51 protein-coding genes and 1 pseudogene (1 of these 52 cut by a window edge) are annotated in these 55,519 nt (G+C 68.7%); 34 read left to right on the plus strand and 18 right to left on the minus strand.

Going from position 1 to position 55,519, the window contains the following annotated elements; all coding sequences use genetic code 11:
* Positions 1-354: 354 nt before the first annotated feature.
* Complete coding sequence (locus EIP85_RS16990) at positions 355-576, minus strand: DUF1127 domain-containing protein (protein WP_127903475.1); 222 nt, start codon at positions 574-576, stop codon at positions 355-357.
* Positions 577-832: 256 nt separating this feature from the next.
* On the opposite strand from EIP85_RS16990, the gene EIP85_RS16995 reads away from it, so the two are divergent.
* The 12 genes from EIP85_RS16995 (at position 833) to EIP85_RS23055 (ending at position 13,603) form a co-directional block, all read left to right on the plus strand.
* Positions 833-1,939: an Mrp/NBP35 family ATP-binding protein gene (locus tag EIP85_RS16995; RefSeq protein WP_127903413.1), complete on the plus strand. Its 1,107-nt coding sequence runs from the start codon at positions 833-835 to the stop codon at positions 1,937-1,939.
* Positions 1,940-2,532: 593 nt separating this feature from the next.
* Positions 2,533-3,045, plus strand: coding sequence for a division/cell wall cluster transcriptional repressor MraZ (locus tag EIP85_RS17000; protein ID WP_241560077.1), 513 nt, complete (start codon positions 2,533-2,535; stop codon positions 3,043-3,045).
* Positions 3,045-4,046 carry a 16S rRNA (cytosine(1402)-N(4))-methyltransferase RsmH gene (gene rsmH / locus EIP85_RS17005; protein ID WP_127903415.1) on the plus strand — a complete coding sequence of 334 codons (1,002 nt, stop codon included), beginning with the start codon at positions 3,045-3,047 and terminating at the stop codon, positions 4,044-4,046. The genes EIP85_RS17000 and rsmH overlap by 1 nt, the downstream gene beginning before the upstream one ends.
* Positions 4,046-4,417: a cell division protein FtsL gene (ftsL, locus tag EIP85_RS17010; protein ID WP_127903416.1), complete on the plus strand. Its 372-nt coding sequence runs from the start codon at positions 4,046-4,048 to the stop codon at positions 4,415-4,417. Before rsmH ends, ftsL begins: the two co-directional genes overlap by 1 nt.
* Positions 4,414-6,195, plus strand: a complete 1,782-nt coding sequence (locus EIP85_RS17015; RefSeq protein ID WP_127903417.1) for a peptidoglycan D,D-transpeptidase FtsI family protein — start codon at positions 4,414-4,416, stop codon at positions 6,193-6,195. The genes ftsL and EIP85_RS17015 overlap by 4 nt, the downstream gene beginning before the upstream one ends.
* A 56-nt stretch (positions 6,196-6,251) precedes the next feature.
* Positions 6,252-7,721 carry a UDP-N-acetylmuramoyl-L-alanyl-D-glutamate--2,6-diaminopimelate ligase gene (locus EIP85_RS17020; protein WP_127903418.1) on the plus strand — a complete coding sequence of 490 codons (1,470 nt, stop codon included), beginning with the start codon at positions 6,252-6,254 and terminating at the stop codon, positions 7,719-7,721.
* Positions 7,718-9,181 carry a UDP-N-acetylmuramoyl-tripeptide--D-alanyl-D-alanine ligase gene (locus EIP85_RS17025; protein ID WP_127903419.1) on the plus strand — a complete coding sequence of 488 codons (1,464 nt, stop codon included), beginning with the start codon at positions 7,718-7,720 and terminating at the stop codon, positions 9,179-9,181. Before EIP85_RS17020 ends, EIP85_RS17025 begins: the two co-directional genes overlap by 4 nt.
* Positions 9,182-10,264: a phospho-N-acetylmuramoyl-pentapeptide-transferase gene (gene mraY / locus EIP85_RS17030; RefSeq protein ID WP_127903420.1), complete on the plus strand. Its 1,083-nt coding sequence runs from the start codon at positions 9,182-9,184 to the stop codon at positions 10,262-10,264.
* A 254-nt stretch (positions 10,265-10,518) separates the two neighbouring features.
* A complete protein-coding gene (locus tag EIP85_RS17035; RefSeq protein ID WP_127903421.1) occupies positions 10,519-11,055 on the plus strand; it encodes an AAA family ATPase in 537 nt (178 codons plus the stop codon).
* Between the two features lie 71 nt (positions 11,056-11,126).
* Entirely contained in the window at positions 11,127-11,540 is a 414-nt protein-coding gene (locus tag EIP85_RS17040; RefSeq protein ID WP_127903422.1) for a GFA family protein, read from the plus strand.
* 68 nt (positions 11,541-11,608) lie between these two features.
* Positions 11,609-13,012, plus strand: coding sequence for a UDP-N-acetylmuramoyl-L-alanine--D-glutamate ligase (gene murD / locus EIP85_RS17045; protein WP_127903423.1), 1,404 nt, complete (start codon positions 11,609-11,611; stop codon positions 13,010-13,012).
* Between the two features lie 354 nt (positions 13,013-13,366).
* Positions 13,367-13,603, plus strand: coding sequence for a hypothetical protein (locus EIP85_RS23055; RefSeq protein WP_206615565.1), 237 nt, complete (start codon positions 13,367-13,369; stop codon positions 13,601-13,603).
* A gap of 378 nt (positions 13,604-13,981) precedes the next feature.
* On the opposite strand, the gene EIP85_RS17055 is transcribed toward EIP85_RS23055, so the two are convergent.
* On the minus strand, positions 13,982-15,841 hold the full coding sequence (locus tag EIP85_RS17055) for a hypothetical protein (protein ID WP_127903424.1): 1,860 nt from the start codon (positions 15,839-15,841) through the stop codon (positions 13,982-13,984).
* Positions 15,842-16,646: 805 nt separating this feature from the next.
* Here EIP85_RS17055 and EIP85_RS17060 point away from each other — a divergent pair.
* Positions 16,647-17,513 carry an outer membrane protein assembly factor BamB family protein gene (locus EIP85_RS17060; protein WP_127903425.1) on the plus strand — a complete coding sequence of 289 codons (867 nt, stop codon included), beginning with the start codon at positions 16,647-16,649 and terminating at the stop codon, positions 17,511-17,513.
* Between the two features lie 187 nt (positions 17,514-17,700).
* Here the strand turns inward: EIP85_RS17060 and EIP85_RS17065 are convergent.
* Positions 17,701-18,468, minus strand: a pseudogene (locus EIP85_RS17065) (IS5 family transposase).
* Between the two features lie 445 nt (positions 18,469-18,913).
* Between EIP85_RS17065 and EIP85_RS17070 the strand changes: the two are divergent.
* Positions 18,914-19,384 (plus strand): GFA family protein, encoded by a 471-nt coding sequence (locus tag EIP85_RS17070; RefSeq protein ID WP_127903426.1) that lies wholly within the window; start codon positions 18,914-18,916, stop codon positions 19,382-19,384.
* A gap of 12 nt (positions 19,385-19,396) precedes the next feature.
* On the opposite strand, the gene EIP85_RS17075 is transcribed toward EIP85_RS17070, so the two are convergent.
* Complete coding sequence (locus EIP85_RS17075; protein ID WP_127903427.1) at positions 19,397-20,461, minus strand: aspartate-semialdehyde dehydrogenase; 1,065 nt, start codon at positions 20,459-20,461, stop codon at positions 19,397-19,399.
* A 408-nt stretch (positions 20,462-20,869) separates the two neighbouring features.
* Between EIP85_RS17075 and EIP85_RS17080 the strand changes: the two genes are divergently transcribed.
* The 14 genes from EIP85_RS17080 (at position 20,870) to recN (ending at position 35,276) form a co-directional block, all read left to right on the plus strand.
* Entirely contained in the window at positions 20,870-22,033 is a 1,164-nt protein-coding gene (locus tag EIP85_RS17080) for an FtsW/RodA/SpoVE family cell cycle protein (RefSeq protein WP_127903428.1), read from the plus strand.
* Positions 22,033-23,151, plus strand: a complete 1,119-nt coding sequence (locus tag EIP85_RS17085) for a UDP-N-acetylglucosamine--N-acetylmuramyl-(pentapeptide) pyrophosphoryl-undecaprenol N-acetylglucosamine transferase (RefSeq protein WP_127903429.1) — start codon at positions 22,033-22,035, stop codon at positions 23,149-23,151. The genes EIP85_RS17080 and EIP85_RS17085 overlap by 1 nt, the downstream gene beginning before the upstream one ends.
* Positions 23,148-24,587, plus strand: a complete 1,440-nt coding sequence (murC, locus tag EIP85_RS17090) for a UDP-N-acetylmuramate--L-alanine ligase (RefSeq protein WP_127903430.1) — start codon at positions 23,148-23,150, stop codon at positions 24,585-24,587. Before EIP85_RS17085 ends, murC begins: the two co-directional genes overlap by 4 nt.
* 1 nt (position 24,588) lies before the next feature.
* Entirely contained in the window at positions 24,589-24,852 is a 264-nt protein-coding gene (locus EIP85_RS17095) for a DUF2484 family protein (protein WP_127903431.1), read from the plus strand.
* Positions 24,852-25,112, plus strand: coding sequence for a DUF2484 family protein (locus EIP85_RS17100; RefSeq protein WP_338325354.1), 261 nt, complete (start codon positions 24,852-24,854; stop codon positions 25,110-25,112). The genes EIP85_RS17095 and EIP85_RS17100 overlap by 1 nt, the downstream gene beginning before the upstream one ends.
* Complete coding sequence (locus EIP85_RS17105; RefSeq protein WP_127903433.1) at positions 25,109-25,492, plus strand: hypothetical protein; 384 nt, start codon at positions 25,109-25,111, stop codon at positions 25,490-25,492. The genes EIP85_RS17100 and EIP85_RS17105 overlap by 4 nt, the downstream gene beginning before the upstream one ends.
* Positions 25,489-26,418, plus strand: a complete 930-nt coding sequence (murB, locus tag EIP85_RS17110; protein ID WP_127903434.1) for a UDP-N-acetylmuramate dehydrogenase — start codon at positions 25,489-25,491, stop codon at positions 26,416-26,418. The genes EIP85_RS17105 and murB overlap by 4 nt, the downstream gene beginning before the upstream one ends.
* Before the next feature lie 50 nt (positions 26,419-26,468).
* Entirely contained in the window at positions 26,469-27,392 is a 924-nt protein-coding gene (locus EIP85_RS17115; RefSeq protein ID WP_127903435.1) for a D-alanine--D-alanine ligase, read from the plus strand.
* Positions 27,389-28,237 carry a cell division protein FtsQ/DivIB gene (locus EIP85_RS17120; protein WP_127903476.1) on the plus strand — a complete coding sequence of 283 codons (849 nt, stop codon included), beginning with the start codon at positions 27,389-27,391 and terminating at the stop codon, positions 28,235-28,237. Before EIP85_RS17115 ends, EIP85_RS17120 begins: the two co-directional genes overlap by 4 nt.
* Positions 28,238-28,250: 13 nt before the next feature.
* On the plus strand, positions 28,251-29,585 hold the full coding sequence (gene ftsA / locus EIP85_RS17125) for a cell division protein FtsA (protein ID WP_127903436.1): 1,335 nt from the start codon (positions 28,251-28,253) through the stop codon (positions 29,583-29,585).
* Between the two features lie 175 nt (positions 29,586-29,760).
* Positions 29,761-31,458, plus strand: coding sequence for a cell division protein FtsZ (gene ftsZ / locus EIP85_RS17130; protein ID WP_127903437.1), 1,698 nt, complete (start codon positions 29,761-29,763; stop codon positions 31,456-31,458).
* Positions 31,459-31,686: 228 nt separating this feature from the next.
* Positions 31,687-32,607 (plus strand): UDP-3-O-acyl-N-acetylglucosamine deacetylase, encoded by a 921-nt coding sequence (gene lpxC / locus EIP85_RS17135; RefSeq protein WP_127903438.1) that lies wholly within the window; start codon positions 31,687-31,689, stop codon positions 32,605-32,607.
* A gap of 160 nt (positions 32,608-32,767) precedes the next feature.
* On the plus strand, positions 32,768-33,613 hold the full coding sequence (locus EIP85_RS17140) for an outer membrane protein assembly factor BamD (protein ID WP_127903439.1): 846 nt from the start codon (positions 32,768-32,770) through the stop codon (positions 33,611-33,613).
* Between the two features lie 13 nt (positions 33,614-33,626).
* Positions 33,627-35,276 carry a DNA repair protein RecN gene (gene recN, locus EIP85_RS17145; RefSeq protein ID WP_127903440.1) on the plus strand — a complete coding sequence of 550 codons (1,650 nt, stop codon included), beginning with the start codon at positions 33,627-33,629 and terminating at the stop codon, positions 35,274-35,276.
* A 181-nt stretch (positions 35,277-35,457) separates the two neighbouring features.
* On the opposite strand, the gene EIP85_RS17150 is transcribed toward recN, so the two are convergent.
* The 6 genes from EIP85_RS17150 to EIP85_RS17175 form a co-directional block, all read right to left on the minus strand.
* Positions 35,458-35,850: a YybH family protein gene (locus tag EIP85_RS17150; RefSeq protein ID WP_127903441.1), complete on the minus strand. Its 393-nt coding sequence runs from the start codon at positions 35,848-35,850 to the stop codon at positions 35,458-35,460.
* Positions 35,850-37,223, minus strand: coding sequence for an FAD-binding oxidoreductase (locus tag EIP85_RS17155; protein WP_127903442.1), 1,374 nt, complete (start codon positions 37,221-37,223; stop codon positions 35,850-35,852). Before EIP85_RS17155 ends, EIP85_RS17150 begins: the two co-directional genes overlap by 1 nt.
* Positions 37,224-37,359: 136 nt before the next feature.
* Positions 37,360-37,701: a DUF427 domain-containing protein gene (locus tag EIP85_RS17160; protein WP_127903443.1), complete on the minus strand. Its 342-nt coding sequence runs from the start codon at positions 37,699-37,701 to the stop codon at positions 37,360-37,362.
* 33 nt (positions 37,702-37,734) lie between these two features.
* The gene (locus EIP85_RS17165; protein ID WP_127903444.1) at positions 37,735-39,534 is read right to left on the minus strand and encodes an aminopeptidase P family protein; all 1,800 of its coding nucleotides are present in this window, start codon (positions 39,532-39,534) and stop codon (positions 37,735-37,737) included.
* On the minus strand, positions 39,534-41,399 hold the full coding sequence (gene cobT, locus EIP85_RS17170) for a cobaltochelatase subunit CobT (protein WP_127903445.1): 1,866 nt from the start codon (positions 41,397-41,399) through the stop codon (positions 39,534-39,536). The genes EIP85_RS17165 and cobT overlap by 1 nt, the downstream gene beginning before the upstream one ends.
* Positions 41,400-41,513: 114 nt before the next feature.
* A complete protein-coding gene (locus tag EIP85_RS17175; RefSeq protein ID WP_241560072.1) occupies positions 41,514-41,885 on the minus strand; it encodes a winged helix-turn-helix transcriptional regulator in 372 nt (123 codons plus the stop codon).
* A gap of 82 nt (positions 41,886-41,967) precedes the next feature.
* Between EIP85_RS17175 and EIP85_RS17180 the strand changes: the two genes are divergently transcribed.
* Positions 41,968-42,573 carry an NADPH-dependent FMN reductase gene (locus tag EIP85_RS17180; protein ID WP_241560073.1) on the plus strand — a complete coding sequence of 202 codons (606 nt, stop codon included), beginning with the start codon at positions 41,968-41,970 and terminating at the stop codon, positions 42,571-42,573.
* 6 nt (positions 42,574-42,579) lie between these two features.
* On the opposite strand, the gene EIP85_RS17185 is transcribed toward EIP85_RS17180, so the two are convergent.
* The 3 genes from EIP85_RS17185 to EIP85_RS17195 form a co-directional block, all read right to left on the minus strand.
* Positions 42,580-43,281: an aspartate/glutamate racemase family protein gene (locus EIP85_RS17185; protein WP_127903446.1), complete on the minus strand. Its 702-nt coding sequence runs from the start codon at positions 43,279-43,281 to the stop codon at positions 42,580-42,582.
* Complete coding sequence (gene cobS / locus EIP85_RS17190) at positions 43,281-44,267, minus strand: cobaltochelatase subunit CobS (RefSeq protein WP_127903447.1); 987 nt, start codon at positions 44,265-44,267, stop codon at positions 43,281-43,283. The genes EIP85_RS17185 and cobS overlap by 1 nt, the downstream gene beginning before the upstream one ends.
* Before the next feature lie 179 nt (positions 44,268-44,446).
* Positions 44,447-45,079 carry a J domain-containing protein gene (locus EIP85_RS17195; protein ID WP_127903448.1) on the minus strand — a complete coding sequence of 211 codons (633 nt, stop codon included), beginning with the start codon at positions 45,077-45,079 and terminating at the stop codon, positions 44,447-44,449.
* A 74-nt stretch (positions 45,080-45,153) separates the two neighbouring features.
* On the opposite strand from EIP85_RS17195, the gene EIP85_RS17200 reads away from it, so the two are divergent.
* The gene (locus EIP85_RS17200) at positions 45,154-45,408 is read left to right on the plus strand and encodes a BolA family protein (protein WP_127903449.1); all 255 of its coding nucleotides are present in this window, start codon (positions 45,154-45,156) and stop codon (positions 45,406-45,408) included.
* Positions 45,409-45,631: 223 nt separating this feature from the next.
* Here EIP85_RS17200 and EIP85_RS17205 read toward each other — a convergent pair whose 3' ends face one another.
* The 3 genes from EIP85_RS17205 to pepN form a co-directional block, all read right to left on the minus strand.
* On the minus strand, positions 45,632-46,198 hold the full coding sequence (locus EIP85_RS17205; protein ID WP_127903450.1) for a DUF4177 domain-containing protein: 567 nt from the start codon (positions 46,196-46,198) through the stop codon (positions 45,632-45,634).
* 175 nt (positions 46,199-46,373) lie between these two features.
* A complete protein-coding gene (gatB, locus tag EIP85_RS17210) occupies positions 46,374-47,885 on the minus strand; it encodes an Asp-tRNA(Asn)/Glu-tRNA(Gln) amidotransferase subunit GatB (protein WP_127903451.1) in 1,512 nt (503 codons plus the stop codon).
* Positions 47,886-48,098: 213 nt separating this feature from the next.
* Positions 48,099-50,666 carry an aminopeptidase N gene (gene pepN, locus EIP85_RS17215; RefSeq protein ID WP_127903452.1) on the minus strand — a complete coding sequence of 856 codons (2,568 nt, stop codon included), beginning with the start codon at positions 50,664-50,666 and terminating at the stop codon, positions 48,099-48,101.
* A 196-nt stretch (positions 50,667-50,862) separates the two neighbouring features.
* Here pepN and EIP85_RS17220 point away from each other — a divergent pair, with 196 nt between their 5' ends.
* Entirely contained in the window at positions 50,863-51,198 is a 336-nt protein-coding gene (locus tag EIP85_RS17220) for a hypothetical protein (protein ID WP_127903453.1), read from the plus strand.
* Here the strand turns inward: EIP85_RS17220 and EIP85_RS17225 are convergent.
* Both EIP85_RS17225 and EIP85_RS17230 read right to left on the minus strand, forming a co-directional pair.
* Entirely contained in the window at positions 51,188-51,652 is a 465-nt protein-coding gene (locus EIP85_RS17225; protein ID WP_127903454.1) for an SRPBCC family protein, read from the minus strand. The two genes, EIP85_RS17220 and EIP85_RS17225, sit on opposite strands and share 11 nt — an antisense overlap.
* Entirely contained in the window at positions 51,642-51,989 is a 348-nt protein-coding gene (locus EIP85_RS17230) for an ArsR/SmtB family transcription factor (protein WP_127903455.1), read from the minus strand. The genes EIP85_RS17225 and EIP85_RS17230 overlap by 11 nt, the downstream gene beginning before the upstream one ends.
* A 244-nt stretch (positions 51,990-52,233) precedes the next feature.
* Here EIP85_RS17230 and EIP85_RS17235 point away from each other — a divergent pair, with 244 nt between their 5' ends.
* The 3 genes from EIP85_RS17235 to aroA all read left to right on the plus strand — a co-directional run.
* On the plus strand, positions 52,234-54,381 hold the full coding sequence (locus tag EIP85_RS17235) for a malate synthase G (RefSeq protein ID WP_127903456.1): 2,148 nt from the start codon (positions 52,234-52,236) through the stop codon (positions 54,379-54,381).
* A 52-nt stretch (positions 54,382-54,433) separates the two neighbouring features.
* Positions 54,434-54,856, plus strand: a complete 423-nt coding sequence (locus EIP85_RS17240; protein WP_127903457.1) for a GlcG/HbpS family heme-binding protein — start codon at positions 54,434-54,436, stop codon at positions 54,854-54,856.
* Between the two features lie 80 nt (positions 54,857-54,936).
* On the plus strand, positions 54,937-55,519 hold the 5' portion of the coding sequence (aroA, locus tag EIP85_RS17245; protein WP_127903458.1) for a 3-phosphoshikimate 1-carboxyvinyltransferase. It continues 770 nt past the right edge of the window; the window shows 583 of its 1,353 coding nt (coding positions 1-583); its start codon is at positions 54,937-54,939; the stop codon falls past the right edge of the window.

Raw genomic sequence — 55,519 nt, forward strand, 5'->3', positions numbered from 1 at the left:
GGAGGGGCCGCACGTTCCGGTGGGGCTTTCGCCCCGAATAAGGTGCGGCGGCACCCAGGGAGGAGGAGGGGCGCCGCCGCAGGTTACGCTTGGCCCAGGGAGGAGGAGGGGCCGCACGTTCCGGTGGGGCGTTTTGCGCCCCGAGTAGCTGGCGGCCCACCCAGGGAGGAGGAGGGGCGTGCCGCCTTTTTCACGATCGGCCCAGGGAGGAGGAGGGGCCTTTCGCGATCTGTTGAGGGGCACATAGGTGCTCTGTACCCCGAAGAGAAGGGGCGGCGACATCAGGGAGGAGGAGGATGTCGCCGCCAGATAAGGAGGGCCCAGGGAGGAGGAGAGGGCCTTCCTAACTGAAACTTACTTGCCGTTGGCCGCGTCGAGCGCGATACGGCGGATTTGCATCCGGTGAATGCCCAGATCGGTCAGGTCGCGATCGGTCAGGGCCGAAAGCTCGGCGACCGTCCGCTTGTAGATCCGACGCCGGGCGGCGCCTTCGTTGAAGCTGCGCACCAGGGCGGCGATCGCATCCTTCAGGCCGAAGCCGGCGCCGCGGACGTTGCTGACGTTTGCATGTGCCATGTTCGTTGCCTCGTTTGTCTCGTGTTTGAAGCGGTTCGTTTCGCTTGCCGTTGTCGCTAACATACGCCCATGCTGCAGTTGCACAATGGACCAATTGGTCAATGCTGCCATGCGGCAAATGCATAACCCGTGCTGACCTATTTTTGCGGCGTTTGACGGGCGTTTGCACAAGCTTTGACCGTTTGGAAAAGCCGCCCCTTGCCCTTGGCGCCGATCGGCGCGAGGTAAGGGGCGAAAACCAAGCGGAGTCTCTCTTATGTCGGTTACGCGCGAGGCGGTTCTGGACACGCTCAGGCGGATCAGCCTGCCGGGCGGCGGCGATCTCGTCACCAGCGACATGGTACGGGCGCTGACGATCGAGGGCGACCCGGGGGCGCAATCCGTTCGATTCGTCGTCGAGGCGCCCGATCCGGAGGCCGCGCGGCGGCTGGAGCCGATCGCCAATGCGGCCGAGGAGGTCGTGCGGCGGATGCCGGGGGTGGCGAAGGCCGCGGTGATCCTGACGGCGCATGGCGCGGGGGCGGCGGGCGCAGGCGCGCCGCAGGCCAAGGCACCGCCGCAGCTCAAGATCGGCGGCCATCCGACGCCGCAGCAGGGCGGGCCACAGAAGGTTTCGGGCGTGGACCGCATCATCGCGATCGCCTCGGGCAAGGGTGGCGTGGGCAAGTCCACGGTCGCCTCCAACCTCGCCGTGGCGCTGGCGCGTCAGGGGCGGCGCGTGGGGCTGCTCGATGCCGATATCTACGGGCCGTCGCAGCCGCGCATGATGGGCGTGACGGCGCGCCCGGACGCGCCGGACGGCAAGACCATCCAGCCGCCTTCGGCGCATGGCGTGACGATGATGTCGCTGGGCCTGCTGCTGAAGGAGGACCAGGCGGTGATCTGGCGCGGCCCGATGCTGATGGGCGCGCTGCAGCAGCTTCTGACCCAGGTGAACTGGGGCCGGCTCGACGTGCTGATCATCGACCTGCCGCCGGGCACGGGGGACGTGCAGCTGACCCTCGGCCAGCGGACGCAGGTGACCGGCGCCATCGTCGTCTCCACCCCGCAGGACGTGGCGCTTCTGGATGCGCGCAAGGCGATCAACATGTTCCAGACGATGAAGGTCCCGGTCCTGGGGCTGATCGAGAACATGTCGACCTATATCTGCCCGAACTGCGGGCACGAGGAGCATATCTTCGGCCATGGCGGCGTGGCGGAGGAGGCGAGGAAGCTGGGCGTGCCGCTTCTGGGCGAGATCCCCCTCAGCCTCGACGTGCGCGTTGCCGGCGACAGCGGCACGCCGATCGCCGCGGGCGAGGGGCCGATCGCCGAGGCCTATGCCCGGCTCGCCGCCCGGCTGGTCGCCGGCGGCATGGGATAAGCCCCACCGGGGCCGGTCCCGCGGCCCCGGAACGAATCACTTTGGTGCCAGAAGGCCCCGCTGAGCGGCCGAACCGGCGCGATTTCCATGGAATTTGCCCCCACTTTGCCCCGCCTGCCGGCGGGGTGCGCAGTTTTGGCGCCGGGCCGGGATTTTATCCCACCCGGCCGGCGTTCGGGAGTTCTTGCTACATCTTGTGGTTGGCACCGAGCTACCCCCAAGGGGTCGCCCTCAAGGGCTGCGAACCCCTGCGCCGCATGCGCGGATGAAGTGGGAAATGGTAGCTGGTGGTATAAAAACCCATTGCTAGGCATGAGAAACCATGGCATCACTGTTTGCAGATGAGGCGGGCAGTTGAGGGGCATCAAGACCCCGAACAAAGACCGAGGCAGGTTTCTACAGCCCCCCCACATCGAAGTGAGAGATCCGGCGCGTGGGCGAGCAGACATCCCCCCAGGTGGCGCGCGTAGCCGGGCAGACCCAGAGATGGGACGAGGGCGGCGGATCGGGCAGTGGCAGCAGCCCGACCGCCGTTTTCCGTTCCGGGCCTGGGATGGGCTGAGGGCGGTAAGGAGTGCGGGCGCGTGGCGCGCATGTTCAAGGGCTCCTATGACCTGAAGGTGGACCCGAAAGGCCGGGTTTCCATCCCAGCTCCCTTTCGGCGGATCATCGAGGCCGCCGATCCCGATTTCGATCCGAAGGACAAGACCTCGAAGGACCGGGCCGTCTTCTCCGTGGGCTACGGGCTTGCGGGCAAGGGGTTTCTCGAGGGCTTCTCCGTCGAATCGCTGGCAGGCGTCCATGCCGACATGGAGGCGCTGAAGCGCGGCTCCCCGGCGCGCAAAACGCTGGAATACCTCTATCTTGCCAATGTCCAGGACATGCAGATCGACGACAATGGCCGCATCGTCCTGCCCGCCGCCTGGCGCGAGAAGATGGGCCTGGGCGAGGACGCCAAGTTCGTCGGCTACGGCAACCGTTTCGAGATCTGGAGCCCCGAGACCTACGCCCGCATCCGCGGCGCCCAGACCGAGGCCTTCCTCGAGGCGCAGGGCGAGGACTTCGATCCGCAATCCCTTTTCGAGGCTGAAGGCGGGAGCGCGTGATGGCGGCCGCGGCGCAGAATACCGCCCCGGCCCCCCATGTTCCGGTCCTGCTCGGCAAGCTTCTGGAGGTGGTCGCCCCGATCCGCGGGATCTGGGCGGACGGCACGCTGGGCGCGGGCGGATATACCCGCGGCCTGCTGGAGGCCGGGGCCGACCAGGTCATCGGCATCGACCGCGATCCGCTGGCGCTGGAACTTGCGTCGGGCTGGGCGGCCGAATACGGCGACCGGGTGCGGCTGGTGCAGGGCAATTTCGCGGATCTCGACAGCCTCGCGGGCGAGCCTCTCGACGGGGTTGTCCTCGATCTCGGCGTTTCCTCGATGCAGCTTGACCGGGCGGAGCGGGGGTTTTCCTTCCTGCGCGACGGTCCGCTGGACATGCGGATGAGCCAGGAAGGGCCGACGGCCGCCGATATCGTCAATCTCGCGCCGGAGGCGGAGATCGCCGACATCCTTTACCAGTACGGCGAGGAACGCGCCTCGCGCCGGATCGCGCGGGCGGTCGTGGCGGCACGCAAGGTGGCGCCGATCGTGACCACGGCGCAGCTGGCCGAGCTCGTCTCCTCCTGTCTGCCGCGGCCGAAGCCGGGGCAGAGCCACCCCGCGACCCGCAGCTTCCAGGCGCTCCGCATCGCGGTGAACGACGAGTTCGGCGCGCTGGTCGATGGGCTGGAAGCGGCGGAACGCGCGCTGAAGCCCGGCGGGCGCGTCGCGGTCGTCACCTTCCATTCGCTGGAGGACCGGATCGTGAAGCGGTTCTTCCAGGCGCGCGGCGGCAAGCCCGTCCACGTCAACCGCTACGCGCCGGAGCCGCCGCCCGTGGCCGCGCCGTTCCGGCTTCTGAACCGCAACGCCATCGGCCCCGATGCCGAGGAGACTGCCGCCAACCCCCGCGCCCGTTCGGCGCTTCTGCGCGCGGCGGAGCGCACCGAGGTGCCCGCCGGCCACGCCGACCGCACCACCCTCGGCCTGCCGCAGATCGACCTGAAAGGACGTTCCTGATGCGCCCCGTTTTCTATGTCCTTTCGGCGCTTGTCGTCATGGGCCTCGCCTTCTGGGCCTACCGGCAGAACTACGCCACGCAGAAGTCGATCAAGGAGGTGGCCAAGCTGCAGCGCGAGATCGGCCAGCTGCGCGAGAACCTCGCCATGCAGCGGGCGGAATGGGCCTATGAGAACCGGCCCTCGCGGCTGAGGGAGCTGGCGCTGCTGAATTTCGACAAGCTGCATCTGCTGCCGATGACGCCGGAGCAGTTCGGCACGATCGCGCAGGTGTCGATGCCGGCAAGCGCGCCCTCGGACGGGGGCATGACTGTCACCCAGCCGGTGCAGACCTCTGCGTCCGGCAAGAGCAAGAGCGGAGGCAAGAAGTGATCCGCACCCCGCTGCGCCCGCTGGCGCGCATCCTTCAGGCGCGTGCCGCCGGCGAGAACCCGGACGCGATCGAGCGCGAGAACATCCGCCTCCGGCACGAGGAGATGCGCGACCGCTCCCGCGACCAGGCGGAGGGGCGGCTGCTGATGCTGGGGCTCTTCTTCTTCTGCGCCTTCTCCGCCGTCGGCGCGCGGATGGGGCTGATCGCCGTGGCTCAGCCGAGCGAGCCGCAGCTCGCCTCCAACACCGGGCCGACGATCCCCACCGACCGCGCCGATATCGTCGACCGCGACGGTCGGATCCTGGCCACCAACCTGGCCACCTATTCGCTTTATGCCCAGCCGCAGGACATGATCGACCCGATCCATGTCGCCAAGGCCCTGGTGAAGATCTTCCCCGATCTCGACCAGGCCCGGCTGGTGAAGGATTTCACCGGCGACCGCACCTTCGTCTGGATCAAGCGCACCCTCTCGCCCGAGGAGATGCAGGAGGTTCACGACATCGGCGACCCCGGCCTTCTGTTCGGCCCGCGCGAGATGCGGCTTTACCCGAACGGCCACCTTGCGGCGCATATCCTGGGCGGGGCCACCTTCGGCCGCGAAGGCGTCGATTCGGCCGAGATCGTCGGCGTTGCCGGGATCGAGAAGCAGTATGACGGCTGGCTGCGCGATCCCGCCAATGCCGGCCGTCCGCTGCGGCTGACGATCGACCTGCGCGCCCAGGCGGCGATGCGGGAAGTGCTGGACGCGGGCATGCACCTGATGAACGCCAAGGGCGCGGCAGCCGTGCTGATGGAGGCCAAGACCGGCCGCATCGTCGCCATGACCTCGCTGCCGGACTTCGATCCGAACAACCGGCCGGTCTACAATCCGAAGGTCAAGCCGGGCGACAGCCCGCTGTTCAACCGCGCGGTGCAGGGGCTTTACGAGCTGGGATCGGTCTTCAAGATCTTCGACGTGGGCGAGGCGCTGAACCTCGGCCTCGTCACGCCGAAGACCATGATCGACACCAAGCCGTTCCGCATCGGCGGCTTCCTGATCCACGACTTCCACAACTACGGATCCAAGCTTTCGGTTGCCGACGTGATCCGCGAAAGCTCCAACATTGGGGCGGCGCGGATCGCGATGATGTTCGGCGGCGACAAGCAGAAGCCGTTCCTGCAGTCGCTGGGCCTGCTCGACCCCGCGCCGGTGGAGCTGACCGCGGCCGCGGGCGTGCAGCCGATCTATCCGAAGAAATGGACCGACGTGTCGACTACGACCATCGCCTATGGCCACGGCATCTCGGTCTCGCCGCTGATGCTGGCCACGGGCTATGCCTCGCTCGTCAACGGCGGCATGCGGGTCTATCCGACGCTGATCGAGACCGCCCATCCCCGCATCGGGCCGCGAGTCGTCAGCGAGAAGACCTCGGCCGAGCTGCGCAGCCTGCTGCGCTACGTCGTGACCTCCGGGACGGCGGAATATGGCCGGGTGAAGGGCTATGACGTCGGCGGCAAGACCGGCACGGCCGACAAGCCCGACCCGCAGGGCGGCTATTACCACGACAAGGTGATCTCCACCTTCGCGTCCATCTTCCCGGCCAGCGATCCGAAATACGTGCTGGTGACAATGCTTGACGAGCCGACCGACACCTCCGGCCCGGTGCCGCGCCGGACGGCGGGCTATACCGCCGTGCCGGTGGGGGGCGAGATCATCCGGCGCGTCGCGCCGCTCCTTGGGCTCAGGCCCACGATTGAACCCGCCGACCAGAATGCGATAACACTCGCGCGCAACTGAGACAGGGTGGCGCGGGCTTGGGACAGGCGGACAGAACGGCAGGCAGAGCGAAACGGATGAGCCTTTCGGCGCTGGGCCTCGCGGCGCGGGGCGGGCGCGATGCGGCGGTGACGGGGCTTGCCGTTGACAGCCGCGCGGTGGAGCCGGGGATGCTTTTCGCGGCTCTTCCCGGCAGCGCCGTTCACGGCGCGCAGTTCATCCCGCAGGTGCTGGAGGCCGGCGCCGGGGCGGTGCTGACCGATCCCGAGGGCGCAAGGATCGCAGCCGGGGCGCTGGCGGGCTCTCCCGCCGCGCTGGTCGTGGTGGAGGAGCCGCGCGCTGCGCTGGCGCGTGCCGCGGCTCTCTGGTTCGGGGCGCAGCCCGAAGTGATGGTCGCCGTCACCGGCACCAACGGAAAGACCTCTGTCGCCACCTTTACCCGGCAGATCTGGATGGCGCTGGGCGAGCCGGCGATCAACCTCGGCACCACCGGGATCGAGGGCGCCTGGGAAGCGCCGCTGCATCACACCACGCCCGATCCGATCACCCTTCACCGCGCGCTTGCGGCGGCGGAGGCGGAGGGCGTGACCCATGCGGCGATGGAGGCGTCGAGCCACGGGCTCGACCAGCACCGGCTGGACGGGGTGCGGCTGATGGCGGCGGCCTTTACCAACTTCACCCAGGACCACCTGGACTATCACAAGAGCTTCGAGGCCTATTTCGAGGCCAAGGCCGGCCTCTTCACGCGCGTTCTGCCCGAGGATGGAACGGTCGTGGTGAACATGGCCGATCCGAAGGCCGCCGAGATCGCAGAGATCGCGCGCGAGCGCGGGCAGGACCTGCTGAGCGTCGGCCGCGGCGAGGGCTGCGACCTGCGCATCCTCGCGCAGCGTTTCGACGCCACCGGCCAGGACCTGCGCTTCACCTGGATGGGCCGGTCGGTGCAGGTGCGGCTGAACCTCATCGGCGGCTTCCAGGCGGAGAACGTGCTGGTTGCCGCGGGGCTGGCCATCGCCACCGGAGAGCCGCCGAACGACGTCTTCGGGGTGCTCGACAAGCTTTCCACCGTGCGCGGCCGGATGCAGCTGGCCGCGACGCGGGAGAACGGCGCGGCGGTCTTCGTCGACTACGCCCATACCCCCGACGCGGTCGAGACGGCGCTGAAGGCGCTGCGCCCGCATGTGATGGGCCGGCTTGTCGTGGTCTTCGGCGCGGGCGGCGACCGGGACCGGACCAAGCGGCCGCTGATGGGGGCCGCCGCCGCGGCGCATGCAGATGTGCTGATCGTGACCGATGACAACCCGCGCTCGGAGGATCCCGCCGAGATCCGCGCAGCGATCCTCGCCGCCTGCCCGGGCGCCACCGAGGTCGGCGACCGGGCCGAGGCGATCCTTCGCGGCGTGGCCGAGCTTGGCCCCGGCGACGCGCTGCTGATCGCCGGCAAGGGGCATGAGAGCGGCCAGACCGTGGCCGGCATCGTCTATCCCTTCGACGACGTGGAGCAGGCGAGCCTCGCCGTCGCCGCGCTCGACGGGAGGCCGGTGTGACCGCGCTCTGGTCCTCCGAGGATGCGGTCGCCGCGACCGGCGGGCGCGCGACGCGGCCCTTCCGCGCCTTCGGTGTCTCGATCGACACGCGGACGCTGGAGGAAGGCGACCTGTTCGTCGCCCTCACGGCGGCGCGGGACGGGCATGATTTCGTGGCCCAGGCGCTGGAGAAGGGGGCCGCCGCGGCGCTCGTCTCGCGCGTGCCCGAGGGGCTTGGCGAGGATGCGCCGCTGCTGATCGTGCCGGACGTGCTGGAGGGTCTTGCCGCGCTCGGCGCGGCGGGCCGGGCGCGGACATCGGCGCGGGTGGTGGCGGTGACGGGGTCGGTCGGCAAGACCTCCACCAAGGAGATGCTGCGCGATGTCCTGTCGGGGCAGGGGCGGACGCATGTCGCCGAGGCCTCCTACAACAACCACTGGGGCGTGCCGCTGACGCTGGCGCGGATGCCGGCGGATGTGGATTTCGCGGTGATCGAGATCGGGATGAACCATCCCGGCGAGATCGCACCGCTCGCCCGGCTCGCCCGGCCGCACGTCGCGATGATCACCAATGTCGCGGCCGTCCACCTGGAGGCCTTCGCCTCGGTCGAGGGGATCGCGCGCGAAAAGGCGTCGATCGTGACCGGGCTGGAACCGGGGGGCGTCGCGGTGCTGAACGCCGATCTGCCGGTCACCCCGATCCTGACCGCGGCGGCGGAGGCGCAGGGGGCGAAGGTCGTCCTTTTCGGGCAGGCCGAGGGGGCGCGGTTCCGGATGCGCGACGTGCAGGTGACACGCGAGACGACCGTGGTGCAGGCCGAGGTGGCGCAGGGGACGGGGGGCGTGCGCCCCGTCCTTTTCAAGGTACACAGCCCGGGACGGCATTTCGCGATGAACGCGCTCGGCGTCCTGGCGGTGGCGGAGGCGCTGGGCCTCGATCCGGCACTGGCGGCCACCGATCTCGGGCGCTGGCAGCCGCCGCAAGGGCGCGGCGCGCGGGAACGGATCGCGCTCGACATCCTGCACGAGGACCTGGCCTTCGACCTGATCGACGACGCGTTCAACGCCAGCCCGACCTCGATGACGGCAGCGCTGGAGGTGCTGGGTGCGGCGGAGCCGATCGACGGGGTGGGCCGTGTCTCGGAAGGCCGCCGGGTCGCCATTCTCGGCGACATGCTGGAGCTGGGCCCGACGGAGCTTTCGCTGCACCGTGCCATCGCCGATCATCCCGCGATGGCCAAGATCGCGCAGGTCCATTGCGTCGGGCCGCGGATGAAATCGCTCTGGCTCGCCTTGCCGCGGCGGCAACGCGGGCTGTGGTTCGAGACCGCGGCCGAGATGGCGGCCGAGGCGCGCCACCTGGTCGACGCCGGCGATGTCGTACTGGTGAAGGGGTCGAAAGGCTCGAAGGTCAGCCTCGTGGTTGACGCCCTGCGCAAATTGGCGCAAGCGGCACAGCCGCTCTCCCGGAGGACGATCTGAATGCTTTACTGGCTTAGCGAATTCGCACATGGCGGGGGCATTCTGAACCTCTTCCGCTACATCACCTTCCGCGCCGGTGGCGCCTTCTTCACCGCACTGATCTTCGGTTTCCTCTTCGGGCCGCCGCTGATCAACTTCCTCCGCGTTAGGCAGAAGAAGGGCCAGCCGATCCGCGATGACGGGCCGCAGACCCATTTCGCCAAGGCCGGAACGCCGACGATGGGGGGCATGCTGATCCTCGGCGCGCTCTGCTTCTCGACGCTCCTCTGGGCGCGGCTCGACAATGTCTTCGTCTGGCTGACGCTCTTCGTCACCCTCGGCTTCGGCGCGATCGGTTTCGCCGACGACTGGAAGAAGGTGACCAAGCAGAACACCAAGGGCGTCTCCAGCCGGGTGCGGTTCCTGCTTGGCCTCGTTCTGGCGGCGGTGGCGAGCTTCATCGCCGCGCAGGCCCAGCCGGCCGGTCTGACCAATACGCTGGCGCTGCCCTTCTTCAAGAACGCGCTGATTCACCTGGGATTTTTCTTCATCCCCTTCGCCATGATCGTGATCGTGGGCGCCGCCAATGCGGTGAACCTGACGGACGGGCTCGACGGGCTGGCGATCATGCCGGTGATGATCGCCGCCGGGACGCTGGGCGTGATCGCCTACTTCGTGGGCAACTTCAATTACGCCGGCTACCTGGACCTGCATTTCGTTCCCGGCACCGGCGAGCTTCTGGTCTTCGTCTCGGCGCTGATTGGCGGGGGGCTGGGGTTCCTGTGGTATAATGCGCCGCCCGCGGCCGTCTTCATGGGCGATACCGGCTCGCTGGCGCTCGGCGGCGCGCTTGGGATGATCGCGGTGGCGATCAAGCACGAGATCGTGCTGGCCATCGTCGGCGGGCTGTTCGTGGTCGAGGCGCTTTCGGTCATCATCCAGGTCGCCTATTTCAAGCGGACGGGCAAGCGGGTGTTCCTGATGGCGCCGATCCACCACCATTTCGAGAAGAAGGGCTGGGCCGAACCGCAGATCGTGATCCGGTTCTGGATCATCTCGCTGGTGCTGGCGCTGATTGGGCTGGCGACGCTGAAGCTGCGCTGAGGCGGAGGCTCGCGGCGAGGTGCGCAATGAATGCGCACCCTACGGCGTGAGATTGAGGGGGCGCAGCCCCGCCCGATATGCGGTGCGCAGCACCGCCGGGCAGCGCCCGACCGCCCCCGGGGCGGGCGCTTCTTCACCTTCAGGGGCGGCTCGGGCGTTCCGGGGAGCTTCACCATAAACGGACAGGCAGGGGGCGTGACGAGCGCCCACCCGCGGTCGGGCGCTGCCCTCTGCCGCCGAAAAGGAGCCGTTTGATGTCCCGTTTCTACGTCCTGTCCGGCTGCTCGGGCGGCGGCAAGTCCACGCTTCTGGCGGAGCTTGCGCGGCGCGGCCATCCCACCTTCCCCGAACCGGGGCGCGAGATCGTGCGCGAGGAGATGGCGGCGGGCGGGAGCGGCCTGCCGTGGGAGGATCTGGGCCGCTTCCTGTGGCTGACGCTCGAACGGGCGCTCGCGTATCGCGCCGAGGCGGAGGGGCGTCCGGGCCCGGTCTTCTTCGACCGCGCGAGCCTCGACGCGCTGGCGGCGATGCGGCGGGAGGGGATCGCGGTGCCGGAGGCGCTCACCGCCCAGGCTGCCGGGCTGCCCTATGCCGAGCCGGTCTTCCTTGCCCCGCCCTGGCCGGAGCTCTTCGCGCCGGACGCGGAGCTGCGGCATTCGCTCGACGCCGCCCTCGCCGAATATGCCGACCTGGAACGCGCCTGGCCCGCGGAGGGTTACCGGACGCTGCTGCTCCCCAGGACCGGCCCCGCCGCCCGTGCCGATTTCGTCGAGGCCGCGATCCTCGGATGAGCCGGGCTTGCCCCGCCGGAGCGGGGCGGGCAGGGTACGGCCCGACTGTGCCGGGCAGGAGGAGACACGCGATGACCGAGACGACCGGGAGATGCCTTTGCGGCGGGATCCGCTATCGGATCTCTGCTGCGCCCCTTGCCGCGCTCGCCTGCCATTGCCGCGACTGCCAATATGTCTCGGGCGGGGCGGAGGCTAATGTGATCGCGGTGCCGGCCGCGGCGCTGGCCATCGAGGGCGCGCCGAAGCGCTACGAGAGCCGGGCAGACAGCGGCAGCGGGGTCTGGCGCAGCTTCTGCCCCGACTGCGGCACGCCGCTTTTCGCCGGCAACAGCGCGCATCCGGACTTCGTCTCGGTCAAGGCCGGCAGCCTTGACGACCCTGCCGCCTTCCAGCGGCAGGCGCATATCTGGACCGCCTCCGCCCCGCCCTGGCACCTGATGGAGGACGGCCTGCCCAAGCTTCCCGGCAATCCGCTGCTCGGCTGACGGCGGCGCCTTGCGGAGCCCCGGCCCGGCGGGGCATTGTCGGGCCGGGCAAGGGCAGGGGATGAGCCATGATTCCGGTTCGCGGTTACGATGGGCGCAGGGTCGCCGTTCTGGGGCTGGGCCGCTCGGGGCTGGCCACCGTGCGCGCGCTCGTGGCCGGGGGCGCCGAGGTGCTGGCCTGGGACGACAGCCCCGAGGCGCGCGAGAAGGCCGAAGCCGCGGGCGTCGCGGTGACCGACCTCACCCGCGCCCGCGCGCTCGAAGGGGTGGCGGCCCTGATCGCGAGCCCCGGCATTCCGCATCTCTACCCCGAGCCGCACCGCGTCATCGCCCGCGCGCTGGAGGAGGGCGTGCCGGTCGACAATGACATCGGCCTTTTCTTCCGCTCCTTCGCGACGGCAGACTGGGACCGGTTCGACGTGATGCCCAAGGTCATCGCCGTCACCGGATCGAACGGCAAATCGACCACGACGGCGCTGATCCACCATATCCTTCAGGTCGCGGGCCGGCCGACGCAGATGGCGGGCAATATCGGCCGCGGCGTCCTCGACCTCGAACCCGCTGCGGATGGCGAGGTGGTGGTGCTGGAGCTGTCGTCCTACCAGACAGAGCTTGCCCGCGCGCTGACCCCGGATATCGCCGTCTTCACCAATCTCTCGCCCGACCACCTTGACCGCCACGGCGGGCCGGGGGGGTATTTCGCCGCCAAGCGGAGGCTTTTCGCCGAGGGCGGGCCGGATCGCGCGGTAATCGGGGTCGACGAGGTCGAGGGGCGGTTCCTTGCCAACCAGATGGCCGAGGCGCCGGAGGACGAGCGGGTGATCCGGATCTCCTCTGGCCAGAAGCTTGACGGGCTGGGCTGGTCGGTCTTCGCGCGCAAGGGGTTCCTCTCGGAATACCGCCACGGGCGGCAGGTGGCCTCGATCGACCTGCGCGAGATTGCGGGGCTGCCGGGGGCGCACAATCACCAGAACGCCTGCGCGGCCTATGCGGCGGTGCGGCCGCTGGGGCTGGCGCCGAAGCTGGTGGAACAGGCGCTGGCCAGCTTCGAGGGCCTGCCGCATCGCAGCCAGCTGGTGGGCGAGCGGGGCGGCGTGCGCTTCGTCAACGATTCCAAGGCCACCAATGTCGACAGCGCGGCCAAGGCGTTGCAGGCCTTCCCCAGGATCCGCTGGATCGCGGGGGGGCTTGGCAAGGACGGCGGGATCGCGGCGCTGGCGCCCTATCTTCAGCCGGTGGTGAAGGCCTATCTGATCGGCCATTCGGCCCGCGACTTCGCCCTGCAGATCGGCGAGACGCCGCATGAGATCTGCGAGACGATGGAGTGCGCCGTGGCCCGCGCCGCCGAGGAGGCGCAGCCGGGGGAGGTGGTGCTCCTCGCGCCGGCTGCGGCGAGCTTCGACCAGTATCCGAATTTCGAGAAACGCGGCGAGGATTTCACCGCCCGCGTGGCGGCGCTGATCGGCGGTTGACCGGCCGAGACCCTGCCCGCCGCCTCTGGCGGGGATGGCCGGGGACGCAAAGGGGCCGCCGCTCTCGTTCTTCTGTCCGTAAATATCCCGGGAGTCCGGGGCCCGACCCAGCCGTCGGTTACCTTATCCCTCTTGGAATGAGCCACTCCGCACCCTGTTCAATACGGGAACGGCTTCGAGCGGACCAGACCTGCGCAACGAGTGTACGCGGCCCCACCGGGGCCACGGTCCCGTCTCCCTCTCTCGACGCTCTCCCCAAAAAATAGCAGCGGCAATGCCGGCGCCGCCGGATCGGGTCTCGCCGAAGCGGAACCGACAGGCGGGGCGTCATCCAACCCCACTGGGGTCCTCCCGATGCTTGATGTTACCCGGGCCACGATTGATGATGCCGATGCTGCCGACTGGCGGCAGGCGCTCACCTGGGGCGATATCGTCGCCTTTCGGTTCCCCAGTCCGCCCGACGGACGCGGCGGCGACTTCCGACCCAAAGCCCGGCCCTGCGTGGTGCTAGACGTCACCGGCTACCTTGGCGCGCGCTACGCGACGCGGGCCTATGGCACCACATCCGACAGCCGGGCCAACCTCGGCTAGGAGGTCAAGGTGACACGCCCCGAAGCGCGTGCCTCGGCGACCGCGGCGCTCCGGTCCTGGGCCGGCTCACCGGCGAAGAGCTCGACCGCCGGAACGGGGTCCGCGCCCGCATCTTCGCCGAAGCCGATATGGCCGCAGAACGCCACGCCGAGCGCCGGCGGCAGACCCCGCGCCGCAAGGCCGACCCGGTCTCGCGGCCCTCGCGCGGATGGATATGCTCCCGGCGACATCGCCCTGACACTGACTGCAGCCTGCCGAGCGGGCGCTTCGGCAAACGCTCGACACGCGGCGACTGCTGACCTCCGATTGCAGAACGCCATCCGTCGCTGGCTTGGCGAGGCTGATCGCTGGCGGGACATGTGCCAAGTGCCAGTCCGTTCAGCGTTGCTTCCGGAGAAGGTAGAAGAAATCTCTTTCGTCTGGAAAGGAAAGAAACCGCGGAAGCGCCCGGCCATTGCTGTCAGATTTATCGGATTCGGCCATTGACGGAACGAGGTGCTCGACCTCGATCGTGCCGCCATCGTGGACGTAAAGTGCGAGGTAGGTGAACACCGGCGCGTTCATGTCGAGAAGCATGGCAGTGCGACAGCCATAGGCCTCGAATGTCCGGGCCATGGCCGAGGGCGTCGCGGACGAGAAGAGCGCGTAGATCAGGTAGGTGGTGCCATTGGCATCCCGCAGACAGGCCCCGCCCCGCTCCGTCCTCAGGTGGCCCTTTGCCGAACCAGACCAGTTGCCGGGGCCCCACTGGGCTACGTACGGGCCCGGGATGCCCTTGCCCGAGGCATCGGGCTCGATGAGCGCGACGCCATTCTGCCGGGCAAAGACTAGCTGCGGCAGGAGGGCGTTGTCGGCCTTGTCCCAGGTCTTCATCCCGATGGTCCCGTCGGTCAGGCCGTAGAGCGTGACAAGGCCCGTGTGGAGCTTGCTGAAAATTGTGCCGTCCTGCAGGAACCCGTAATGGGTTCCTTCGTTCACTGTCGAGAATGGTCCGAACTTGAAGGCGCCCTGGAGCCGCTTGTACCCGCCGGTGAAGACGGCGACGGCCCGGTTAGTGAGCGCCGGGCTGATCATGCCGAGGCGCACCAGAGGGTTTGAGCTGTCGATGCCATCCGGGCCCGGCAGTCCGGGCGTGCGCACCGATGGACGCGGACGAGGCGACCAGCCCACGCGGGGATGTCGGTTGCCGAGCGCATAGCCAAGCTCGAAGCGGGAAAGATCGAAAGAGATGAGATAGACAGGTGCCTGTGCCTCGACGGCATCGAGCGGATTGGTCCGGCCCGGTCCATGCAGGATGGCCGGATCGATCGCATCCGGCCGCAGGACGCTGGCGAAGACACCGTCGATTCCAGCGACGGGATACCAGAGGCCGAGGCCCATGCGTTCCCGTGGAGCGCTCAGGAGACCGAGCCCCAGGTTCGCCGTGACGACGGGCCGGGGCCTCGTCGGGTCGAGCTGGGCCGCTCCCGGACCGGTAGCCGGACCGACGGCTGGACTGGCGGTGGGGGCCAACCCCTGCGCCGCGCCGCTGTCGTAGAACTTCCGGCTGTCGAACTCTGCGAGCGTGGTGTCGTGCCAGACGTGATCCTGCAGAAACGCAGCGCTGCGATCGCGATCGGCGCTGGTGTCGTGGAAGGCCATGCGCAGATAGAGCCGCCCCCCGCAAATAGGGGCATAGGACAGTCCGCTTGCCTCGGCCGAGGCAATCGCGGGCGGCGAACCTGAGAAGAGATCACAGTCCATCGGCCCTGCCGCGCTGGCGAGCTGCAGCCCGCCACTGGCACCGAGCGTGAGGGTCTGGCCTCGCGGGTCGGGGTTCTCGATGTGGTAGGTCTTCAGGTCACCACCCTCTTTCGTGCCTGTCTGAAGCACGAACCAGGCGTTGACCCCGGGATTGAGCGAGATGAGCCGAACCGCGGTTCCGCTGGTGAGTTGGGCCGTACTGACGCTGCGCAGCGGCTGCAACGCCATGATCGTCTTCGGTTGATTGGCGTCGTACTCAGAGCGCTGACGTGCGAGATCGGTCTGGCTCTGCGCCGCGGCCGCGAAGGCGATAGAGATGACCGCAAGGAACAGACCAACGGCGAGGCCGGACGCTTTTCGGTGCAGGTGGAACAGGTGCCTAAATCCAGAACGCAACGCCTTACGCCACCTTTTGCTTCGGAAGCGCAATGTCACAGGGACCGCCATCGGCATGATCGGGCGTTGCCCTCCGCCGCAGGTCACCGGTTCATTCATTGCGCCTTCGCTCGATTGCCTTTCCGCGGGGCCCCGACCCCTGCCTCAACCTAGGGCCGGCACGCTGACGATAGGTTGACGGGGGTCAATTCGAACAAACCTCCTTCGCAACCGTCACCTAGGTAGGGCCAGCAGAGAAGTCCGGCGTCCGACCGCTCTGTTTTTGCGGGGAAGTCCTGACCTGGCAATAGGCTTTTGACGGGTTCGGACTGCATCCAGAGCCTTGGACTGGGTCCCAACGAACGACAGCTTTGTTGCCGAATATTGATCCTGAACGGAAGACCAGGGGGCGTTCTGCAGCCAATTGTACGGTGCGCAGGTCAGACGCGATATCTGCTCCGGCAGCTGCGCCGTGGGGCTGGTGTCAGTCTGAGGAAACTACATTTCAGGTGTCGCGACTTCGGCGCTGCATCGTTCCGGATAACCTCAGGAGATGATTTTGCGGGTCAATCTGCGGACGGGTTTCGTTCTGTCGCTGAGTTTCGCTATCGCGGTGCTTGTGCTCCGTACCGTTTTGGTAGGCACAGGCCAACCAAGTGCTTCGGTGCCTTTGCGAAAGGGTCCCTCTGCCGTCAAGATTCCCAGAAACGAAGCTTCTACGTCTGGCTCGATGGCACCAGCCGTAGTGACCGGCCAACCCAACGTGCCCCCGCAAGTCGCCGGCTCAAAGTTCCCTCATGTGGCCGCTGAACTGGCCCGAGCCGCGGGTGATCACTTGCCGTCTTTGAACCGGGTACTGCAGGCAAGAATGGGCCCCGTAGCAGCGGCAACTCCGCGAGACACGGCGGCTCTCGGAAATTATGACGTGTTAATCGCCGATGAAGGGAACGACAGGCTGCTGATCGTCAATCCGCAAAAGAAGATCCTATGGAAATATCGCTTCCATGGAACAAAGGTGGGTGCGGATGACGCGTTCTTCACCGATCATGGCAAACAGGTCATTGTGAACCTCGAGCATTCACAATTCCTGGAAAAGGTCGACATAGCATCGCACAAGCCGGTTTGGCAGTACGGACGGCTGGGCTATCCCGGGTCGACCGGGGAGGAGATGTACTTCCCCGACGACGCCTACCAGATGCCAGGCGGGAACGTGATCGTCGCCGATATACGCAACTGTCGGATCATCGAAATTTCGCCTGACAAGAGGATCATTCGACAAGCAGGAGAGACCGGCAACTGCTCGAACGCAAAAGGAACGCTTCGCTCACCGAACGGCGACACACCGCTTTCCAATGGAGATATGCTCGTAAGTGAGATCCAGAACAACGTGCTTACTGAACTGGGACCGGACTGGAAACCAAGATGGTCACTCAAGCTTCCAATCCGCTATCCGTCTGACCCCCAGCCAACCAAGAATGGCAACTACGTCATTGCCGGCTACACCAATCCTGGAAAGATCATCATCATCAGTAAGCATGGTCGGGTAATCTGGCGCGACCGGACGGTCACTGGTAGGGCGTTGAACCACCCTTCGCTCGCAGAGCAGTTACCGGACGGCAATATCATGGCGACGGACGATCTGAACGATCGTGTCATTGTCATCGACCGGAAGACGGGTCGTGTCCTCTGGCAATATGGCGTGACCGGGGTCGGAGGGAGCCGACACGGATACCTCCGGGAACCAGACGGGTTTGACATCATCCCATCGGGAATGCCCGGACGCACGAGATAGAAGCCGCGGTCGGTGCCGACTTCCTTGAATGCCCGCTTCTTGGGGGCTCACCGAAGGGCCTGAACGGCTGGAATCGGGGCGCTCAGCTGCCCAGCGGGTCGGGTCCGGCGAAGGATTACCCTCGAGCCCAGACTCTGTTGCGCATTTCGGCTGTTAGGCGAGGTTCCCCTATCCCCGGTCAGACTTATCATACGACCTCAGTGACAAGTATGCCGAGCGCGGTGTAGCCATTCAGGACGGCTATGCGGATCTGGAGTTGAGCGACTTGACGGTCGAACTCCCGCGCCATGAGGCGCTGCTCCAACAGTTTCACCCAGTGCATCTTCGTTTCGACGCGGCTTCGGCGGTGATAGCCACTCCAATTTCACCGAAGCGCCCAACCGAGATATTTAGACGCCCGCAAGGCTTTGTTTCGTGCGAACGCCCCGGCGGTGGTTGGCTTCCGTGTTTTGCACTCTTGCGGGGTGGGATGACGGCGGCGGCGCCTCGATCCGCAATGGCATCCTGGCACTTACGCGTGTCATAGGCGCCATCTGCCGTGACGCTACTGATCTCCTGTTCGGGTGGGATCTGATCGATCAATTCCGGCAGCATGGGGGCATCGCCGATGCCACTGCTGGTGAACTCGACGGCTCGGATCTCCAGCGTTTGTTCGTCGATCCCGAGGTGGATTTTGCGCCAGACCCGCCGTTTGGGCCGCCACGCTTACGCGCATTCCACGCGCCTTCGCCCTCGACCTTGATGCCCCTCGCCGGTTTGCTCGCACCGGTGGCGCTTACCGGCTCGATGTCGACCAGCCGATGCAGGGGCCTCTTGGAGCCGCGATACGGGATGTTAACGGCCAAGGTCTTCTGACGGCGAGACAGCGTGCTGAAGTCGGGCACCGGCGCCTGATCGCTTCATTGTAGGCACGCCAGGTCCTGGTCTTGTAGGTAGGGGGTGTGGGTCTGCTCATGCCGTCCATCTATCATGCTGGATTCACGAGATGAATCCCCATAGGGGTTTGTGCATCAGAGCCAAACTCGGCCAGAAGACCGCCGAGGCGGAGGCCGCCCAGGCAGCAGCGGCGGCCCCGCCGCCTGATCCGGAGGCGGCCTACGCCGAGGCGCTTCGGCGACTGGAGGAGCTTCTGGGCCAGCCCGCCTTTGTCGACCGGGCCCACGATCACCTGGCAAGCCTAATCCGAGAGGTCAGGCTCCGACCGGGCGACATCGCTGCAGACGGCCTGGGTGCCGAGACCCGATGGGATCTCGGCACTTTGCTTTCGGCAGCGGGTCAGCGAGGCTGCCTTGCGCGTCGCTTCATCGGTGACACGCAAATGATGGCTGGGTCCGGGGCAGCGCCCCGGCGCTTGACCCGTTCCGTGCCCATCGGCAAGCTCGGGCGAAACGGAGGTCCCGATGCACGGCCATTGCACCTGCGGCGCGGTCCGCTACCGGCTGACGGACCGGCCGCTCTTCACCCATTGCTGCCATTGCACCTGGTGTCAGCGCGAGACCGGCTCTGCCTTCGCGCTGAACGCGATGATCGAGACGGACAGGGTGGACCTGCTCGCCGGCGCGCCGGAGGAGATCGTCACCCCCTCGGCCAGCGGCAAGGGCCAGATCATCCTGCGCTGCCCGTCCTGCCATGTCGCGCTCTGGAGCCATTATGCCGGCTCCGGGCGCAGGATCGCCTTTGTCCGCGTCGGCACGCTGGAGGATCCGGCGGCCTGTCCGCCGGATGTGCATATCTTCACCGCGACCCGACTGCCTTGGGTGCAGATCCCGGCGGGCGCGCGGGTCTACGAGGCGTTCTATCGCCGCTCGGAGATCTGGCCGCCGGAAAGCCTCGCCCGGCGCGCCGCGCTGATGGCGGACGGGCCGGGCTGAGGGGGGCGGGGCTCAGGTCCGGAGCGCCTCGGCGATCTGCACCGCGTTCAGCGCCGCGCCCTTCAGAAGCTGGTCGCCCGCGATGAAAAGCGCGAGCGTGCGGCCCGAGGGATCGGAGATATCCGTGCGCAGGCGCCCGACGAGCACCTCTTCCGCCCCAGTCGCCTCGGAGGGCATGGGGAAGAGGTTGGCGTCGCGGTCGTCGACCAGCCGAACGCCCGGCGCGGCGGACAGAAGCGCGCGAGCGTGCTCCACCTCGACCGGGCTGTCGAACTCCACCGAGGCGGCGATGGCATGGGCGCGCAGGATCGGCACGCGGATGCAGGTGATGCCGATCGGCAGCGCGGGGGCATCGAAGATGCGGCGGGTCTCGGCCACGACCTTCTCCTCCTCGCCGTTATAGCCGGTCTCGGGGTTCACCGCGGCGTTGTGGCTGAAGATGTTGAAGGCATAGGGATGGGGCAGCACCTTCGGCGCATAGGCCTCGCCCGCGAGCGCGGCGGCGGTCGAGGCGCGCAGCTCCTCCATCGCCGCGGCCCCGGCGCCGGAAGCGGCCTGGTAGGTCGCGGCCTGGATCCGGCGGATCGGATGGGCGCGGTTCAGCGCGGCAAGCGCCACCGTCAGGATCGCGGCAACGCAGTTCGGGTTGGCGATCACGCCGCGATGGGCGCCGAGCGCTGCGCCGTTGACCTCGGGCACGACCAGCGGCACCTCCGGATCCATCCGGAAGGCCGAGGAATTGTCGATCACGATGGCCCCGGCGCTGACTGCCTCGGGCGCGTATTGGCGCGAGATCGTAGCCCCGGCGGAGAACAGCGCCACGTCGATCCCGTCGAAGCTGTAGGGGCCGAGGGGCTTCACCTCCACCTCGCCGCCGCGGAACGGCAGGCGGCGCCCGGCAGAGCGGGGCGAGGCGAGCAGGCGCAGCTCGCCCACCGGGAAGCCGCGGTCTTCCAGACAGCGGATCAGCTCGATGCCGACGGCACCGGTGGCGCCGACGATGGCGACGGAAAGCGGACCCATCGGCAGGCGGGCGCCGGCGATGGGGCGGTCGATCAGGTGAAGCGTGTCGTGCATGGTTGCTCTCTCTTGGGTTGGGCGAGAGAGCGGGCACCTGGCGCGTGGCGGCCCCTCCCTCCCGGGGGGGCCTTCTGGTGCTATGCCGTGACCGTCACCGCATGCAAGCCAGGGCCCCCGCCGGAGCGGTGGTCTTGGTCGTGCATTTTTTCGTTACGGTCAGGGTCATGCGGGCGGCGTAGCGGCGGCGGGGCGCGGCGTCAACGGAAATTGTGCGGCCCGCCGGGGCATGCGGCAGAAGGGCCACGCGGGGCGGCGGGTAACACCCGGCGGCGTCCCGCGCGGGGGGCCGCGTACCCGGCGGGGTGGCAAGCGAGGGCGCGCCTCACCCCTAGCGTTGCGGGGCTGTCTCGGCTAGACTGCCGCCCGAGACCCGGAAAACCGGGCGAGCAGAGGCAGAGCGGTCAGATGACAGAGATGGTCTATGGCACCGTCCGCGTGAAGGCGGGCGACCCGGTGCTTCCCCGCTGGTGGCGTACGGTCGACAAATGGACCGTGGCCTGCGTGCTTCTGCTGTTCGGGCTGGGGCTGCTTCTCGGCCTCGCCGCCTCGGTGCCGCTGGCCACGCGGAACGGCTTCCCGCCCTTCCATTATGTCGAGCGCCAGGCCGTCTTCGGCCTCGTCGGCATGGTGGCGATGTTCTTCTGCTCGCTTCTGACGCCGGATCAGGTGCGCCGCTTCGGCGTCCTCGGCTTCCTCTTCGCCTTCGTGGCGCTCGCATTCCTGCCGGTCTTCGGGTCGGATTTCGGCAAGGGCGCGGTGCGCTGGTATTCGCTGGGCTTCGCCTCCGTCCAGCCCTCGGAATTCGTCAAGCCCGCCTATGTCATCCTCTGCGCCTGGCTGATGGCCGCGAGCCAGGAGATCAACGGACCGCCGGGCAAGACCGCCTCGTTCGCGGTCACCGTGGTCGTCGTGGGTTTCCTTGCGATGGAGCCGGATTTCGGCCAGTCGGCGCTGGTGATCTTCGCCTGGGGTGTGATGTATTTCGTCGCCGGGGCGCCGACCCTGATCCTGGTCGGCGTGGCCGGCCTCGTCAGCGGCGGCGGCGTGATCGCCTATGACTATTCCACCCACTTCGCGAAGCGGATCGACAGCTTCATGTCGGCCGACCTCAACCCGCGCACGCAGGTCGGCTACGCGATCAACGCGATCCAGGAGGGTGGCTTCTGGGGCGTCGGCGTCGGCCAGGGCCAGGTGAAATGGCAGCTGCCCGACGCGCATACCGATTTCATCATCGCGGTCGCCGCGGAGGAATACGGCACGCTGATGGTGCTCTTCGTGCTGTCGCTCTACACCACGATCGTGGTGCGCTCGCTGACGCGGCTGATGCGCGAGCGCGATCCCTTCACCCGGATCGCCGGAACGGGGCTTGCCTGCATCTTCGGGGTGCAGGCGCTGGTCAACGTCTCCGTCGCGGTGCGGCTCATGCCCGCCAAGGGGATGACGCTGCCCTTCATCAGCTACGGGGGCTCCTCGATCATCGCCGCGGGGATCACCATGGGGATGCTGCTGGCGCTGACCCGGACCCGGCCGCAGGGCGACCTGGGCCAGGTTTTCAAGCGGGGCCGGTGATGGCACGCGAAACGGCCCGGGCCCCGCTGCTGCTGATCGCGGCCGGCGGCACCGGCGGGCATATGTTCCCGGCCCAGGCGCTGGCCGAGGCGATGGTGCGCAAGGGCTGGCGCGTGAAGCTGTCGACCGATGCCCGCGGCGCGCGCTATGCCGGGGGCTTTCCGCATGTGGTGGAGGTGGCCGAGGTGGCTTCCGCCACCTTCGCGCGCGGCGGCGCACTGGCCCGCGCCATGGTGCCGGTTCGGATCGGGGCGGGGGTTCTGGCCGCGCTCTTGGGCTTCTGGCGGGACCGGCCGGCGGTGGTGGTGGGCTTCGGCGGCTATCCGACGATCCCGGCGCTGACAGCTGCGACGATCCTGAAGCTGCCGCGGATGATCCATGAGCAGAACGGCGTCCTCGGCCGGGTCAACACCCGTTTCGCGCCGCGCGTCGACGCGGTCGCCTGCGGCACCTGGCCCACCCGCCTGCCCGACGGGGTGCGCGCCGAGCATACCGGCAACCCGGTGCGCGCCGCGGTGCTGGAGCGGGCGGGATCGGCCTACATTGCCCCGGGCGACTACCCGATGAGCCTTCTGGTCTTCGGCGGCAGCCAGGGCGCGCGGGTACTTTCCGACGTGGTGCCCGCCGCCGTCGCGACCCTGCCGGACGCGCTTCGCCGCAACATCCGCGTGGCCCAGCAGGCACGCGAGGAGGATATCGCCCGGGTGACCCAGGCCTACGCCGAGGCGGGCGTGCGCGCCGAGGTGGCGAGCTTCTTTTCCGACATTCCCCGCAGGCTTTCGGAGGCGCAGCTGGTGATCTCGCGCTCCGGCGCCTCCTCTGTCGCCGATATCTCGGTGATCGGGCGGCCGTCGATCCTCGTCCCCTTCGCCGCCGCCACCGGAGACCACCAGACCGCCAATGCCCGCGGCCTTGCCGAGGCCGGCGCGGCAATCCTGATCCCGGAATCGAGGCTTGACGCCGCCAGCCTTTCGGACCAGATCGCCACGATCCTCGGAAGCCCCGACGGCGCCCAGCAGATGGCCGCCAACGCGCTCGCGCAGGGCCTCCCGGATGCAACAGACAGGCTCGTCAGAATGGTCGAGCAGATCGCGAAGAAAGACGCTGTAGACTTATGAATGCAAGTGCCGCCACCAAGCTGCCCGGCGAACTCGGTCCGATCCATTTCGTAGGGATCGGCGGGATCGGCATGTCGGGTATCGCCGAGGTGCTGATGACGCTCGGCTATGCCGTGCAGGGCTCGGACGCGAAGGCCTCCAGGATCACCGAGCGGCTGCAGTCGCTGGGCGCGACGGTCTTCGAGGGTCAGCGGGCCGACAACATCGGCGAGGCGGCCGTTGTCGTCATCTCCTCCGCCATCAAGCGCGGCAACCCGGAGCTGGAGGAGGCGCGCCGCCGCCAGCTTCCCGTCGTCCGCCGGGCCGAGATGCTGGCGGAACTGATGCGGCTGAAGTCGAACATCGCCATCGCGGGCACCCACGGCAAGACCACGACCACGACGATGGTGGCGACGCTTCTGGACAAGGGCGGCTTCGATCCGACCGTGATCAACGGCGGGATCATCCATGCCTATGGCTCGAACGTCCGGGCGGGTGCGGGCGAATGGATGGTGGTGGAGGCCGACGAGAGCGACGGCTCCTTCAACCGCCTGCCGGCGACGATCGCGGTCGTCACCAACATCGACCCGGAGCATATGGAGCACTGGGGCGATTTCGACCGGCTGCGCCAGGGGTTCACCGATTTCGTCTCCAACATCCCGTTCTACGGGCTGGCGGTCTGCTGCACCGACCATCCGGAGGTGCAGGCGCTGGTCGGCCGGGTGACCGACCGCCGCATCGCCACCTTCGGCTTCAACGCCCAGGCCGACGTGCGCGGGATCAACCTGCGCTTCGAGGGCGGCTCGGCCCATTTCGACGTGGTGCTGAGCGGCGAGACCGACGACGAGGGTACCCCTTCGATGATCGAGGGCTGCACCCTGCCGATGCCGGGGACGCACAACGTCTCGAACGCGCTTGGCGCGATCGCGGTGGCCCGCCACCTCGGCATGAAGAAGGAGGAGATCCGCGCGGCGCTGGCCGGTTTCGCCGGGGTCAACCGCCGCTTCACCAAGGTGGGCGAGGTCGATGGCGTCACCATCATCGACGACTACGGCCACCACCCGGTGGAGATCGCCGCCGTGCTGAAGGCGGCGCGCCAGGCCGTTTCCGACCGGCCCGGCGCCCGCGTGATCGCGGTCCACCAGCCGCACCGTTTCACGCGGCTGCATTCGCTCTTCGAGGACTTCTGCACCTGCTTCAACGAGGCCGATGTCGTCGCCATCGCCGAGGTCTATCCCGCCGGCGAGGATCCGATCCCGGGTGCCACGCGCGATGACCTCGTCGCCGGCCTGATCGCGCATGGCCATCGCCATGCCCGCGCCATCCTCGACGAGGACGACCTCGTGCGGCTCGTGCGCGAGCAGGCCCGCCCGGGGGATATCGTCGTCTGCCTCGGCGCGGGGACGATATCGACCTGGGCCAATGCCCTTCCGGCCCGGCTCAAGGCTGGGGGCTGAGATGCTGCTGGCGCTCGCCTGTATCCTCTGGGTCTTCGCCGCGACCGGCATCGCCATGCTGCCGATGCGACGCCAGATGCTGCCGGGCTTCGGGCTGCTGATTGCCGCGCCCGTGATCATCGTCTGGATCGGGGCGGCGCATGGCCCCTGGATCGCCGCGCTCGCCGCGCTGACCTTCTTGTCGGTGTTCCGGCGCCCTCTCGTTTACCTGAGCCGGCGGGCGCTGGGGCTGCCGTCGAAACGGCCCGACCGGGAGGGGCGCTGATGCTGTCGATCACGCTGGCCTGCCTCTGGGTGCTGATCGCCACCGCGATCGCCCTGACGCGCGGCCGCTACCACTGGCCCGCCGCCTATGCGCTGATCGCATCGGGGATCCCGATCGTGGGCTATGTCACCTTCCAGGACGGTCCCGTGCTGGGGATGATCGTGCTTGGCTGCGGCGCCTCCATGCTGCGCTGGCCGGTGCGCTTTGCCACGCGCTGGCTGGTGCGGCGGATGCGCGGCCGGCCGGGCGGGGCGGAATGATCCCGGCTGCCGCCGCTGCAGCCACGAACCTTGCCGTGGGGGCTGCGGGGGGCGCTGCCGGGAGCCCGAGCATTCTCGACGCGCTGCGCGCCGTGCCGCCCGACGGCATCGCGCTCGCCGCGGGGCTGAGCTTCGCGGGCTTCCTGCTCTTCGGCCGCTGCGGCTGGAGAACCTCGGCGCTGGTCGTGGCCTGCGTGCTTGCCATGGGGCTGGCCTTCTGGGGCGGGATCGCCGTGCTTTCCGTCGATGCCGCCGGGCGCGCCTCGGCCAAGGTGGTGGCGGGGCTGCAGCTTTGCTACCTGATCGTCGGGGGCCTGGGCTGGCTGATCGGCCGGCGCTGGCGCGCCCGGTCGGGGGCCGGAGCGGGGAAGCTGGAATGACCGGCCTTCCCACGCCGCGCGGAACCCTCACGCCGAACCGGGCGCTGGCCGATCTCACCTGGCTTCGGGTCGGCGGCCCGGCGGACTGGCTGTTCCAGCCGGCGGATGCAGAGGATCTGGCGGACTTCCTGAAGGCGCTCGACTCCGCGGTTCCGGTCTTTCCGATGGGCGTCGGGTCCAACCTCATCGTGCGGGACGGCGGGCTGCACGCACTCGTGATCCGCCTCGGGCGCGGCTTCAACGCGATCAGGGCAGGGGACGGGACGGTCACCGCCGGGGCCGCCGCGCTCGACGCGCATGTCGCGCGCCGCGCGGCGGAGGCGGGGCTGGACCTCACCTTCCTGCGCACCATCCCCGGCGCCATCGGCGGGGCGGTGCGGATGAACGCGGGCTGCTACGGCTCCTATGTCGCCGACCATTTCACCGGCGCGACCGCGATCACCCGCGCGGGCGAGATCGTGGAGCTTTCGCCCGCCGATCTCGGCTTCGCCTACCGCCATTCCGAACTGCCGCCCGACTGGACGGTGATCGAGGCCCGCTTCGCCCCGCCCGGCGGGGAGCCGGAGGCGCTGGCCGCGAAGATGGAGGAGCAGATCGCCCGCCGCGACGCCTCCCAGCCCACCAGGGACCGCTCAGCCGGGTCCACTTTCCGCAACCCGGCGGGGTTTTCCTCGACCGGCCGGGCCGACGACACGCATGAGCTGAAGGCCTGGGCGCTGATCGACAGGGCCGGTCTCAGGGGCGCGCGGAGGGGCGGGGCGCAGATGTCCGAAAAGCACCCCAACTTCCTGATCAATACGGGAAATGCGAGTGCCGCCGATCTTGAAGGATTGGGCGAGGAAGTCCGAAAAAGGGTTTTCCAAGACTCCGGGCTGCTGCTAGAGTGGGAAATCATGAGGGTCGGCGAACCGGCCCCGGACAACTAGAGCGGGCAGGGCGGCCGAGAGCGCCGTCACATGACCCGTCAGAGGCAGTTATGGCAGGCATGTCGGGCAGGGCAGCCTCCAATGTTGCAGTGCTGATGGGCGGCCTTTCCGCGGAGCGGGAGGTGTCGCTGTCGACCGGGCGCGAATGCGCCGAGGCGCTGCGGGAGGCCGGATACAAGGTGACGGAGCTGGATGCCGGCCCCGACCTTGCCGCACGTCTTGCCGATCTGAAGCCCGATGTCGCCTTCAACGCACTCCACGGCCGCTGGGGCGAGGATGGCTGCGTACAAGGCCTGCTGGAATGGCTGCGCATTCCCTATACCCATTCGGGCGTCCTCTCCTCTGCCCTCGCCATGGACAAGACCCGCGCCAAGGCGGCCTATCGCGCCGCGGGCCTGCCGGTGGTCGAAAGCGTGATCGCCCCGAAGGCGGAGGTCGAGGCCCGCCACGTCCTGGCCCCCCCCTACGTGGTGAAGCCGAATGCAGAGGGCTCCTCCGTCGGGGTCTATATCGTGCGCGAGCAGGCCAACGGCCCCCCCGTGCTGTCCGCCGAGATGCCGGAGGAGGTGATGGTGGAGACCTTCGCCCCCGGCCGCGAGCTGACCGTCAGCGTGCTGGGCGACCGGCCGCTGACCGTGACCGATATCCTCACCGACGGCTGGTACGACTACCACGCGAAATACACGCCCGGAGGGTCGCGCCACGTCCTTCCGGCAGAGGTGCCGGCCGAGATCTTCGACGCCTGCATGGACTATGCCGTGCGCGCCCACGTCGCGCTTGGCTGCCGTGGGGTGTCGCGCACCGATTTCCGCTGGGACGAGGCCCGCGGCCCGGCTGGGCTGATCCTTCTGGAGACCAACACCCAGCCCGGGATGACGCCCACCTCGCTGACGCCGGAGCAGGCCGCCCATTGCGGCATCGGCTTCCCGGCGCTCTGCCGCTGGATCGTGGAGGACGCTTCGTGCAACCGATGACCCGCCGCGACCCCGCGCCCTCGCGCCTCGCCTATCGGCTGCAGCGGCTCTGGCTGACGCCGCTGTTCCGCGGCTTCCTGCGCCACGGGGTGCCGGCACTGGCGATCATGTTGTTCTTCGGCATCTGGCTGGGCAACGTGCAGCGCCGCGACGCGCTGGTGGCGCAGTTCGAGGCGCTGAAGAGCCAGGTGGAGCACCGGCCGGAATTCATGGTCACCATGATGTCGGTCGACGGCGCCTCGCCGGCACTGGGCGACGCGATCCGCAAGATGGTGGACATCTCCTTCCCGATCTCCTCCTTCGATCTGAAGCTGAAGGCAATCCGCGCCCGGATCGAGGGGCTCGACGCCGTCGCCGCGGCCGATATCCGCGTGGCGCCCGGGGGCGTGCTGCAGGTCGAGATCCGCGCGCGCAAGCCGGTGATGGTCTGGCGCGGCCCGGCGGGGCTGGAGATGGTCGACGACACCGGCCACCGCGTGGCCACGCTGGCCACCCGCGACGCCCGCGCCGACCTGCCGCTGATCGTGGGGCAGGGCGCCAACAAGGCCGTGCCAGAGGCGCGCGCAATCCTTGCCGCCGCGGGCCCGCTGGCGCCGCGCATCCGCGGACTCGTTCGCGTCGGCGCCCGCCGCTGGGACGTGGTCCTCGACCGCGACCAGAAGATCATGCTGCCCGCGACCGATCCGGTCGCCGCGCTGGAACGCGTCATCGCCCTCGACCAGGCCCAGGGCCTGTTCTCGCACGACATCACCGTGGTCGACATGCGCCTGCCGGACCGTCCGACGCTGCGCCTCAGCGACCAAGCCTTTGCCGCGCGCCAGAAGGCGCTGGGACTCAAGCCATAGGAGCCGTCCGAAGATGACCGACCTCTACCAGTCCCAACGTGCGATGCGGAACATGCGGCGCGCCGCCATGCAGCGGGGCGTGATCGCGATCCTCGACATCGGCACGTTCAAGATCGCCTGCCTCGTGCTGCGCTTCGACGGCCCCAGCCAGCTGGGCGAGCGCGACGGCGTCGGCCCGATGGCCGGCCAGTCCTCGTTCCGCGTCATCGGCGCGGCCACGACCCGGTCCCGCGGCGTCCGCTTCGGCGAGATCGACGCGATGGCCGAGACCGAGCGCGCCGTGCGCACGGCCGTGCAGGCGGCGCAGAAGATGGCCAACGTCCGGGTCGACCACGTCATCGCCTGCTTCTCCGGCGCGCGGCCGCGCAGCTACGGCCTTGTCGGCGAGCACATGCTGACCGACCGCGTGGTGACCGAGCAGGACGTGGCCCGCGTGCTGGCCGCCTGCGATGTCCCCGACGTCGGGCGCGACCGCGAGGTGCTGCACGCCCAGCCGGTGAACTTCGCGCTCGACCACCGCTCCGGGCTGGCCGATCCGCGCGGGCAGTCGGGCAACAAGCTGACCTGCGACATGCACCTGCTGACGGTCGACGCGATGGTGGTGGAAAGCCTTCTGCACTGCATCAACCGCTGCGACCTGGAGGTCGCGGGCCTCGCCTCGGGTGCCTATGTTTCCGGCGTGGCGAGCCTCGTGGAGGACGAGCAGGAACTGGGCGCGGCCTGCATCGACATGGGCGGCGGGGCGACGGGCCTGTCGATCTTCATCAAGAAGCACATGATCTACGCCGACTCGGTCCGCCTTGGCGGCGATCACGTCACCTCGGACATCTCCAAGGGCCTGCAGATTCCGCTGACCGTGGCCGAGCGCATCAAGACCCGCCACGGCGGCGTTCACGCCACGGGCATGGACGACCGCGAGATGATCGAGATCGGCGGCGATTCGGGCGACTGGGAGAAGGACCGCCGCCAGGTCAGCCGTACTGAGCTGATCGGCATCATGCGCCCCCGGGTCGAGGAGATCCTGGAGGAGGCCCGCGCGCGGCTCGACGCGGCCGGCTTCGACCATCTGCCAAGCCAGCAGATCGTGCTTACCGGCGGCGGCAGCCAGATCCCCGGGCTCGACGGGCTTGCAGCGAAGATCCTCGGCCAGAGGGTGCGCCTCGGCCGTCCGCTGCGCGTTCAAGGTCTGCCGCAAGCCGCGACAGGACCGGCTTTTTCCTCTGCCGTGGGTCTCTGCCTCTTTGCGGCCCATCCGCAGGACGAGTGGTGGGATTTCGACATCCCGGCCGATCGCTATCCCGCCCGCTCGCTGAAGCGTGCCGTGAAATGGTTCAAGGATAACTGGTGACCACTACAGGATGACGTAATGGCGAAATCCCGCTGGTTTGACCTGCCCGGTCCCCATATTTTGTGGGAAACCGGCGTTTTTTGCGTGACCTCCAGCCAGCCAATGGCTAAGGTTGCGCAAATGCGGGGTCGATCGGCGGAGCAGGCCGGATAACTGGTGCAGGCGGGATAAAGCGATGACATTGAATCTAACGATGAGCAGCGACCACCAGGAAGAGCTGAAGCCGCGGATCACGGTGTTCGGCGTCGGCGGCGCAGGCGGCAATGCCGTCAACAACATGATCGAGAAGAAGCTCGAGGGCGTTGAGTTCGTCGCCGCCAATACCGACGCTCAGGCCCTTTCGCAAAGCCGCGCGACGGCCAAGATCCAGATGGGGATCAAGGCGACCGAGGGGCTCGGCGCGGGCGGCAAGCCCTCGATGGGCGCGATGTCGGCCGAGGAGACGATCGAGGAGATCGTCGACCATCTCGCCGGCGCGCACATGTGCTTCATCACCGCCGGCATGGGCGGCGGCACCGGCACCGGCGCGGCCCCGATCATCGCGCAGGCGGCGCGGGAGCTGGGCGTGCTGACCGTGGGCGTCGTCACCAAGCCCTTCCAGTTCGAGGGCGCCAAGCGGATGCGCCAGGCCGAGGAGGGCGTCGAGAGCCTTCAGAAGGTCGTCGACACGCTGATCATCATTCCCAACCAGAACCTGTTCCGGCTGGCGAACGAGAAGACGACCTTCACCGAAGCCTTCGCAATGGCCGACGACGTGCTCTACCAGGGCGTCAAGGGCGTGACCGACCTGATGGTCCGTCCGGGCCTCATCAACCTCGACTTCGCCGACGTGCGGTCGGTGATGGACGAGATGGGCAAGGCGATGATGGGCACGGGCGAGGCCTCGGGCGAGGACCGCGCGGTGCAGGCCGCCGAGAAGGCGATCGCCAACCCGCTGCTCGACGAGATCAGCCTGAATGGCGCCAAGGGTGTTCTGATCAACATCACCGGTGGCTACGACATGACGCTGTTCGAGCTCGACGAGGCCGCGAACATCATCCGCGAGAAGGTCGACCAGGACGCCAACATCATCGTCGGCTCCACGCTGGATACCGAGATGGAGGGGATGATCCGCGTCTCCGTCGTCGCGACCGGCATCGATGCGTCGCATGTCCACCGCGACCTGCCGCAGCCGCGCCGCAAGATGACTGACGCGGTGGCCCAGGCCGCCGAACCGGCGCCGGCCCCGGCCGAAACGGCCGCCCGCGTGCCGCTGCAGATGCCGCCGGCCTTCGCGCCCGCGGCTGGCGCGCCGGTGCAGGAAGAGCCGACGCTCTTCACCGATCCGCAGCCCGAAGAGGCGATGGAAGACGAGGCCCCGGCCTTCATGCCACGCCAGGACGCAGTGCCCTCGGCCCCGCCGTCCCGTGCGCCGGTGGCCCGCGAGGACCTGCCGCCGCCGGCCTACCGGCCGCAGCCGCAGGCTCAGGCGCCGCAGCATCCGGCCCCGAGCCATGACGAGAGCGCCGGCGATTTCGTCGCCCCGCGTCCGCGCCCGGCCGGAACCCCCTCGCCGGAGGCGATGGCGCGCCTTGCCGCAGCTGTGAACCGCGGCCCCGGGGCCGCCGCGCCGCGTGCGCCCGCCGCCGCGCCGCAGCAGCGCCAGCAGCCCGCCGCGCAGCAGCGCCCGGCCGCCGCCGAGAAGCCGCGCTTCGGGATCAACTCGCTGATCAACCGGATGACCGGCCACGCGGCGGACCCCGCGCCGGGCGCCGAACGCTCGGCCGCGGTGCGTGCGCAGCCGCCGGTGACCGCCCACGAAGAGGATCAGGACATCGATCCCGAACAGGAGCGGATCGAAATCCCGGCATTCCTGCGGCGCCAAGCCAACTGATCGCGGTAACATTTTGCGGAAAAGGGCCGGAGAAATCCGGCCCTTTTCTTGTTTTATTTCAGGGTATTATGCCCGGTTCCGAGCGGATTGGCACGATCCCGCCGGACCAATTGGTTAATGTTACATCGCGTTGCAAAGAGTGAGTTGAGCTTGCGCGGGTGCACTTCTAAGTGACGAATGCGGCAGGACGTATGTCGTACTTCAAGACGCATACCAGGACGAAATTCGGTGCAGCACGCGATCAAATCCCCGGTCAGTTTCTCCGGCGTCGGCCTCCACACCGGCGCGCCGGTGCGCATGACCATCCGGCCGGCCTCGGCGGATTACGGCATCTGGTTCAAGCGGCTCGACGTGACGCGCGGCGACGCGATGGTTCCCGCGATCTGGAGCGCGGTCGTCCCCGCCAGGCTCTGCACCCAGATCGCCAATGCCTCCGGCGTGACCGTCTCCACGATCGAGCATGTGATGGCGGCCCTTGCCGGCTGCGGCATCCACAACGCGCTGATCGAGATCGACGGCCCGGAAGTGCCGATCCTCGACGGCTCCGCCACCGCTTTTGTCGAAGGCATCCTCGGCCGCGGCATCCGCACGCTTGCGGTGCCGCTGCGCGCCTTCCGCATTCTCGACCGGATCGAGGTCAGCGAAGGCGCGGCCATCGCCCGGCTCGACCCGGCCCCGGGGCTGGAGATCGACTTCCACATCGATTTCGTCGATGCCGCCATCGGTCGGCAGTCGAAGCGGCTGAACATGGCCAACGGCGCTTTCGTGCGCGAGCTTTCCGACAGCCGCACCTTCTGCCGGCAGTCGGACGTCGACTACATGCGCGCCAACGGCCTTGCGCTCGGCGGAACGATCGACAATGCCGTCGTCGTCGATGGCGATGCGGTCCTCACCCCCGGCGGTCTGCGCCACGCGGACGAGGCCGTGCGCCACAAGATGCTCGACGCGCTCGGCGACCTCGCGCTGGCGGGTGCGCCGATCCTCGGCCGCTACACCGGCAACCGGGCGGGCCACGCGCTGACCAACAAGCTGCTGCGCGCGCTCTTCGGCAATCCGGACGCCTATCGGCTGACCGAAATCGAACCCGGCGAGCGGGCCGCGCTTCCGGGCGTCGGCATCCACCGGGCCGATCTTCAGGCCTACGCCTGACCCCCTTCACCGCCAGCGTAAAGAACGCCAAAGGCGTTTTGCGCCCGGAATTTTTCTGTGCTAGGAGACGGTCAGACGCGCGGGGCAGGGGGGACGGCGGCAGGCAATTGTCCGCTCCCATGCGATCCGGTCGCAGATAACGGCGATGGGTAGGCAGAGCATGGCAGGCAGAGGGTCAACGGCGGCGCTGGTCGGGTCGCTCATGTTCACCTTCGCGCTGGCAGGCTGCGGCGGCGGTGGGCAAAGGGCCAAGACGATCCCGAACGAGGATCTGACCGCCAAGCAGATATATTCCCGCGCCGAATACGCGCTGGAGGGCCGGCACGACCCCAAGACGGCAGCGAAGGACTTCGGCGAGGTCCAGCGGCTCTACCCCTATTCCGCCTGGGCCAAGCGCGCCACGATCATGGAGGCCTATGCCGACCATCAGGCGAAGAAATACCAGGAAAGCCGCGACGCCGCGCAGCGCTATCTGGACTACTACCCGGGCGACGAGGATGCGGCCTATGCGCAATACCTGCTCGCGCTGTCCTATTACGACCAGATCGATGCCGTTGGCCGCGACCAGGGCGTGACCTTCCAGGCGCTGAAGGCGCTGCGCGACGTCATCCAGAAATACCCCAACAGCGACTACGCCCGTTCGGCGATGCTGAAGTTCGACCTCGCCTTCAACCATCTCGCCGCCAAGGAGATGGAGATCGGCCGCTATTACGAGAAGAAGGGCGATTACGCAGCGGCCGCCAACCGCTTCCGCGCGGTGGTGGAGCAGTACCAGACCACGACCTACACGCCCGAGGCGCTGGAGCGGCTGGTGGAATGCTACATCGCGCTCGGCTTCACCGATGATGCCCAGACGGCGGGGGCCATCCTTGGCCACAACTTCCGCTCCAGCCCGTTCTACCAGGAGGCCTATGTGCGCCTGAAGCACAACGGCCTCGCCCCGTCGGCGAAGACGGGCAGCTGGCTGAACCGCATCTTCGACAACGGCGCGAAGAGCGGCAAATAGCGGGGCGCCAAAGATGCTCCGCGGCCTCGACATCCGCGACATGCTGATCATCGAGCGGCTGGAGCTGGCCTTCCAGCCCGGCCTCAACGTGCTGACCGGCGAGACCGGCGCGGGCAAGTCGATCCTGCTCGACGCGCTCGGCTTCGTGCTCGGCTGGCGGGGACGGGCGGACATCACCCGCCCCGGCGCCGCGCAGGGCGAGGTGACGGCAGTGTTCGACCTGCCCCCCACCCATCCGGCGCGCGAGATCCTGGCCGAGGCGGGGCTGCCGCTCGACGACGAGCTGATCCTGCGCCGCACCGCCACGCCCGAGGGCCGCAAGACGGCCTATGTCAACGACCGGCGCACCTCTGGCGAGGTGCTGCGCACGCTGTCCGAGACATTGGTGGAACTGCACGGCCAGCAGGATGACCGCGGCCTTCTGAACCCGCGCGGCCACCGCGACATTCTCGATGCTTTCGCCGAGACGGGCCCGCTGCTGGCGGAGACCCGCCAGCGCTGGCGCGCGCTCTCCGCCGCCCGCCGCGCGCTGGAGGAGGCCGAGGCCGGGCTGGAGGCCGCCCGGGCGGAGGAGGACTACCTACGCCATTCGGTGGCCGAACTCGACAAGCTCGCCCCCGAGGCGGGGGAGGAGGCCGAGCTCGACGCCCGCCGCCGGCTTATGCAGGCCTCGGCCCGGATCCGCGAGGATATCGCCCGTGCGCACGAGGCGCTTGGCCCCCAGGGCGCCGAGGGGATGGTGACCGATGCCTCCCGCTGGCTCGAAGGTGCCTCTGACCGGGCGGAGGGGCGGCTCGACGCCGCGCTCGACGCGCTGCAGCGGCTGATGGTGGAACTGGGCGAGGCGCAGCAGGGGGTCGAGGACTGCCTGGAGGCGCTGGCCTTCAACCCCTCGGAGCTGGAGGTGGTGGAGGAGCGACTCTTCGCCATCCGCGCGCTGGCCCGCAAGCATGGCTGCCTGGCAGACGACCTCGCCGGGCTGTCAGAGGCGCTCCACGCCCGCCTCGCAGCGCTCGACAGCGGCAGCGACAACCTGGCGCGGCTCACGGCCGAACTGCGCAGCGCCGAAGCGGCCCATGCCGAGGCCTGCGCCCGCCTGACGAAGGCCCGCAGCGCCGCCGCCACGCGCCTCGACAAGGCCATGGCGGGCGAGCTGCCGCCGCTGAAGCTGGAACGTGCCCGCTTCGCGACCGAGGTCGCGGCGGCCGAACCGGGCCCCGAGGGGGCCGATGCAGTGGCCTTCACCGTGGCCACAAACCCCGGCGCGCCGGCGGGGCCGCTGGACCGGATCGCCTCGGGCGGGGAGCTGTCGCGGTTCCTGCTTGCGCTGAAGGTCTGCCTGACCCGCGGCTCCACGCCCGTCACCATGATCTTCGACGAGATCGACCGCGGCGTCGGTGGCGCCACCGCCGATGCTGTCGGCCGCCGCCTCGCCGCGCTTTCGACCGAGGCGCAGGTGCTGGTCGTCACCCACTCGCCGCAGGTCGCGGCGCGCGCGGCGCATCACTGGCGGGTCGAGAAGCGGGTGAAGGCGGGGCTGACGACCTCGCAGGTCGTGCCGCTCGACGCGGAGGAGCGGGTGGACGAGATCGCCCGCATGCTCGCCGGCGACACGATCACGGAGGCGGCCCGGGCGGCCGCGCAGGCGCTTCTGGCAGGCTGAAGGGCTGAAGACGGAGGGCGGCCGCGCGCTGCCGCACGGCCCTTGCGCCGCAGAGGATTCTTGCCAGCAAAACGTGGGGCGCGGGCGCGGTGTTGCGCGGCAGGCGGCAGCACCGTCCCGATTTACGGTACTTTACGGTGCGAAAGCGGTGGCATTGCGGTGCGGAACCGGCGGGGCGGGATCAGTCCCCCTCGGCCACGAATTGCACGGAAACTGCGACCCAGCCGCCGGGCTGGCGCGACAGCACCGCCGTCAGCAGGGTCGAGATCCGCCCCGCGTCGCTGCCATCGGCATTGCGGATGCCGGACAGGACGAAGCGCTGGTGCGTCACCGCCACCACGGGCCCGAGCGGGCGGATCTTGCCGCGGCCGGTCACCAGCCGCGCCTTGGCAAAGGCGCCGCGCCACTCGCTCTTGAGCACCTTCTCGATCGCGGCGCGGCCCTCGGCCCAGGCGCCCGTTAGGCTAAGGAAATCAGCGTCTTCCGAGAAGAGCGTGCCAAGCGCCGCCGCGTCCTGCGACAGCCAGCAGGCCGAGAAGTTGCGGGCGAAGGCTTCTGCCGTTTCCGAAGCCATCAGTTGCCCCGTACCATCTTGCCGGGGTTCATCAGCCCGGCCGGGTCCAGCGCCCGCTTGATGTCGCCCATGATCTCCCACCCCGCCCCGTGTTCGCGCGCCATGTAGTCGAGCTTGCCCATGCCGATCCCGTGTTCCCCCGTCACCGTGCCGCCAAGCCTGAGCGCGCGGTCGGCCATCCGCGCGGCAAGCCGCTTGGCCTCCGTCGCCTCGGCCTCGTTACCGGGGTCGACCAGCAGGATCGCGTGGAAGTTGCCGTCGCCCACATGGCCGAGGATCGGGCCGGGGATGGAGGCCGCGGCGATGTCGGCGCGGGTTTCCTCCACCGCCTCTGCCAGGCGCGAGATAGGGACACAGACATCGGTCACCCAGGCCGTGGCGCCGGGGCGGAGCGCGAGGCAGGCGTAATAGGCGTTGTGCCGCATCCGCCAGAGACGCGCGCGGTCCTCTGCCTTGTCGGCCCATTGGAAGCCGCGGCCGCCGGCCTCTGCAACGATCTCGCCGAAGCGTTCGGCCTGTTCGGCGACGGCGGCGGGGGAGCCGTGAAACTCCACGAGCAGATGCGGCTCCTCCGGCATGCCGGCGTGGTCGCGCTGGTTGAAGGCCGCGACCGTGGCCGCGTCGACGAATTCGATCCGCGCCATCGGGATGCCGGATTGAATCGTGGCGATCACCGCTTCCACCGCCGGGGCCATCGCCGGGAAGGCGCAGACGGCGGCAGAGACCGCCTCGGGCTGGCCGTGGAGGCGGATGGTGATCTCGGTGATCAGTCCCAGGGTGCCCTCGGCGCCGACGAAGAGGCCGGTGAGGTCATAGCCGGCGGAGCTTTTGCGCGCCGCGGTCCCGGTGCGAATGACGCGGCCGTCGGCCAGCACCACCTCCAGCGCCAACACGTTGTCGCGCATCGTGCCGTAGCGCACCGCGGTGGTGCCGGAGGCGCGGGTCGAGGCCATGCCGCCGAGAGAGGCATTGGCGCCGGGGTCGACCGGAAAGAAGAGGCCGGTGGCGCGAAGTTCGGTGTTCAGCGCCTCGCGGGTGATGCCGGGCTGGATGCGGGCGACCATGTCTTCGGACCGCACCTCCAGCACCCGCGCCATGCGGGCGAAATCCACCGTCACCCCGCCATGCAGCGCCAGCGCGTGCCCTTCGAGCGAGGTGCCCGCGCCCCAGCCGGTCACCGGCAGACCGTGACGGGCGCAGATCGAAACGAGGCGGGAGACCTCTTCCGTCGTCTCGGGGTAGGCCACGGCCTCGGGCGGCAAGGCCGGGAAATGCGTCTCGTTCCGGCCGTGGGCCTCGCGGTCGGCGGCGGAGGTGACCAGCCGGTCGCCGAGGAGCGTGGACAGCTCCGCCAATGCGGGGGAAGGGGCCATAGGGAACCTCGCGAAAGGGGCGGCGGCACCGCCGCCCGCGCCTCTCTCTTGGCAAATGCCGGGGCGCGGCGCAATGGCCGGGCGGCGCGCCCGGGGGCTTTCCGCCGGGGCGAGGTGTCAGGGCGGCGCGCCGGGCTCAGATCCGCTCGAGCGTCACCTTGTCGGGGTAGAAGGCGAGGTGGCCCGCGATCCGCTCCATCGCGTCGAGCGGCGTTTCGTAGGACCAGGCGGCGTCATGGATCTGGCCGCTCTTGGTAACGATGGAGAAATAGTTCGCATCGCCCTTGTGGGGACAATGGCTGCGCGTCTCCGAGCGTTCGAGGAAGGTCATCGCGATATCCTCGCGCGGGAAGTAGATCACCGCGTCATAGCCCGTCTCGGTCAGTTCCAGCGCGTTGGTGCTTTCGGCCAGGATCGCGCCGCCGGCGCGGACGGTCCAGTTGCCCTGAGCCCGGGTGATGCGGATATGGTCGGCCATGGTGGTCTCCTTAACTCGTGTTGGGGTCCGCGCTCAGATCGGCGCGGTCACCGCCTCGAGCCAGGAACGTGCCGTTTCGCCGACGCGCGGGCCGATCTTCTCCCGCACCTCGGCGTGATAGGCGTTCAGCCAGTCCCGTTCCGGTTGGGAGAGCATCGCGGTCTCGACCAGACGGCGGTCGATCGGCACGAAGGTCAGCGTCTCGAAGCTATACATGGCGCGGTCATCGGCTCCCGGCAAGTCCGGGGCGCCCTCGACCACCACGAGGTTCTCGATCCGGATGCCAAAGGCGCCCTCGCGGTAGTAGCCGGGCTCGTTCGACAGGATCATCCCGGGCTCCAGCGGCACTTCCGAGCTGCGGGCGAGGCGCTGCGGCCCCTCGTGGACCGAGAGATAGGCGCCGACGCCGTGGCCGGTGCCGTGGTTGAAGTCCTGGCCGGCGAGCCAGAGCGGGTAGCGCGCGAAGCCGTCGAGGTCGCGGCCGGTCAGCCCCACGGGCCAGCGCGCGCGGGAGATCGCGATCATCCCCTGCAGGACGCGGGTGAAGCAGGCGCGGGCTTCCTCCGACGGCGCACCGATCGCGATGGTGCGGGTGATGTCGGTGGTGCCGTCCGGGTACTGGCCGCCGGAATCGACGACCAGAAGCTCGCCCTCGCCGAGGGAGCGTTTGGTCTCCTCGGTCACGCGGTAATGCATGATCGCGCCATGGGGGCCTGCGCCGCAGATCGTCTCGAAGCTGATCTCGCGCAGGGCGTTGGTGGCGCGGCGGAAGCCTTCGAGTTTCTGGACCACGTCGATCTCGGTCAGATCGCCGGGGGCGTTGGCGTCGAGCCAGGCGAGGAATTCGACCATCGCGCCCGCGTCGCGGAGATGGGCGATGCGCATCCCCTCGATCTCGGAGGCGTTCTTGCGGGCCTTGGGCAGCAGGCAGGGATCGGCGCCCGCGGCCGCGGTGACGCCCGCGCCCTCGAGGATCTGCCAGACGGCGAGCGGCGCCGTGCCGCGGTCGGTGCGGACGGGGCCCGAAAGGGCGGTCAGGGCGGCGGTGAAGGCCTCGGGCGCGGCCAGCGTGACCTCGGGGCCGAGATGGGCGCGCAGGTCGTCGTCGAGCTTGGCCGGGTCGATGAAGAGCGTCAGCCGCCCGTCGTTGAAGAGTACGGCGAAGGCTTGGACGACCGGATTGCGGGCAATATCGCTGCCGCGGATGTTCAGGAGCCAGGAGATCGAATCCGGCAGGGTAATGACGGCGGATTTCTGACCCGCCGCGCGCAGTTCGGCGGCAAGGCGGGCGCGTTTGTCCGCGGCGCTTTCGCCGGCGAATTCAAGCGGATGGGCAAGGACGCGGCCCTTCGGCGGGGGCGGCTGATCCTCCCAGATCGCGTCGATCAGGTTGGAGGTCGGCTTCAGCGTGATCGCGGTGCCGGCGAGCGCCGCCTCGATCTTCGCGATCTCGTCGGCGGTGTGGAGCCAGGGATCGAAGCCGATGACGCCGCCGCCGAGCTTTTCCTTCAGCCAGTCGCCCGGCTTGATGTCGGGCCAGGGGACGGGGGTGAAATGCGCCAGGTCCACCTGGCTTTTCACCTGCGTCCGGTAGCGCCCGTCGATGAAGACGCCCGCCACATCGGGCAGCACGATGCAGAAGCCGGCCGAGCCGGTGAAGCCGGTGAGCCAGGCCAGGCGTTCGTCATGCGGGGCGACGTATTCGCCCTGATGGGCGTCGGCGCGCGGCACGATGAAGCCGGTCAGCCCCTCCGCCGCGAGGCGCGCGCGCAGCGTGGCAAGGCGGGGCGGGCCCTGTTCGGGCCGGGCGGTCGATTGAAAGCTCTGGAACATCAGCTGGCGCGCCTCCGGCCCATGACGCGCGCGCGGGCCTTGGGATCGGCCTCGAACAGCGCGGCGAGTTGTTCGGTGATGGCGCCGGCGAGCTGCTCGACGTCGGTGATGGTCACGGCGCGGTCGTAGTAGCGCGTGACGTCATGGCCGATGCCGATGGCGATCAGTTCCACGAGCTTCTTCTTCTCCACCATCGCGATCACGTCGCGCAGGTGCTTTTCGAGGTAGTTGGCGGGGTTCACCGAGAGGGTGGAATCATCCACCGGCGCGCCGTCGGAGATCACCATCAGGATCTTTCGCGCCTCGTGGCGCTGCGCCATCCGGCGATGCGCCCATTCCAGCGCCTCGCCGTCGATGTTTTCCTTCAGGAGGCCCTCTTTCATCATCAAGCCGAGGTTCTCGCGCGCCCGGCGCCAGGGCGAATCCGCGCCCTTGTAGATAATGTGGCGCAGGTCGTTCAGCCGGCCCGGCGACTGCGGGCGGCCGTCTGCCAGCCAGCGCTCGCGGCTTTGCCCGCCCTTCCAGGCGCGGGTGGTGAAGCCGAGGATCTCGACCTTCACCTGGCAGCGTTCCAGTGTCCGGGCCAGCACGTCGGCGCAGATCGCGGCGATCGAGATCGGACGGCCGCGCATGGAGCCGGAGTTGTCGAGAAGCAGCGTCACCACCGTGTCGCGGAACTCGGTGTCCTGCTCCTGCTTGAACGAGAGCGGGGTCGTCGGGTTGGCGACCACGCGGGCGAGACGGCCGGCGTCGAGCGTGCCTTCCTCGAGGTCGAAGAGCCAGGAGCGGTTCTGCTGCGCCTGAAGCCGCCGCTGCAGCTTGTTGGCAAGCCGCGAGACGGCGCCCTTCAGCGGTTCCAGCTGCTGGTCGAGATAGGCCCGCAGGCGTTCCAGCTCGGCGGGTTCGGCCAGGTCCTCGGCGCGGATCTCCTCGTCGAACTCGGTGCAGTAGACCGTGTAGTTCGGGTCGGCGTCGGAATGCGGCGCGGGCGGCGGCGGCTCCAGCGGGGCCTCGCCTTCGGGCATCTCGGCCTCGTCCGACATCTCGGCATCGGCGGCCTCGTCCATGGAGACCTGGGCCTGCGACTGGTCCTGCGTCTCCTCCTGGCTCTGCTCGGGGGAGGCGTCGCTGTCCTCGCTCTCCTCCTCCTCCTCGCCGGCGCTCTCGGGGCTGTCCTCGTCTTCCTGAGCCTCGTCCTGCCCCTCTTCGTCGTCTTCCTCCGGCTCGTCGCCGAGCTGGTCGGCATAGCCGAGATCGGCGATCACGCGCCGGGCGAGGCGGGCGAAGGCGGCCTGGTTCGAGAGGGTCTCGGAGACGGATTCAAGATCGCCGCCGGCCTGCTGCTCCACGAAGCCGCGCCAGAGGTTGGCGACGTTGGCGGCCCCCTTCGGCAGATCCCGGCCGGTGGCCAGTTCGCGGATGATGTAGCCCGCCGCCTGCGCCAGCGGCGCATCCTCGCGCCGGGTGATCTGGGAATAGCCGCGCCGCTCCGCCTCATGCGCGATCTTGGCGTCGATGTTGCCCGAGGTGCCGGGCATCTCGCGCGCGCCCATCGCTTCGCAGCGGGCGGTTTCCATCGCCTCGTAGAGGTCGCGCGCCATCTGGCCCTGCGGCGCGAAGCGGGCATGGGTCTTGGCGTCGTGGAACCGGTGGCGGAGCGCGAAGGCGTCCGCCGTTCCGCGGGCCAGAAGCACCTCGTCGCGGGTCATCCGGCGGCTGACCTGAGGCAGGCGGATCGCCTCGCCCGACATGCCGGGCGGGTCGACCGAATAGCTGACGGTCAGCTCGGCGTCCTGCGCCATGGTCTTTGTCGCCTCGGCGAGCGCCTTCTTGAACGGCTCGGCGGGGTTGTCGGGTTTGTTCATCTTCGCGCCCCGGATATTCCATGCGCGGCCGCGCGGGCCGCTTCGGGCCCGACCGGGCCCTTTCGCAGGAAGATAAATCACCCCCGGGGCCGGGGGGCAAGCGGGCGGGCCGCCTCAGCCGCCGTTTTCGGCGTCGTAGCGGGCGCGGGCGGCGTTGATCCGGGCGGTGTTCTCCACCGTCCATCGCACCAGCGTGTCAATCGGGCCGAGCAACTCGCGCCCGAGGTCGGTCAGCGCGTAATCGACGCGCGGCGGGCGGGAGGGTGTCACCACCCGCGCCACCAGCCCGTCGCGTTCGAGGTTCCTAAGCGTCGTCGTCAGCATCTTCTGCGAGATGTTGCCGATCTCGCGCCGCAGCGCGGAGAAGCGCATCGGCCCCTGGCCGAGGTAGGTCACCACCAGCGCCGACCACTTGTCGCCGATTCGCGAGAGCATGGCGGAGATCGTCTGGCAGCTGGCGGTCTGGTCGCGGACATCCGGTTTCAAAAAGGTGCCTCCTTGCAACTCGCGGATGGTTTCCAAATTATATCAGGTATGGATTCGTAACCAGCACGAACAGGAGGCTTCGATGGCAGGCATGAAACCCAGGATAGCAGTGGTGATCGGTTCGACCCGGAAGTCGCGCTTCGCGGACAAGCCGGCGGAGTGGATCCTCGCCAAGGCGAAAGAGCGGACCGGCTGGGATGTCGACCTGGTCGACCTGCGCGACTTCGACCTGCCGTTCTTCGACGAGCGGGCCTCCAACCTCTGGGTGCCCAGCGAGGATCCCCACGCGGTGAAATGGCAGGAGACGATCGGCGGCTATGACGGGTTCATCTTCGTGGTGGCGGAATACAACCGCTCGATCACCGGGGCGCTGAAGAACGCGCTCGACCAGGCCTACAAGGAATGGGGCCGCAAGCCGATGGCGGCGCTCGGCTATGGCGGGCTGGGTGCGGCGCGCGCGATCGAGCATCTGCGGCTGATCGGGGTGGAACTGCAGATGGTGCCGCTTCGCAACGCCGTTCACATCGGCGCGGGCGAGTTCCGCAAGGTCAGCCCGATGGGCGGCAACGGCGCGATGAGCGAGATCGACGAGGTTCTGGCGCCCTCTGCCAAGGCGATGCTGGACGAGCTCGACTGGTGGGTGCGGGTCACCATGACCGGCCGTCAGGAAAGTGCCGCGGCGGCCTGAGGGCCCTCAGGCGAGCGGCCGGGTGCCGCTCGCCAGCTCTGCCAGCAGGGCCACATGGACGTCGAGCCCGTCGATCACCGGGTAGCCGGGGTCGTGCTTGCCGTCGAAGGCGAGGTTAAGGTCGGTGCCGCCGAGCACGATCGCCTCGGCGCTCTGATCCTCCACCATCCGGCGGCCGGCCTCGAAGAAGGCGGCGCGGCTTTCCTCGGGGCAGATGCCCGCGACGGCGACGTCCTGATAGAGCTGGCGCAAGGGCTCCAGCTGGTCTTCGGGCGGGGCGACGGCGCGGGTGCGGGAGAGCTGGCCGTAAAGCCGCGTCTCCATCACCACGCGGGTGCCGAGGATGCCAACAGTGCCATAGCCCTGCGCGGCGAAATAGTCGTCGAGCGGGGCCACGGCGGAGACGAGCGGCAGAGACGAGATCGCCTGCGTCTCCGCAAAGCAGAAATGCCCGCCGAGCGAGGTGATCGCGGCGCAATCCGCGCCCGCGGCCTTCAGCCGGTCAATGAGGCGGGCATAGACCTCCGCCTGCTCCTGCCGGCGGTCGGCGAGGTTGTTGCGGATCAGCGTCTGGATGTCGGCCTGCACGATTGTCAGCTCCAGCGGCTTGCCGGCCATCGCCGCGCAGAGCCGCTGGTAGTAGACCACGGTCGCGGCGGCACCGATGCCGCCGATGAGCCCGATGTGGAGGCCCTTGCCCCCGGCCATCACTTCATCGCGGTCGAGGCGGCGCTTTCGGGCAGCTCTTCGTCAAAGCAGCGCTGGTAGAACTCCGCCACCGTCTGGCGCTCCAGCTCATCGCATTTGTTGAGGAAGCTGAGGCGGAAGGCATAGCCGATGTTGTGGAAGATCTCGGCGTTCTGGGCCCAGGCGATGACGGTCCGCGGCGACATGACGGTCGACAGATCACCGGCCATGAAGGCAGTGCGGGTGAAATCCGCCACCGTGACCATCTGGCTGACCGTCTTGCGGCCCTTGTCGGTGTTGTAGTGCGGGGCCTTCGACAGGATGATCGCCACCTCGGCATCATGGCTGAGGTAGTTCAGCGTGGCGACCAGCGACCAGCGGTCCATCTGGCCCTGGTTGATCTGCTGAGTGCCGTGGTAAAGGCCGGTCGTGTCGCCGAGGCCCACGGTGTTCGAGGTCGCGAAGAGCCGGAAATACGGGTTCGGCGTAATCACCTCGTTCTGGTCCAGAAGCGTCAGCTTGCCGTCGGCCTCCAGCACCCGCTGGATGACGAACATGACGTCGGCCCGGCCAGCATCGTATTCGTCGAAGACGATGGCGGTGGGGTTGCGGAGCGCCCAGGGCAGGATGCCTTCCTGGAACTGCGTGACCTGGCGCCCGTCGACGAGCTTGATCGCGTCCTTGCCGATCAGGTCGATCCGCGAGATGTGGCTGTCGAGGTTGACGCGCACGCAGGGCCAGTTGAGGCGCGAGGAGACCTGCTCGATATGCGTCGACTTGCCGGTGCCGTGATAGCCTTGGATCAGGACGCGGCGGTTGTACTGAAACCCGGCGAGGATGGCGAGCGTGGTGTCCGGATCGAACTTGTAGGTGGGATCCTCCGCCGGCACCCGGTCGGTGCGCTCGGCAAAGCCCCTGACCTTCATGTCGGTATCGATGCCGAAGACATCACGGACCGAGATTTCCTCGGTCGGTTTCGCGTTCACGTCGATCATGCCGTCGGCCATCGTCTTATCCCTGTCCGGGGCGGCCCTCCGCCCGCCGTTCATCCAACCCCGGTGTGATGGAACATAACGCCGGGGGGTTCAAGGGGAAGGGCGGCGAAACGACGCCCTCGCTGGCTGGCGCCGCCGCCGCATCGGCACCCCCGCGCGCAGAGCGGGGCGGGCGGGGCGGGGGACGCCGCTCAGTCCTTGAAGAAGCGACTTTCCTTGATCTGGTCCCAGGCCCAGACGACCTCTTGCAGCCGGTCCTCGTCAGAGCGGTTGCCGCCATTCATGTCGGGGTGGAGATCCTTCACCAAGGCCTTGTATTGGCGCCGTATTTCCACCTTCGTCCAATGATCCCGCGCGTCGAGGATCTCGAGCGCCCGGCGCTCGGTCGGCGGCAGCTTGCGGGAGGCGGCGGTGGCGCGGCCGGGGTTCTGCGTGGCGTTCGGGCCGAGGATCTCCATCGGGTCGTCGACGCCGAGGCGGGACCAGGCGCGCGTCTCCTCGCCCCGCTTGTTGAAGGGCTTGGTGTCGCGGTTCCAGACCCGGTCGCTGTCGAGCTGCTTGTTGAACTCCTCCTCGGTATGGCCGGAGAAGAAGTTCCACTTCAGATTATACTCGCGGACATGGTCGCGGCAGAACCAGTAGTACTCGTCGAGCTGGTCGGGCGATTTCGGCGCACGGTACTGCCCGGCCTCCCGGCAGCCCGGGTGGTCGCAGACCCGCGTGGAGGTCTCGAAGGCGCCCGACATGCCGCGGCGCGTCTTGGTGCGGCGCTTCTTGTCGGAGGAAACGCGCATGTCGAATTCAAAGGGTGTGCGCTCGCTCATGAACCTGCCTTTCCGACTCGGAGGGGAGAGTCTAGGGTTTTTCGCGCGACATTGAAGGGGACGAGGGCGAGAAAATGACCATGCAGGCGGAGATCGAACAGCGGCTGCGCAAGGCTTTCTCGCCGGAGGAGCTGGAGGTGGTGAACGAGAGCCACCGCCATGCCGGCCATGCCGGGGACGACGGCTCGGGCGAAAGTCATTTCCGTGTGCGCATCCGCGCGGCCGAGCTTGCCGCGATGGGTCGGGTCGCACGGCACCGGGCGATCCACCGCGCGCTTGGCGACGAGGTGACGGCGCGGATCCACGCGCTGGCGCTCGACGCGGGTTAACCAGGTCTTGGCGGGGCGTTCCGGCACGCCGGGCGGGGGATCGGGATTCCCCCGCAAGCCTTTGGCGTGGCTTGGAAAAGCGAATACCGTAACAGCACCGCTTTTGCACCGCTTTGTCACCGTAACGCACCGGCGCATTGTGCGCTGGCGCACGAAAATCGCAAAACCCAGCAAAATCCGTGCGCTGGCGCACGGTGGCGGAGAGGGGCGCGGAGACGGGCGGTCAGCCGGCGGAGGGGGGCTCGTCCTTCCCCTTGCGGGTGAAGCTCGGCACCTGGCGGGCGTGCGCGGGGCCGGCCGAGGGGGCGCCGGCATTGGCCGGGCCGAGGGGCGGCGCCCGGTTGCCGGACAGGAACCCCTCTTCCTCCCCCGCCGGGGCCACGAGGCGCGGGCCGCGGGTTTCGGGCATGGCATGGACCGAGGCGAGCTGCGAGGCGGCGGCGGCCGAGAGCGGCTCCGGCTCGGCCGGGGTCTCGACCGCGACGCGGGGGGCGGCCGGACGGTGGGGCGCCTCGGCGGCCTCCTCGGCCGGGGCGACGCGGGGCGCGGTGTCCGGCAGCAGACGGCGGAAGACCAGCATGTTCTGCGATGTGACGGTGATCCGCCCGGCGAGGCCGTGGCGTTCTTCCACCGGCAGGGTGTCGGCGCGGACATATTCCCAGCCGTCGCGGCCGAGCTGGTTCATCAGCGTCGTGAGCGTCAGCGCGAAGCGATCTTCCAGGCCCTTGACGCCGCGCGCCTTGTCGCCGCGCCGGGGCGCCGGGACCACCTTGTATTCGAACCGTGTCATCGGATCCCTCTCTCGAAGCCGCAGCCACGAAAACCTTTGCGGCGACGACGTTACCCCGAAGGGTACCGCGAGTCCAAGCCGCGTTTCCGTGTGCTGGAGTGATGGACGCGCGGCCGGCCGCCGGGGGCGGCCGCGCATCGGTGGAAAACCGCCCCGAACGGGGGCGGATCGGCAATCAGAGGCCGAGCTTCCTGGCCACCAGTTCGTTCACCGCAGCCGGGTTGGCCTTGCCGCCGGTCGCCTTGAGGACCTGGCCCACGAACCAGCCGGCCAGCTTGGGGTTGGCCTTGGCCTTCTCGACCTGCGCCGGGTTGGCGGCGATCACCTCGTCCACCGCCTTCTCGATGGCGCCGGTGTCGGTGACCTGCTTCATGCCGCGGGCCTCGACGATCTCTGCCGGATCGCCGCCTTCGGTGTAGACGATCTCGAACAGGTCCTTGGCGATCTTGCCGGAGATGTCGCCCTTGCCGATCAGGTCGACGATGGCGCCGAGCTGGGCGGCGGAGACCGGGCTTTCGCCGATCTCGTGGCCTTCCTTCTTCAGGCGCCCGAAGAGCTCGTTGATCACCCAGTTGGCGGCCATCTTGCCGTCGCGGCCCTTCGCCACCTCCTCGAAGAAGCGGGCGGCGTCGAGCTCTGCCGTCAGCACGGAGGCGTCGTAATCGGTCAGGCCGAAATCGGCCATGAAGCGGGCCTTCTTGGCGTCCGGAAGTTCCGGCATGCGGTCGGCGATGTCGTCGACCCAGGCCTGCTCGATCTCCAGCGGCAGAAGGTCGGGGCAGGGGAAGTAGCGATAGTCATGCGCCTCTTCCTTCGAGCGCATGGAGCGCGTCTCGCCCTTGTCGGGATCGTAGAGGCGGGTTTCCTGGTCGATCTTGCCGCCGTCCTCGAGGATGGCGATCTGGCGGCGCGCCTCGTATTCGATGGCGGCTTGGATGAACCGCATCGAGTTCATGTTCTTGATCTCGCAGCGGGTGCCAAGATGCGAGAAATCCTGCGTCTCCTGGTAGCGCTCGTAGGCGCCCGGGCGGCAGACGGAGACGTTCACGTCGGCGCGCAGGTTGCCGTTCTGCATGTTGCCGTCGCAGGTGCCGAGGTAGCGCAGGATCTGGCGCAGCTTGCCGACATAGGCCGCGGCCTCTTCCGGCCCGCGGATGTCGGGGCGGGAGACGATCTCCATCAGGGCGACGCCGGTGCGGTTGAGGTCGACGAAGGACATCGCCGGGTCCATGTCGTGGATCGACTTGCCGGCGTCCTGTTCCAAGTGGATGCGTTCGATCCGCACGCGGCGGGCGACGCCGGGGGCCATCTCGACGATCACCTCGCCCTCGCCGACGATCGGGTGGTAGAGCTGGGAGATCTGGTAGCCCTGCGGCAGGTCCGGGTAGAAGTAGTTCTTCCGGTCGAAGGCGGAGCGCAGGTTGATCGCGGCCTTGAGGCCAAGGCCGGTGCGCACGGCCTGTTCGACGCAGAATTCGTTGATCACCGGCAGCATCCCCGGCATCGCGGCATCGACGAAGGAGACGTTGGAGTTCGGCTCCGCCCCGAAGCGGGTGGAGGCGCCGGAAAAGAGCTTGGCGTTGGAGGAGACCTGGGCATGGACCTCCATGCCGATCACCAGTTCCCATTCGGACTTGGCGCCCTGGATCACTTTGGGCTTCGGGGCTTCGAAGGTGAGATCGAGCATGTCGGCGGTCCTTCCGTGCGGTCGGCCTAATTAGGCCAGCCGGAGGGGCGGGGGCAAGGGGGCAGGCGCCAGGGGAAGGGGGCGGCGGCAGGGGGCTTCCGCCCCCTCGGCCTGCGGCCTCACTCCCGAGGTTACTTGCGGACAGAAGAATTCCCGGGGGGTGCTTCTTCTGTCCATAAATATCCCCGCCGGAGGCCCCAGCCGGGCGCGGGATCAGCCCTCGCCGAGCATCCTTTGCGTCATCTCGCCCAGGTCGCGCGAGAGGCCGGGGGTGGCGCGGATGCGGGCGAGCTCTGCCCGGATCATGCCCTGGCGGTCGGCGTCGTAGCGGCGCCAGGTTTCGAAGGCGGTGGAGAGGCGGGCCGCCGTCTGCGGGTTGATGCCGTCGAGCTTGATCAGCCAGTCGGCGAGCAGGCGGTAGGCGGCGCCGGAGGCGTGGTGGAAGCCCGCGTGATTGGCCGCCATGGCGCCGAGGACGGCGCGGAAGCGGTTGGGGTTCTTCCAGTCGAACTCCGCGTGCTCCGTCAGGCGGCGGGCGGTCTCGGCCAGCGCCGCGGGGGTGGCCTCGAGCACCTGAAGGGTGAACCACTTGTCCATGACGAGGCGGTCGGCGGCCCAGCGGCGGGCGAAGCTTGCAAGCGCCTCCTCTCCCTTGCCGATCATCAGGAGGGCGGCCATGGCGCCGAGTTCCTCTGTCATGTTCGAGGCCTCGGAGAACTGCTTTTCCGCCCGGGCGCCGCCATCGAGGCGGGTCAGGTAGGCCAGCGCCTGCAGCCTGAGCGCGCGCTGGCCGGCGGCCCGGGGATCGGGCGTGTAGGGGCCGGGGACGGCCATCGTCTCGTGCAGGCTGGTCAGGGTCGGACGCAGCGCCTCGGCCACCGCGAGGGCGAGCTTCTCCCGCGCGGCGTAGATCGCGGCGGGGTCTGGCGTCCGGCCGGCGGCGAAGAGGGTCTGGGCCATGTCGTCCTCGGACGGCAGGCGCAGGGCATAGGCGCGGAAGGCGGGGTCGAGCGCCTCGTCGCGGGCCATGCGGGTGAGCGCGTCGAGGTAGTCGGGGCCGGGCGCCGCGCCATCGGTGACCATGCGGGCCAGCACGTCCTTGGCGAGGCTGCGGCCCGCCTCCCACTTGTTGAACGGGTCGGTGTCATGCGCCAGCAGGAAGGCGCGTTCCTCTGGCGTTGAGGCGCGGTCGAGCACCACGGGGGCGGAGAAGTTGCGCAGGATCGAGGGGACGGGCCGGGTCGCGAGGCCCTCGAAGGTGAAGCTCTGCTCCGCCTCGGTCATCTCGAGGACTTGGGTCGGCAGCACCTCGTCGCCGTTCGGGTTCAGGAGGCCGACGGCGATGGGGATGACGCGGGGCGGCTTTTCCGACTGGCCCGGGGTGGGGGCGGTTTCCTGTTTGAAGCTGAGCGTGTAGCGGCCGTCCCTGAAGTCCTCCGTCACCGTCAGGCGGGGGGTACCGGCATCGGTGTACCAGCGCTTGAACTGGGTCAGGTCGCGGCCGGTCGCGTCCTCGAACACCTTCAGCCAGTCCTCGATCGTGGCGGCGTCGCCGTCGTGGCGGTCGAAGTAGAGATCGAGCGCCTTGCGGTAGCCGTCCTCGCCGACGAGGCTTTTCAGCATGCCGATCACCTCGGCGCCCTTCTCGTAGACGGTGGCGGTGTAGAAGTTGTTGATTTCCACGTAATTGTCGGGCCGGACCGGGTGGGCGAGGGGGCCGCCGTCCTCGCGGAACTGGCGGGCGCGGAGCGTCAGCACATCCTCGATCCGCTTCACGGAGGCCGAGCGCATGTCAGAGGAGAAGGACTGGTCGCGGTAGACGGTCAGCCCTTCCTTCAGGCAGAGCTGGAACCAGTCGCGGCAGGTGATGCGGTTGCCGGTCCAGTTGTGAAAATACTCGTGGGCGATGATCGCCTCGATGCGGGCGAAGTCGTCGTCGGTCGCGGTCTCTGGCAGGGCGAGGACGTATTTGGAGTTGAAAATGTTCAACCCCTTGTTCTCCATTGCGCCCATATTGAAGTCATCGACGGCGACAATGTTGAAAATGTCCAAGTCGTATTCGCGGCCGTAGGTCTCTTCATCCCACTTCATCGCGCGTTTCAGGGCGCCCATCGCATAGGCGCATTTGCCCTCGTCCCCCGGGCGAACCCAGATGTTGAGCGCGACCTCGCGGCCCGAGGCGGTGGTGAAGCGGTCGGAATGGGCGACGAGATCGCCCGCGACCAGCGCGAAGAGATAGGAGGGCTTGGGCCAGGGGTCGTGCCATTCGGCCCAGCCGGGGCCCTCGCCCTTCAGGTCGCCGTTCGACAGCAGGACCGGCAGGTCGGATTCGATGCGGACATGGAACGGGGCCATGACGTCGGGGCGGTCGGGGTAGAAGGTGATGCGGCGGAAGCCCTCGGCCTCGCATTGGGTGCAGTACATGGCGCGCGACATGTAGAGCCCTTCGAGGCGGGTGTTGTCCTCTGGCGCGATCTCGACCTCGGCCGTGAAGATGAAGGGGCCATCGGGGAGGGTCGCCGCCGGCAGGGTGAGGCCGGTGGTGTCGGGCAGCGCCGTGATGGGCGTTCCGTCCACCGCGGCGGAGATCAGGCCGAGCGCCTCGCCGTCGAGCCTGAGGTCGTGCGCGCCGGGGCGCGCGGGATTGGGGGTGAAGCGGATCTCGGAGAGGACGCGGGTCGAGGCCGGGGCGAGGCGGAAGGTCAGCCGCACGTCCTCCACCAGGTGGCTGGGGGGCAGGTAGTCGGCCAGATGCACCGTCTGCGGGGTCTCGTCCTTCATCGCGCTCTCCTCTGGAAGTGCCACAGGTGTAGCGGTTCGGGCCGGAGGTTCAAGCCAGGGGAGGCGTGCGGGCCGGGGCGGCCGGGGTGACCGCCGGGATCGAGAGCGCTCAAGATCCCGCGACGCACGGTTTCATCGCGGCGGGGCGGGGCCCACCTGTTGGGAAAGGCCCCAGGCGGGCCGGAAAGGAGCTGACATGTCCGCCCCTGACGTGAATCTTGAAGAGCAATCGCGGCGCCACACCGCGCCGCTTCTGGGGATCAGCGCCGTGGTGGCCGTGGTGCTGGTCTATCTGATGATCTCTGTCGCCGGACTGGTCCGGCAGGCGCAGCCGATCCGCAGCAGCGGGCCGAAGATCAACGACCAGACCGGCAAGCTGATCCACTTCTCGACCCCGGTGATGCCCGCGCCGCAGCCGACGCTGCCGCAGGGCGCGCGCGACAGGGGTTATGGCCAGCAGGGTTACGGCGAGACGCCGGCCCAGACGGCCAGCGCCCTGGATAACGGGCCGGCTGCGCCGGTCAGAGCGTGACGGCCAGCCGCTCCAGCTGGCGCAGGGCCGTCGCCCAGCCGTCCATGAAGCCCATGTGTTCGTGCTGGTGCTTGTTCTCGGCATTGGCATGGAGGGCGCGGGCGGTATAGCGCGTGCCCTCGCCCTCGCGCGCGACGGTGAGGATCGCGGTGAAGAAGGGCTGCGGCGCTGGGCGCCAGTCCGCCTGCAGCGCGTCGGTGAAGACGAGGCGCTGTTCGGGGACGACGTCCAGGTAGCAGCCCTCGACCGGCATGGTATGGCCGTCGGGCAGACGCATGACGGTGTAGAACTTGCCGCCGGGGCGCAGGTCTATCCGCGCCTCTATCGTTTCGACCGGCTTCGGGGCCCACCATTGCTTCAGAAGCTCCGGTTCGGTCCAGCAGCGCCAGACCTGCGCCGGGCTGGCGGCGATCAGGCGGGTCAGTTCGAGGTCGAGTTCGGGATTAATTTCCATCGGTCTCCTCCTTGGGAAATGTCGCGAGGAGCGCGTCGAGCCGGTCGAGGCGCCCCTCCCAGATCGAATGCTGCCGGGTGAGCCAGTCCGTGGCCGGGGCAAGCCGGTCAGGCAGCGCGCGGCAGAGGCGGGTGCGGCCGGTCTTCTCGCTGGCGATGAGGCCTGCCTGCTCCAGCACAGCGAGGTGGCGCATGACCGTCGGCAGGGCGAGGCCGGTCGGGGCGGCGAGCTCCGTCACCGGCGCGGGGCCGCGGAAGAGCCGCTCCAGCATCGCGCGTCGTGTGGGGTCGCCGAGCGCGTGGAACAGGGTGTCGAGTGCAGGGTCATGCTTAGTCATGTCGCTAAGTATTCACGCCCGGGTGAGTCGGGCAAGGAAAACTTAGCTGATTGGCTAGGTTTCGGCATGCGGCCGCGGGCAGCGGCGGATTGTCTTTGGTTGTCATGGGCTTGGCGCCTGTAGGGCGGGGCACAGGGCGGCCCTTCCACCCAGAGTGCCGTTTGTTGCCTATCGGAAACTTTTTCCCTAATGGTGTGCCATGGCATACCGGGCGCATGGCGCCCAAGAAGAGGGACTTTCTGGCATGACGGACCGCATCGGGAAAAACGGCCTACAGGTCGATGCGCGGCTGGTGGCGTTCATCGAGGGCGAGGCGCTGCCGGGAACGGGCGTATCGGCGGAGGCGTTCTGGGCGGGTCTGTCGGATGCGGTGCATGGGCTCGGGCCGAAGAACGCGGCGCTCCTTGCCCGGCGGGAGGAGCTGCAGGCGGCCATCGACGGCTGGCACAAGGCCCGCAAGGGGCAGGCGATGGACCAGGACGCCTATGAGGCCTTCCTGCGCGAGATCGGCTATCTCGTTCCCGAAGGCCCGGATTTCAGGATCGAGACCGAGGGCACGGATCCGGAATTCGCGGCGATCCCCGGGCCGCAGCTGGTCGTGCCGGTGATGAACGCGCGCTATGCGCTGAACGCGGCCAATGCGCGCTGGGGATCGCTCTATGACGCGCTTTACGGCACCGATGCGCTGGGCGACGCGCCGAAGGCGGGCGGCTTCGACGCCGAGCGGGGCGCGCGGGTGATCGCCTGGGGGCGGACCTTCCTCGACGAGGCGGTGCCGCTCGCCTCGGGCAGCCATGCCGACGTGACGGGATACAGCGTGAAGGACGGGGCGCTGGTGCCGGCGCTGGCCGACCCGTCGATGTTCGTGGGCTACGCGGGCGCGGCGGCGGCGCCCTCTGCCGTGGTGCTGAAGCAGAACCATCTGCACATCATCATCGACATCGATGCGGGCCATTTCATCGGCAAGACCGACCGTGCCCATGTCGCCGATATCCGGCTGGAGGCGGCGGTCTCCTCGATCATGGACTGCGAGGATTCGGTGGCGGCGGTCGATGCGCCGGACAAGGTGCTGGCCTATCGCAACTGGCTGGGCCTGATGAAGGGCGACCTGGCCGACACGTTCGAGAAGGGCGGAAAATCCGTAACCCGGACGCTGAGCGGTGACCTGGGCTTCACCGCCGCCGACGGCTCGGCGCTGGCGCTGAAGGGCCGCTCGATCATGCTGGTGCGCAATGTCGGCCACCTGATGACCAACCCGGCGGTTCTGGATCGCGACGGGAACGAGGCCTACGAGGGGCTTCTGGACGCCTTCTGCACCGTGCTTTGCGCGATGCACGACCTCAGGAAGGTCTCCGGGCCGCGGAACTCCGTCACCGGCTCGGTCTATGTCGTGAAGCCGAAGATGCACGGGCCGGAAGAGGTCGCCTTCGCCGACCAGATCTTCACGGCGGTCGAGGCCTGCCTGGGCCTGCCGGCCAATACCGTGAAGCTCGGCATCATGGACGAGGAGCGGCGTACCTCGGCCAACTTGAAGGAATGCATCCGGGCCGCGAAGCGGCGGGTGGCCTTTATCAACACGGGTTTCCTCGACCGTACCGGGGACGAGATCCACACTTCGATGGAAGCCGGGCCGATGGTCCGGAAGGGGGAGATGAAGAACTCCGCCTGGATCAAGAGCTACGAGGATCGCAACGTCGACATCGGCCTGGCCTGCGGGCTTTCCGGCAAGGCGCAGATCGGCAAGGGAATGTGGGCGGCGCCGGACCTGATGGCGGCGATGCTGGCCGAGAAGATCGGCCATCCGAAGGCGGGCGCGAACACCGCCTGGGTGCCGTCGCCGACGGCGGCGACGCTGCATGCCACGCATTACCACAAGGTCGACGTCTTCGCCCGGCAGGGCGAGATCGCCTCGGGCGGGGCGCGCGGCAGCCTGCGGGACCTGCTGACGATCCCGCTTGCCCATGGCACCAACTGGAACGCCGACGAGATCCAGGCGGAACTGGAGAACAACGCGCAGGGTATCCTTGGCTATGTCGTGCGCTGGATCGATCAGGGCGTCGGCTGCTCCAAGGTGCCGGATATCCATGATGTCGGGCTGATGGAGGACCGGGCGACCTGCCGGATCTCCTCGCAAGCGCTGGCGAACTGGCTGCATCATGGCGTGGTGAGCCAAGAGCAGGTCATGGCGGTGATGAAGAAGATGGCCGCCGTCGTCGACCGGCAGAACGCGGGGGACGCGGCCTATGTGCCGATGGCGCCGGGCTTCGACGGTCAGGCCTTCAAGGCGGCCTGCGACCTGGTCTTCGAGGGGCGGGTGCAGCCCTCGGGCTATACCGAGCCGGTGCTGCATGCGCGGCGGCGGAAGCTGAAGGCGGAGCGCGGGATCATCTGAGCGCGGCCGCATGGATGGTGCGCAATGACTGCGCACCTTACGGGAGGGTGAGATGATTTCACTTCGGAAGGCGCGGAGCATCATCCGTGCGGCACTGGCGAAGGGGACCGAGGCGGGGTTCAAGCCGCTGTCGGTCGTGATTCTGGACGAAGGCGGTCACGTGATCGCCTTCGAACGCTCCGACGGGGCAAGCCCGGGGCGGTTCGACATCGCGCGGGGCAAGGCCTACGGCTGCCTGATGCTGGGCCTTGGCGGCGATGCGATCCAGAAGCGGGCGGAGGCGCAGCCGACCTTCACCGACGCGATGAACGGCCTTTACGGCGGCCGATTCGTGCCGGTGCGTGGCGGCGTGCTGGTGCGCGACGCGCGCGGCAAGGTGCTGGGTGCGGTGGGCGTGACCGGCGACACCTCAGACAACGACGCGGTGGCGGCGGTGGCCGGGATCGAGGCGGCGGGCTACCGGGCCGAAGCCTGAGGCCGGCGCGGGCGCCCCGGCCCCGTGGACGCCGCCCGGCAACCGCGCTATCAGGCGGCGAGATTTACGAGGAGCGCCCGATGGCCGGCCATGACTTTGCCCAACCGATGACCGCGCGGAAATCCGGCCCCCTCAAGGGCGTGGCGGAGATCCCGGGCGACAAGTCGATCAGCCACCGCGCGCTGATCCTGGGCGCGCTGGCCGTGGGCGAGACCCGCGTCACCGGTCTGCTGGAGGGCGAGGACGTGCTGGGCACCGCCGCTGCAATGCGCGCCTTCGGCGCCGAGGTGACGCGCCACGGGCCGGGGGCCTGGTCGGTCCACGGCGTGGGTGTGGGCGGCTTCGGCGAGCCGGCCGACGTGATCGACTGCGGCAATTCCGGCACCTCCGTCCGCCTGATCATGGGCGCGATGGCGACGACGGCGATGACGGCGACCTTCACCGGCGATGCGAGCCTCCGGAAGCGGCCGATGGGGCGGGTGACGGATCCGCTGTCGCTTTTCGGGGCGCAGGCTTACGGGCGGGCCGGCGGGCGACTGCCGATGACGGTGATCGGCGCGGCCGATCCGGTGCCCGCGCGCTACACCGTGCCGGTGCCGTCGGCGCAGGTGAAATCCGCCGTGCTTCTGGCGGGCCTCAACGCGCCCGGCGAGACGGTGGTGA

Source organism: Solirhodobacter olei (genome assembly GCF_004010155.1).
GTDB lineage: Bacteria > Pseudomonadota > Alphaproteobacteria > Rhodobacterales > Rhodobacteraceae > Solirhodobacter > Solirhodobacter olei.

Excerpts from the sequence above, each read along its gene's own strand:
- EIP85_RS16990 (WP_127903475.1), bottom strand. The coding sequence starts at position 576 with ATGGCACATGCAAACGTCAGCAACGTCCGCGGCGCCGGCTTCGGCCTG.
- EIP85_RS16995 (WP_127903413.1), top strand. The coding sequence starts at position 833 with ATGTCGGTTACGCGCGAGGCGGTTCTGGACACGCTCAGGCGGATCAGC.
- EIP85_RS17000 (WP_241560077.1), top strand. The coding sequence starts at position 2,533 with ATGTTCAAGGGCTCCTATGACCTGAAGGTGGACCCGAAAGGCCGGGTT.
- rsmH (WP_127903415.1), top strand. The coding sequence starts at position 3,045 with ATGGCGGCCGCGGCGCAGAATACCGCCCCGGCCCCCCATGTTCCGGTC.
- ftsL (WP_127903416.1), top strand. The coding sequence starts at position 4,046 with ATGCGCCCCGTTTTCTATGTCCTTTCGGCGCTTGTCGTCATGGGCCTC.
- EIP85_RS17020 (WP_127903418.1), top strand. The coding sequence starts at position 6,252 with ATGAGCCTTTCGGCGCTGGGCCTCGCGGCGCGGGGCGGGCGCGATGCG.
- mraY (WP_127903420.1), top strand. The coding sequence starts at position 9,182 with ATGCTTTACTGGCTTAGCGAATTCGCACATGGCGGGGGCATTCTGAAC.
- EIP85_RS17035 (WP_127903421.1), top strand. The coding sequence starts at position 10,519 with ATGTCCCGTTTCTACGTCCTGTCCGGCTGCTCGGGCGGCGGCAAGTCC.
- EIP85_RS17040 (WP_127903422.1), top strand. The coding sequence starts at position 11,127 with ATGACCGAGACGACCGGGAGATGCCTTTGCGGCGGGATCCGCTATCGG.
- murD (WP_127903423.1), top strand. The coding sequence starts at position 11,609 with ATGATTCCGGTTCGCGGTTACGATGGGCGCAGGGTCGCCGTTCTGGGG.
- EIP85_RS23055 (WP_206615565.1), top strand. The coding sequence starts at position 13,367 with ATGCTTGATGTTACCCGGGCCACGATTGATGATGCCGATGCTGCCGAC.
- EIP85_RS17055 (WP_127903424.1), bottom strand. The coding sequence starts at position 15,841 with ATGAATGAACCGGTGACCTGCGGCGGAGGGCAACGCCCGATCATGCCG.
- EIP85_RS17070 (WP_127903426.1), top strand. The coding sequence starts at position 18,914 with ATGCACGGCCATTGCACCTGCGGCGCGGTCCGCTACCGGCTGACGGAC.
- EIP85_RS17075 (WP_127903427.1), bottom strand. The coding sequence starts at position 20,461 with ATGCACGACACGCTTCACCTGATCGACCGCCCCATCGCCGGCGCCCGC.
- EIP85_RS17080 (WP_127903428.1), top strand. The coding sequence starts at position 20,870 with ATGACAGAGATGGTCTATGGCACCGTCCGCGTGAAGGCGGGCGACCCG.
- EIP85_RS17085 (WP_127903429.1), top strand. The coding sequence starts at position 22,033 with ATGGCACGCGAAACGGCCCGGGCCCCGCTGCTGCTGATCGCGGCCGGC.
- murC (WP_127903430.1), top strand. The coding sequence starts at position 23,148 with ATGAATGCAAGTGCCGCCACCAAGCTGCCCGGCGAACTCGGTCCGATC.
- EIP85_RS17095 (WP_127903431.1), top strand. The coding sequence starts at position 24,589 with ATGCTGCTGGCGCTCGCCTGTATCCTCTGGGTCTTCGCCGCGACCGGC.
- EIP85_RS17100 (WP_338325354.1), top strand. The coding sequence starts at position 24,852 with ATGCTGTCGATCACGCTGGCCTGCCTCTGGGTGCTGATCGCCACCGCG.
- EIP85_RS17105 (WP_127903433.1), top strand. The coding sequence starts at position 25,109 with ATGATCCCGGCTGCCGCCGCTGCAGCCACGAACCTTGCCGTGGGGGCT.
- murB (WP_127903434.1), top strand. The coding sequence starts at position 25,489 with ATGACCGGCCTTCCCACGCCGCGCGGAACCCTCACGCCGAACCGGGCG.
- EIP85_RS17115 (WP_127903435.1), top strand. The coding sequence starts at position 26,469 with ATGGCAGGCATGTCGGGCAGGGCAGCCTCCAATGTTGCAGTGCTGATG.
- EIP85_RS17120 (WP_127903476.1), top strand. The coding sequence starts at position 27,389 with ATGACCCGCCGCGACCCCGCGCCCTCGCGCCTCGCCTATCGGCTGCAG.
- ftsA (WP_127903436.1), top strand. The coding sequence starts at position 28,251 with ATGACCGACCTCTACCAGTCCCAACGTGCGATGCGGAACATGCGGCGC.
- ftsZ (WP_127903437.1), top strand. The coding sequence starts at position 29,761 with ATGACATTGAATCTAACGATGAGCAGCGACCACCAGGAAGAGCTGAAG.
- EIP85_RS17140 (WP_127903439.1), top strand. The coding sequence starts at position 32,768 with ATGGCAGGCAGAGGGTCAACGGCGGCGCTGGTCGGGTCGCTCATGTTC.
- recN (WP_127903440.1), top strand. The coding sequence starts at position 33,627 with ATGCTCCGCGGCCTCGACATCCGCGACATGCTGATCATCGAGCGGCTG.
- EIP85_RS17150 (WP_127903441.1), bottom strand. The coding sequence starts at position 35,850 with ATGGCTTCGGAAACGGCAGAAGCCTTCGCCCGCAACTTCTCGGCCTGC.
- EIP85_RS17155 (WP_127903442.1), bottom strand. The coding sequence starts at position 37,223 with ATGGCCCCTTCCCCCGCATTGGCGGAGCTGTCCACGCTCCTCGGCGAC.
- EIP85_RS17160 (WP_127903443.1), bottom strand. The coding sequence starts at position 37,701 with ATGGCCGACCATATCCGCATCACCCGGGCTCAGGGCAACTGGACCGTC.
- EIP85_RS17165 (WP_127903444.1), bottom strand. The coding sequence starts at position 39,534 with ATGTTCCAGAGCTTTCAATCGACCGCCCGGCCCGAACAGGGCCCGCCC.
- cobT (WP_127903445.1), bottom strand. The coding sequence starts at position 41,399 with ATGAACAAACCCGACAACCCCGCCGAGCCGTTCAAGAAGGCGCTCGCC.
- EIP85_RS17180 (WP_241560073.1), top strand. The coding sequence starts at position 41,968 with ATGGCAGGCATGAAACCCAGGATAGCAGTGGTGATCGGTTCGACCCGG.
- EIP85_RS17185 (WP_127903446.1), bottom strand. The coding sequence starts at position 43,281 with ATGGCCGGGGGCAAGGGCCTCCACATCGGGCTCATCGGCGGCATCGGT.
- cobS (WP_127903447.1), bottom strand. The coding sequence starts at position 44,267 with ATGGCCGACGGCATGATCGACGTGAACGCGAAACCGACCGAGGAAATC.
- EIP85_RS17195 (WP_127903448.1), bottom strand. The coding sequence starts at position 45,079 with ATGAGCGAGCGCACACCCTTTGAATTCGACATGCGCGTTTCCTCCGAC.
- EIP85_RS17200 (WP_127903449.1), top strand. The coding sequence starts at position 45,154 with ATGACCATGCAGGCGGAGATCGAACAGCGGCTGCGCAAGGCTTTCTCG.
- EIP85_RS17205 (WP_127903450.1), bottom strand. The coding sequence starts at position 46,198 with ATGACACGGTTCGAATACAAGGTGGTCCCGGCGCCCCGGCGCGGCGAC.
- gatB (WP_127903451.1), bottom strand. The coding sequence starts at position 47,885 with ATGCTCGATCTCACCTTCGAAGCCCCGAAGCCCAAAGTGATCCAGGGC.
- pepN (WP_127903452.1), bottom strand. The coding sequence starts at position 50,666 with ATGAAGGACGAGACCCCGCAGACGGTGCATCTGGCCGACTACCTGCCC.
- EIP85_RS17220 (WP_127903453.1), top strand. The coding sequence starts at position 50,863 with ATGTCCGCCCCTGACGTGAATCTTGAAGAGCAATCGCGGCGCCACACC.
- EIP85_RS17225 (WP_127903454.1), bottom strand. The coding sequence starts at position 51,652 with ATGGAAATTAATCCCGAACTCGACCTCGAACTGACCCGCCTGATCGCC.
- EIP85_RS17230 (WP_127903455.1), bottom strand. The coding sequence starts at position 51,989 with ATGACTAAGCATGACCCTGCACTCGACACCCTGTTCCACGCGCTCGGC.
- EIP85_RS17235 (WP_127903456.1), top strand. The coding sequence starts at position 52,234 with ATGACGGACCGCATCGGGAAAAACGGCCTACAGGTCGATGCGCGGCTG.
- EIP85_RS17240 (WP_127903457.1), top strand. The coding sequence starts at position 54,434 with ATGATTTCACTTCGGAAGGCGCGGAGCATCATCCGTGCGGCACTGGCG.